The organism is Streptomyces sp. NRRL F-5755 (assembly GCF_001279365.1).
GTDB classification, from domain to species: domain Bacteria; phylum Actinomycetota; class Actinomycetes; order Streptomycetales; family Streptomycetaceae; genus Streptomyces; species Streptomyces rimosus.
Genome location: NZ_LGCW01000103.1, coordinates 1 through 57,671 on the forward strand (window position 1 = coordinate 1; position 57,671 = coordinate 57,671).

A 57,671-nucleotide genomic window follows, 5' to 3' on the forward strand; every position below is an offset into this window, starting at 1 on the left:
CGAAGTCCCGGCTGGCCGATACGGCGGCGCGAGCCGACCCGCCGGGGGGGCGGGAACCCTGGCGGGGGGAGGAAGACGCCGGAGGGGGGGAGGGGCCGGGAGGGACAGGCCGAAGAGACGGCCTGGCGGGGCAGCCGGGAGGGACAGCCCGGGAGCGGCCTACAGCGCGGGGAGGGTCGCGGAGGGCCGTTTCGGAGGGGTGGCCCTGCGGTGCGAGTGCAGGGTCGGCTTTCGTGTGGTGGGGGCTGCGACTTCACCGGTGGGGCCAGAGTTGCGCAAGAGGCCGATGTTGAGTGCGCCGCGGCTGGAGCTTGGCAAGGCTGTTGTCGGTCGGTCGGTCGGTCAGCCGGCCGGTCGGGCGGGCGTTGCGGTGGGCCTGGGCGTGCCGCGCGCGCAGCGGTACGCAACTGACGTGCCGCCGCGCGCGCAGCAGTACGCCACTGACGTGCCGCGCGAGCAGCGATACGCCACTGACACGCCGCGCAGCAGCGGTATTCCACTGAAGTGCTGCACGCAGCGGTACGCCACTGACACGCCGCGCACGCAGCGGTACGCCGCTGGCGTGCCGCCATTGTCCGCGTCCGATCGGCCTCGACCGGTACCGATCTCCGGTGGGCAGGTTGAGCGCGTTGCCTGGGCGGGAGGGGGCGAGAGGCGAGCTGTTCGGGTGGTGGCCTTTCGGGTACGCCGGGAAGTGTGGGCGGTGAAAGCGGTGTAGGTGATGTGGGTGATGGCTGGGGTGGGCGCGGACTGGGGGTACGGAGCGCCGCTTCTTCCGGGGACGGGTCGCCGATGTGGGTGCGGAGAATTCCTATGGGAAGCGCGACGCCCGCGCCGGGCCGGGCTCGCTCTCCGGTTGGGTGAAGTGCTCGTTGGTCTCCTTTGAGGTGAGTCGTTGACGCCAGTCAATAGCCCAGGCTCACCAGGCTTCGCCCCCGACTGCTTCGAGCCTCGATGCGAGTGTCTGCGGTGGCTGAGCGAGGAGTAGAGCAGTGCTTCAGCGCTGCCATCACCCCCAACGAAACCTCTTTGCGTGTGCTTCCGTCCGGATGATGGGGTGGCACGATGACTAACCACGACGAGGTGGGGGCAGTTCGGCCGTTGGCGCTGGCTTGGGTGAGTCGGCATCTGGAGGTCGGTGAACGGGTCGTCAGGGCTGAGGCGCTGCACGGCGGGATCACGGCCGAAATGCGGAAGGTGACCATTGGCACGCGCGACGGGGGCACCCGTGATCTGGTGCTTCGGAGCTTTGTCGACCCGTTCTACGTGGGGCAGGCCGAGGGCTTGTTGAGTAGGGAGACCGGCGCTCTGACCCTGCTCGCGGGGACCGGCGTGCCGGCTCCTGGGCTCGTCGCGGTTGATCCGGTCGCCGCACATTGCGAGTATCCGTCGCTCCTGATGACGCATCTGGAGGGCCGGACGGTCCTCGACGACGAGGGCTTGGAGACACGCCTTTTTCTGCTGGCCCGTCAGCTTGTCGCCATCCATGCGGTGCGACCCGTCGAGCGGCCCCGGGAGTATGTGGCGTTGACGACCCCCGAGAGTGTCGTGGTTCCGGAGGGGGCCGACGCGGGGGTGTGGGCTGCGGCGATCGATGTGATCCGCAGGCCCGCGCCGCGCTATGAAGGGCGATTTCTGCACCGGGATTTCCAGCCCGGCAATGTGCTGTTCGATGTGCCGCCCACAGGGGCGGCGGATGCGCGGATCACCGGCGTTGTCGACTGGGCGGCGACTTCCTGGGGCCCGGCGGATCTCGATGTGGCACATTGCGCGACCACTCTCGCGCTGCTGCACGGACCGGAGTGGGGTCTGCGGTTCGCCGATGCGTACGAGGAGGCCGGCGGAATGCTGGCCGCGGACGCGAGTGAACGGAAGTACTGGCGGGTGCGGGATGCGCTGGCCGCCTCAGAGGAGGTGCGGGAGGTGGCGCAGGTATGGCGGAAGGCAGGCAGAACCGAGCTGACGACGCGGGTTGTGGAGGAGCGGCTGGACGCCTATGTCACCGCCTTGATGGAAACGTCGGGCTGAGCCAAAGCGGCGGGGAATTGCGTACCCGCACCTGAGCATCCAGGGCCTAAGTATCCAGGACCTGAGCATCCAGGGCCTCAGCATCCACGAGTACGGCCGACAGTTCTGCGCCCTCCAGAACGAACGGCAATACCCCTCGTCGTAGCCGGACGGTGCGCCCCGAAAGGAAAAGCCCCCGAGATTCCATCTCGGGGGCTGCGTTCGTTCGGGGAGGAGAGGGGAGAAGAGGGAGGGGAGGGTGGAGAGCGAAATTCCGCGCGGTGGCCCGGGGCACTGGGGGGAAGTGGGGCCCGCGGGGGGCAGGAGGAGCAGCCGAGGGGTTGGGCGTTGAGGGAGCGGACCTCAGGGTGCAGTGAGGCCGATGGTGTTGTGGGTGGTGGTGGGGGTGTAGTGGAGAGTGCCGTGGGTGGTGGCGTCGTAGCCGGTGGTGAGGAGCTTTACGGCGGATGCCGGGAGGGGCGGGAAGGCGGGGCTTTTGCACTCGGCGTAGCCGCCGGCGTTGGTGGCGGCCTCGCAGAGGAGGGTTTTGTCTCCGGAGACGGTGAACTTGACGGGCAGACCCGCCACCGGGGTGCCGTCGCGCTCGGTGAACTTCGCCTTCAGGCCGCTGGCCTGCCGGGTCAGGATGTCGAAGGAGCCGGACTGGGCCGAGGCGTTCAGGCGCTTGGGGGCGGCGTGGCGGTCCCGGTGTTCCAGGGCGGAGGCGGCGGTGACGGTGAGGGCGCTGGCCAGGGTCAGCGCCGTGGTGGAGATGGCGGCTGTGCGGCTGGCGGGATATTGCACGTCATACCTCTTTCGGTAAGTCGTAACTCCGACTTACCGATCAACGTGCGGATGGTGTCGAGGGTGTGCGATACGGGCTGGTTGAGCCGAAAGAGTGAGACGCGGTGTTGGGGCGATGTGGGCCCGAAGTGTGTTTATGGGACCGGAGGTGGGCCCCAGGGGGTTTCGAGGGTTTTGCGGAGGGTGTTGACCGCTTCGTGGCCGATGCGTTCGGCGAGTTGGCGTTCCAGGTCTTGAAGAAAGCATTCGGCTCGCCGGTGGGCGCTTTCGCCTTTCGCGGTACGGCGGATCAGCCGCTGCCGGGCCGAAGCGGGATCGGGAATCTGTTCCAGCAGGCCCGCGGTGACGAGGCCGTGCACGGCCTGATGCGCGGTCTGCCGGGTCACGCCCATCCGCCGGGCCAGTGTGGCGACGGTGGTGCCTTCCGCGTCCAGTACGGCGAAGAGCTGGACCTGGGTGGAGGTCACCGCTGGCCCGCCGGCCGCGTTCATGGCCGCCAGAAGCGCCTCCTCGAACCAGCGCCGCGCGTCACCGAGCAGCTGAGGGAGGTTGCGGCGGGGCGGGTGCGGCACAACCGGGTCCGGAGCCGGGTCCATAACTGAGTCCGTAACTGAGTCCGTCAGTGGGTCCATGGAGGGGTCCTCGCGGCGGGGTCGTGGACGGATGGGGAGGGCGGCCCTCGCGGCAGCGGGCCAGAGTGAGGGTCCGTGGCCGAGGTGAGATCCCCGGGCGTGCCGGCCGAGGGGCGGAGGTGATCGGAGGGTTCGGTTGCTCGGAGGGAGTGACGCGTGTCAGGGTACCTGACACGTCGGTCGTCAGGTTGCCTGACGATCGGTGCCGAATTCCCCCTGGGAGGTTCTGTGACCATCGAATACGCCACGCAATACCGCCGGGCCTCGCGCATACCCGCCGAGCCGGGCAAGCCGTACTTCATCGAGAAGGGCGAGGGGGACCGCGCCCACCTGTTCGGCGACCTGGTCACCGTCTACGCGGGCGGGGAGCAGACCGGGAACATGTTCAACTTCTTCACCTGCGAGGGGCCGAAAGGCGACCTCATCCCGGCCCACCTGCACTCCGACACGTACGAGGTCTTCTACGTCACCCAGGGCGCGGTCCGGCTGTTCGTCGAGGACACCGAGGGGCAGCAGCAGGAGAAGCTGCTGACGCCCGGCGACTTCGGCTTCGTGCCCGCGAACTGTCCGCATGCCTACCGTATGGAGCGCCACCACAGTCAGGTCGTCGGCGTCGCGGCGGGGCCCGGCGGCACCTTCGAGCGGTTCTTCGAGAGCCTCGGCGTGCCGACGGAGCAGCTCGGGCTGCCGCGTGAGCCCGTCGTACCGGAGGCGGAGAAGTTCGCGACCGTACCCCGGCGGTACGACGTGCGCTTTCTGCCCGACCACCGGTGGCGAACCCGGCAGCCGTAACGGACACCCGCCGCGGATCCTCCGACCGGCGACCCCGCAGGCGCGGTGCGAGACTGCCGGAGGAGGTGAGCGCCATGGCCGGGGAAGCCTTTGCGGATGCCTACCCGGGCGCCGAGGGCTACGGAATGCTCGAAACGCTGCTGGAGCATGCCCAGCGCGCGGCGCCGACGGACATGCCGGACCTGGTGAACCGGCATGCCGCGGCCCTCGGCCTGCGGCACGTGAGCCTCTATCTGGTCGACATCCAGCAGCGGCAGCTGTGCCCGCTGGGCAGCGGGCAGTCGTCGCTCGCCGTGGACGGCTCGCACGCTGGATGGACGTACCGCACGCTGGCCATGCGCGTGGAGGATGTGGAGGGCCCCGAGGGCGGCATCCGGGTGTGGCTGCCGCTGGTGGACGGGGTGGAGCGGCTGGGCGTACTGGAGGCGCACACCGACCTGCTGGACAGTGAGCGTCTGCGCCGCTGCCGTACGCTGGCGGCGCTGCTGGCCCCCATCATCACCTCGAAGCGGGCCTACAGTGACACGTTCGTACGGCAGGCGCGTACGGAGCCGATGCAGCTGCCCGCCGAGATGGTACGGGCCTTCCTGCCGCCGCGCACGATCGGCAACGAGCAGGCGGTGTCCACCGCGGTGCTGGAGCCTGCGTACGAGCTGGGCGGCGACGCGTTCGACCACTCCGTGACGCAGAACACGCTGCACGCCGCCATCATCGACTCGATGGGCCACGACCTGGCCGCCGGTCTGGCCACCTCGGTCGCCCTGGCGGGCTGCCGCAGCGGCCGGCGCGCCGGGGCGGACCTGCGCGAGACGGTGGACACCGTCGACCAGGCGCTGTTCGAGTGGCTGCCCGACCGGTTCGCCACCGGTGTCTTCCTCCAGCTGGACCTGGACGACGGGCGGCTGCGCTGGGTCAACTGCGGCCACCCGCCGCCGCTGCTCATCCGCCGGCACACCGTTCTCGACCGTGCGCTGGAGCGCCCCGGCCAGCTGCCGCTGGGCCTGCCCGGGGCGCTCTCACCGGACGCCCGTACGGTCCACGTGGCGGATCTGGAGCCCGGCGACCGGGTGCTGCTGTACACCGACGGCGTAACCGAGGCGCGCGACTCGCAGGGCAAGCTGTTCGGCCTGGAACGCTTCACGGACATGATCATCCGGGCGACGGCGGGCGGCGAGCTGGCCTTCGAGACGCTGCGCCGCCTGATCCACTACATCGTCGGCGACGAGGGCAACGAGCTGCGCGACGACGCGACCCTGCTGCTCGTGGAATGGCTCCCGGGCCCCTGGGGACCGGGCGGGGGCGTACCCGCCGGGTGAGGTCCCCAGAAGCCCGGAAGCCCCGGAAGGCCGAGGAGTCCCAGACCTTCACGCCACCTGCGGCATGACCTCGGAAGCAATCAGCTCCAGCTGATCGAGATCGGTCAGATCCAGCATCTGGAGATACACCCGCTGCGAGCCCACGGCCCGGAAGCGGCCGAGGCGTTCGACGACCTCGGCGGGGGAGCCGGCCAGTCCGTTGGCCTTCAGTTCCTCGACCTCGCGGCCGATGGCGTCCGCGCGGCGCTTGACCTCCGCGTCGTTCCTGCCGACGCAGGCGACCAGGGCGTTGGAGTAGACGAGGTCGTCGGCGTCGCGGCCGCGCTGCTCGGCGGCTGCCCGTACCCGCTTGAACTGCTGCTCGGTGTCGTCCAACGAGGCGAAGGGGATGTTGAATTCGTCCGCGTACTCGGCGGCGAGCGCGGGGGTGCGCTTGACGCCGTGCCCGCCGATGAGCACCGGCACCTTGGGCTGGGCCGGCTTCGGCAGCGCGGGCGAGTCGGTCAGCTGGTAGAACTTCCCGTCGAAGCTGAAGCGTTCGCCGGTGGGGGTCTTCCACAGTCCGGTGATGATCGCGAGCTGCTCCTCCAGGCGGCCGAACTTCTCCTTGGGGAAGGGGATGCCGTACGCCTTGTGCTCGTCCTCGTACCAGCCGGAGCCCAGGCCGAAGTCGATCCGGCCGCCCGACATCTGGTCGACCTGGGCGACCTGGATGGCGAGTACGCCGGGGAGGCGGAAGGTGCCGGCCGTCATCAGGGTGCCCAGCCGGATGCGGGTGGTCTCCCTGGCCAGGCCGGCCAGGGTGATCCAGGCGTCCGTCGGGCCGGGCAGCCCGTCGGTGCTGCCCATGTGCAGATAGTGGTCGGAGCGGAAGAAGGCGCCGTAGTTCAGGTCCTCGGCGGCCCGGGCGACGCGGAGAAGGGTGTCGTAGGTGGCCCCCTGCTGGGGCTCGGTGAAGATCCGGAGTTCCATGCCGCCCATCTTGCCCTGCACGTGCCGGGCGGCGGGAACAGGCACGGCACCGGGGCCACCGGCGGCCGTGGCCCCGGGCGGCCCCGGCCCGCTACCTCGCTCGCACCCTCGCCCCACCCGCCCCCACCTGCGAAATGACTTTGTCGCAAGCATCCGCACCGGGCGATACTCGTACGCGTGTTCCTGACGATAACGACCACCGGCAGCGACGGGCGCCCCGCGACCGACCTCGGGTTTCTGCTGCACAAGCACCCCGGCAAGGCGCAGGCGTTCTCGACGGCGTACGGCACGGCCCATGTGTTCTACCCGGAAGCGGACGACGGCCGGTGCACGGCCGCGCTGCTCCTGGAGGTGGACCCGGTCGCGCTGGTGCGGCGCGGCCGGGGGAAGGGCCGGGGCGGTGCGCCCGACTCGGCGCTCGCGCAGTACGTCAACGACCGCCCGTACGCGGCCTCTTCGCTGCTGGCCGTGGCCCTGAGCACGGTCTTCGCGAGCGCGCTCAAGGGGCAGTGCAAGGCGCGCCCCGAGCTGCCCGCGCAGCCGCTGCCGCTGCGCCTCGACCTGCCCGCGGTGCCCGCGCGCGGCGGCACCGAGCTGGTGCGCCGGCTGTTCGAGCCGCTGGGGTGGACGGTACGGGCCGAGCCGGTGCCGCTGGACGCGGCGTTCCCGGAGTGGGGCGACTCGCGGTACGTACGGCTCGGCCTGGAGGGCGAGCACACGGTCGCGGAGGCGCTGCGGCACCTGTATGTGCTGCTGCCGGTGCTGGACGACGCCAAGCACTACTGGGTCGCGCCCGACGAGGTCGACAAGCTGCTGCGGGCCGGTGAGGGCTGGCTGGCGGACCACCCCGAACAGAAGCTGATCACCGGCCGCTACCTCGCCCGCCGCTGGTCGCTGACGCGCGACGCGCTGGAGCGGCTGGAGCTGGCCCGGCTCGCCGAGGCGGACGACACGGCCGCCGAGGAGATCGACAACGCGGTGGAGGAGTCGGCGGAGACCGAGGCCGGGGAGCCGGCCGGTGCGGAAGCGGCGGAGCCGGCCGAGGCCACGGCGGAGCAGGCGGACGGCGCCGAGGAGCAGCCCGTCCCCCTGGCCGTGCAGCGGCGGGCCGCGATCCTCGGCGTGCTGCGCGAGGTGAAGGCGGCGCGGGTGCTCGATTTGGGCTGCGGGCAGGGCCAGTTGCTGGGCGACCTGCTCAAGGAGCCGCGGTTCACCGACATCGTCGGCCTGGACGTGTCGATGCGCGCGCTCCAGGAGACACGGCGTCGGCTGCGGCTGGACCGGATGCCCGAGCGGCAGTCCGAGCGGCTGCGCCTGGTGCAGGGCTCGCTCGCGTACACCGACGCACGGCTGAAGGGGTACGACGCGGCCGTGCTGAGCGAGGTCGTCGAGCACGTCGACCCGCCGCGGCTGCCCGCGCTGGAGTACGCGGTCTTCGGCGCCGCGCGGCCCCGTTCGGTCGTGGTGACGACGCCGAACGTCGAGTACAACGTGCGCTGGGAGTCGCTGCCCGCCGGGCACGTACGCCACCGCGACCACCGCTTCGAGTGGACGCGGGAGGAGTTCCGGGCGTGGTCCCGGGAGGTGGCGGAGCGGCACGGGTACGAGGTGGAGTTCCGGCCCGTGGGCCTGGACGACCCCGAGGTGGGGCCGCCGACCCAGCTGGCCCACTTCCGTCTGGCGGCGGACCGCGCACCCGTACCCGCGCCCGCCCGGCCCGCTTGCGTACCCACGACCGCCCTCACCCCCGAAAAGGAGGCCCGGGCATGACCGACACCTCTTCCGTCCGCCGCCCGCTGGGCGTCCCCGACCTGTGCCTGGTGGCGCTCATCGGCGCCACCGGCTCCGGCAAGTCCACGTTCGCCGCCCGGCACTTCAAGCCCACCGAGGTCCTCTCCTCGGACTTCTGCCGCGGGCTGGTCAGCGACGACGAGAACGACCAGAGCGCCAGCGGCGACGCCTTCGACGTGCTGCACTACATCGCGGGCAAGCGGCTCGCGGCCGGCCGGCGGACCGTCGTCGACGCCACGAACGTGCAGCGCGAGGCGCGTGCCCAGCTGGTGAAGCTGGCCCGCGAGCACGACGTGCTGCCGGTGGCCATCGTCCTGGACCTGCCCGAGGAGGTGTGCGCCGAGCGCAACGCGGCCCGCGCCGACCGCGCCGGGCTGCCGCGCCGCGTCATCCAGCGCCACCAGCGCGAACTGCGCCGCTCCCTGCGGCACTTGGAGCGCGAGGGCTTCCGCAAGGTGCACGTGCTCAAGGGCGTGGAGCAGGTCGAGGCGGCGGAGCTCGTCACCGAGCGGCGCTTCAACGACCTGCGGCACCTGACCGGCCCGTTCGACATCGTCGGCGACATCCACGGCTGCCGCTCCGAGCTGGAGACGCTGCTCGGGCGGCTGGGGTACGACATCGAGCGGGACGCGCTCGGCCGCCCCGTGGACGCCCGGCACCCGCAGGACCGTACCGCCGTCTTCGTCGGCGACCTGGTCGACCGCGGCCCGGACAGCCCCGGTGTGCTGCGCCTGGTGATGGGCATGGTCGCCGCCGGGCACGCGCTGTGCGTACCGGGCAACCACGAGAACAAGCTCGGCCGCTACCTCAAGGGCCGCAAGGTGCAGCACACCCACGGGCTCGCCGAGACCGTCGCCCAGCTGGAGCGGGAGGACGAGGCGTTCCGCGGCGAGGTCGCGGCCTTCATCGACGGCCTGGTCAGCCACTACGTGCTCGACGGCGGGGCGCTGGTGGTCAGCCACGCCGGGCTGCCGGAGAAGTACCACGGGCGCACGTCCGGGCGGGTGCGGTCCTTCGCGCTGTACGGCGACACGACCGGCGAGACCGACGAGTTCGGGCTGCCGGTGCGCTACCCGTGGGCCGAGGAGTACCGGGGCCGCGCCGCCGTGGTCTACGGGCACACCCCCGCCCCGCGCGCGAGCTGGCTGAACAACACCATCTGCCTGGACACCGGCTGTGTCTTCGGCGGCCGGATGACGGCGCTGCGCTGGCCGGAGCGCGAACTGGTCGACGTACCGGCCGAGCGGGTCTGGTACGAGCCGTCCAAGCCGCTGGCCACCGAGGCACCGGGCGGCGCGGACGGGCGCCCGCTGGACCTGGCCGACGTCGCCGGGCGGCGGGTCGTGGAGACGCGCCACATGGGCCGGGTCGCGGTCAAGGAGGAGAACGCGGCGGCGGCCCTGGAGGTGATGAGCCGGTTCGCGGCCGACCCGCGGCTGCTGCCGTACCTTCCGCCGACGATGGCGCCCTGCGCGACCTCCAGGGAGGACGGGTACCTGGAGCACCCGGCCGAGGCGTTCGCGGCCTACCGGGCGGACGGTGTGCGGGAGGTCGTGTGCGAGGAGAAGCACATGGGCTCGCGGGCCGTGGTCCTGGTGTGCCGCGACGAGGCGGTGGCGCGGGAGCGGTTCGGCGCGGCGGCGGGGGTGAGCGGCGCCGTCTACACCCGTACGGGGCGCCCGTTCTTCGACGATCCGGCTCTGACCGAGCAGGTGCTGAAGTCCGTACGGGAAGCCGCGGAGGGCGCGGGCCTGTGGGAGGAGCCGGCCGACCCCACGGCGTCCGGCTCCGGGCACTGGCTGCTGCTCGACGCCGAACTGCTGCCGTGGTCGCTGAAGGCGGCCGGGCTGCTGCGCGGGCAGTACGCGGCGGTCGGCGCGGCGTCCGGCGCGGCCTTCCCCGGGGCGCTGGACGCGCTGGAGGCTGCCGCGGCCCGCGGCGTGGAGGTGCCGGGCCTGCTGGCCCGCCAGCGGGAACGGGCCGCGGACGCCGCCGCGTTCACCGAGGCGTACCGGCGCTACTGCTGGCCGGTGGACGGCCTGGAGGGCGCACGGCTCGCACCGTTCCAGATCCTGGCCGCGCCGGGCCGCAGCCTGGCGGCCGTACCGCACGACGAGCAGCTGGCCTGGCTGGACCGCCTCGTCGAACACGACGGTACGGGCCTGCTGCGGCGCACCGGCCGCCTGGTCGTCGACACGGAGGACGAGGCGTCGGTCGCGGCGGGCATCCAGTGGTGGCTGGACCTGACCGCCGACGGCGGCGAGGGCATGGTCGTCAAGCCGCTGGGCGCGCTGGTGCGCAAGGGCGACGGGCGGCTGGTGCAGCCCGGCGTCAAGTGCCGCGGCCGGGAGTACCTGCGCATCATCTACGGCCCGGAGTACACCCGCCCGGAGAACCTGGAGCGGCTGCGCGTCCGCCACCTCGGCCACAAGCGCTCCCTCGCCCTGCGCGAGTACGCCCTCGGCCTGGAGGCACTGGACCGGCTGGCCGACGGCGAGCCCCTGTGGCGGGTGCACGAGGCGGTCTTCGCCGTGCTGGCGCTGGAGTCGGAGCCGGTGGATCCGCGGTTGTAGGGCGGGGCCGGGCCCGGTCGCGTACGGCCGGGCCCGGCCGTGGCCGGTATGGAGCCCTCGCCCGGCCGGTTGCCGGATGCTGGGATTCGAAGATCGACACGGACGGCGGGGGCCGCCGGGCGAGGAGTTGTTGATGCACCCGTTCTCGTACGTCTCCGCCGAGGACGCGCTCTTCGGCGCGGTCGGTATCGAACTCGACCACGAGGCCGGGACGCTGGCTGTGAGCGGCGACGGCGTGCCACGGGCCGGGATACGGCGGGCCGCCGGTACGCCCCTGGAGAGCCATGTGCCGATCGGCACGCGTGATCCGGAACGGCTGACCATGAGCGTCGACGGGGTTGCCGTCGACCTCCGTCCGGCCAAGGGCTTCCTGACGCGCAAGTCCTACCGGGTGGAGGTGGCCCAGGGAAGCCCCGGAGCCGCGGCCACCGCGGGATACGGGCACCGGCTGGTCCCCGTATCGCTCGGCACCAGCCGCCTGCTGCGCGACGGCACGCTCCTCGGCGTCCTCACGTCGACCGGGGACGGGCGGGTGACGGCCGAGTGGGAGAAGGGCGCCGCCCCGGTGCCGTACGACGCGTCCGTGGGGTACGCGCTCGCCGCCGCCTTCGGTACCGGAGCGGAACCGATGTGGAAGCTGGCCTGGGACGCCGTCCTCGGCACCTTCTTCTGACTCAGCGCTCCACCGGCGGCAGCACCCGGGAGCACGTCGAGCGGGCGACGAACGCGATGCCGTCGTAGTCCTCGGCCGGTACCAGCGGCGCCACGTTGAACCGGTAGGCGAACCGGGGCACGTTGGCGCCGAAGCTGCGCTGGGCCTGCGCCGACCGCAGCCACCGTGCGTCGTCGGGCGGCGATCCGTCCGCGGTCAGGTCGATGTAGAAGTCACCGGGCACGGCGTGGGCGAACCGCGCCTCGACCGACCGGGTGCCGGTGCCGATCCGGTGCCGGAGCGGCGGGCCGTGCACGTCGGTGCCCCGGCGGGCGAGGAAGGAGCCCTTGCCGAAGAGGAGGGCCAGCGCGTAGTAGGCGTCGCCGTAGCGGGTGCGGAGCCTGCTGCCGAGCGCGGGCACTCCCGCGCCGTACGTGCTCTTGGCGATGTGCCCGTTGTGCGCCCAGACCATGACGCGCGCCTGCGGGTTGGTGTCGACCAGGCGCGCCACGGCGTCGGCCATGTAGCGGTCGCGTACGGCGAACACGCTGTCCTCCCCCGACGGCTGGTCGGGGGAGCGGGTCACCAGGTCGGCGGCGCGGACGAGGATGCGCGCGTGCTCCAGGACGTCGTCGACCGCCGCTGCCGGTGCCCGGGTGCCGTCCTCGCCGTTTGCCGCGAGCCGTTCGGTGAACGTCTGCCGGTGGCCGGCGATGAGGTCGGCGAGTGCCTCGGCGCGGTGGACGAGAGTGTTCCGCAGGTCGGGCCGGGAGGCGGGGCGGGCCTGTGCCAGCACCTCCAGGTCGCCTGCCTCCGCCGCCCGCTCGGGCGCCACCCGGCCCAGGAACGCGCTGACCGCCGCGACCGAATCGGCGCAGCGCTGCGGGTCCGTACCGACGAAACGCACCCGCCGCTCCTCGGGCAGGCCCTCGTTGTGGGCCCGCAGCCACTCGACCAGATCGAGCATCTCCGCGGTGCGCCAGGTCCAGAACCCCAGCCGGCTGATCAGGCGGCGGGGGTCCCCGGTGCCGTGGCGTACGTAGGCGTCCAGGGCGCGGGCGGCGGACGCGCTGGCTTCCATGGCGAGGACCGTGAAGCCCTCCTCGCGCACCAGGAACTCCACCAGCCGGTGCTTGAGCCGGAAGAACTCGTGCGTGCCGTGGGTGGATTCGCCGAGGCCCACGATGCGTACGCCGCGCAGGGCGTCGCCCAGCGGTCCGAGATCCCGGTGGGGCGTGCCCGGTTCCAGCGCGTCGAGGGGCCTGGCGTGCTCGGTGAGCCAGCGCGCGATGTCGTCGGGCACCGTCGTGCTTCTCCTGTCTGCGGGCGATCGGGCGGGACCCCGGCGGGACCGTGGACCGTCAGGGAACGGGTGCCGGCTGCTGCTCCCGGCACGCCGCGAGGATGTCCTGAAGGTCGCGTACGGCGTCCGGATGACCATGCTCGGAATACACGCCGGCGGTATTGACGACAACTTCGTCCACGCCGGCCCGACCGTATTCGGCCAACTGTGCCGCGATGTCCTGGGGTGATCCGTACACAAAAGTGCCGGAGTCGACCAGGGCGCGGGCGCCCAGATTCGGCTGGCTGTGGTGCACCCGCAGGCCGGCGCGGCGCAGCATGTCGGTGTAGTGCGGCCCGGCGAGGTGGGCGTGCGCGGCGGTGTACGCGAGCCGGTACGGGGTGCGGTGCGGGCGGTCGACCGCGGCGTGCACCACGGTCACCATGCGGGGCCGGGCCCGGTCCGCCGCGGCGGCGCCCCGGGCCATGGCGGGCAGCAGGGTGTCCCGTACGTATCCGGGCGGCGTCATCCAGCTGATCGCCACGTCGGCCGCCCGCCCCGCCGCGTGCGCGAGCACCGGCCGCAGGACGCCGAGTCCCACCTCCACGCCCGGGTGCGGCATGTCCGGCAGGCCGACGGTGCCCGCGCCGCCCGGTGCCTTGGCGTCGAGCAGGCGCCGTACCTCCGTGAGGTAGGAGAGGCAGGCGTCGCGCGGGCTGTCGTACGGCTTGCCGTGCAGGCCGGTGACGAAGTCGGGCGTCGCGGGGCCGAGGCCGAGGACCATCGGCTGCCCCGTGAGCCGGGCGAGCGAGCGGGCCTGGACCGCGGCGTCCACCGGGTGCCGCAGCGGCATCAGGACGACGCCGGTGCCGACCGGGACGCGGTAGCCCCGGCCGGCCAGGTAGGCGAACACCTGGTGGGTGTCCGCGCTCAGGGACTGGCCCTGCCACAGGCGGGCGGCCTGCCCGGAGCGCACCGGTGCGGCGAAGGGGACCACGGCTTCGGGGTCGGTGGGCATGACGGGGAACAGGACGGAGACGCGCATACCTGGGCCTCTAACGGGACGCGGCTTCGGTCAGGTACCCCGATGCCTGGAGATGGAAGAGCCGGGCGTAGACGCCGTCGGCCCGGACGAGTTCCTCGTGCACACCGGTCTCGATCACCTTGCCGTTCTCCATGACGACGATCTGGTCCGCCATCCGGACCGTGGAGAAGCGGTGGGCGATGACGAGGGAGGTCGCGCCGCGGGCGATGTCGCGGAGCCGGGTGAAGATCTCCGCCTCGGCCTCCGCGTCGATGGCGGCCGTCGGCTCGTCCAGGACGACGACGGGCGCCCGCCGCATGAAGGCCCGGCTGAGGGCGATCTTCTGCCACTGGCCGCCGGAGAGCTGGTGGCCGTCCTCGAAGTGGCGGCCGAGCATGGTGTCGTACGTGCGCGGCAGCGACGCCACGATCCCGGCGGCGCCGGCGGCCTCGGCGGCCTCTGCGACGCGCGCGGTGTCGTCGCGGGCCTCGATGCGGCCGAAGCCGATGTTGTCGCGCACCGGCAGTTCGTACCGGATGAAGTCCTGGAAGATCACGCCCATCTGCCGTTGCAGGTCGTCGAGGTCGTACTCCTCGATCGGCACGCCGTCCACGAGGATCTGGCCGCTGGTCGGCTCGTAGAGGCGGGTGAGCAGCTTGACGAGGGTGGTCTTGCCCGCGCCGTTCTGCCCCACCAGGGCGACGCACCGGCCCGCGGGGATGGTGAAGCTGACGCCGTCCAGGACGACCCGGTCGGTGCCGGGGTAGACGAAGCGCACATCCCGGAACTCGATGCCCTTGGTGATCTTGGCCGGAAAGGGCCGGGTGCCTCCCTTGAGCTGCCGCTCGGGCAGCGCGAAGAAGTCGAAGAGGTTCCCGAGGAAGAGACTGTCCTTGTAGAGGGCCGCGATACCGAGCAGCAGCCCGTGCGCGGACACCTGGACCGAGCCGACCGCCTGGAGGTACCCGGCGAGCTGTCCGACCTGGCCGAGGCTGGTCGTGGAGTGGACGGCCCACAGGACGGCGCCGGACGAGGCGGCGACGCTGAGGAAGCCGAGCGCGCCGCCGAGCAGCGACTGACGGCGCGCCAGCCGCCGGTCGACGTCGAAGAAGGTGCGCACGAGGCGGGTGTAGAGGTTCAGGAGGTGCGGGCCGAGCTGGAAGAGCCGGATCTCCTTGTACGAATGGTCGGTGGTCGCCAGGTGCTGGTAGTAGTACAGGCGGCGCCGGTCGGCGGCCCGGTCGTACTCGATCTCGTACGCCTGGTGGCTGAAGAACATGTACGAGATCACCGACGGGACCGGCGAGAGCAGGATGACCAGCGCGATCCAGGGGTTCCACGAGAACAGCACGGCGCTGACGGTCGCCAGGGTGAGCAGTTCCCTGACGGACTCCAGCAGCTGGGTGAAGACCTGGTAGACGCGGCCCCCGTTGCTCTCCTGGAAGGCGCGCTGCATCTTGTCGTAGATCTCGGCGTCCTCGTACTGCTGGAGGTCGAGCAGGGTGCCCTTGCGCATCACCCACTCGCCCACCCGCGCGGTGAGTTCGAGCCGCAGCAGCGTGTCGAGGTACTGCTGACACGTCCCCAGCAGATGGTTGGCGAAGCCGGCCGCCATCAGGCCGCCGCCCGCGAGCAGCGCCGCCCGCCCGGCCCCCGGGTCACCGGCGACGGCGTCGGCCACGCCCTGCACGGTCGCGGCCACGAGCCCGATCTGTACGGCCGGGACGAGGGCGACCAGCACGGACACGGCCGTGAAGGCGGACACCCGCAGCGGGCTGAGCCGCCAGAACAGCCCGATGACACGCAGCCAGATCATCGTTCCTCCTCGACGGTGGCGGCCATCCGGCCACGGATCGCGTGCAGCACCTGGCCCCACAGCGCGTGGACGCGCGCCTCGCGGTCCAGGTCGATCGGCAGCAGCCGGTTGACCTGCATGTGCGCCAGGCTCGCGAGGATCTGGTCCGCCGAGCCGACCAGGGCGCCGTCGCGGTCCGCCGCGCGCACGGCCTCGGCCGCCCGCGCCACGGCGGGCGCCTGGGCCGCGAGGACACCGGCGAGCAGTTCCCGGTGGGCCCTGCCCTCCTCGTGGGGGGCGCGGTCCCAGGGACTGAGGAGTTCGCACAGGTAGGCCCGGTTGCCCCGGAACAGGCCCCGGGTCTCGCGTACGCGCGCCTCGTCCCGGCCGTCGTGACCGGCGCGCCGGGACGGCTCGACGCCCCACTGCGCGTACAGGGTGTCCAGCGCGGCCATGGCCAGGAACTCCGGCTCCATGCCGAGGCGCAGCGACAGCAGTTCGGCGGTGACCTCGCTGTTGGCCTGGAACAGCCGCTCGACCGCGTCGAAGGTCTCCGGGCCGCCGTAGCGGGCGATCTCCGGCGCGTAGCCGGCGATCTCGATGTCCCGGGCGAGCCCCTGGCCCACCAGGTCCCGGCCCCACGCCGTGACGCGGGCGAGCACCCGGTCCGCGTCCGTGCCGCGTACGCGCAGCCGCAGGTGGGGGAACGGGTCGGCGTAGCGGAGGTAGAACCAGCGGTCCAGCACGCCCTGGCCGCGCAGTCCGGCGACGAGGTCGCGCAGGGGACCGGCGACGATCTCGTCCTGCCGCTCGGGGGCCGCGTAGACCTTGAGGAAGGTCCATGCGCCGCCCGGCACATGGCGCTCCACGGGCACCTCCCGCCGCTGCCGCGGCACGGGGCGCCGGGTGGTCCGTACGGCGTCGCGGGTCACGACCGGTACGACGATCTCGGCGGCGTAGCGCTCGCCGTCGCCGTCCTGGAGCCACATGCCGTCGAAGTCCGGCAGCATCTCGTGGAGGACGAGCGCGCGCTGCTTGCGCAGTTCCTGTTCGAGTTCGGCGCGGCACATGGGGTGGTCGAGGTCGAGCAGCAGCCGCTGGTCGGCGTCGACGAGGTAGACGTGGCGCGGCACGCGCCAGCGTGTGCGCCAGCCGTCGAGGTCGTCGGCCGAGCCCGCCGTGAGCCGCCACTGCGCCGGCCGCAGGACCATCCGGCCGCGCACCACCCGCGGCAGGAACGGCGCCGCCTCCGCCGGGCCCCAGTGGAACCCGGTCGGCAGCACGCAGCCGTCGTGCGACACCTCGATCAGGAAGCGCGCCACGTTCGGCGCCAGGCTGGGGCTGAGCATGTGGTGCTGGGCGACGACGATCTCCCGGTCCAGCCGCCGCGACCACAGGTGGAACCGGTCGTCGCTGACGCCGACGAGGATGTCGTCCAGCGGGATGACCTGGTCGGGGGCGACCGACGGAGTCGTGTTGACGGGGATCTCGTACGGCCGGATGGCGGGGCGCAGCGTGACGTTGGCGGCGCGTCCGTAGGGCGGCAGGAACGCCAGCTCCGCGTAGGCGACATCGGGGAAGAGGGCTTCCTCGCGCCGGGCGTAGGCGCGCAGCCGGTCCACGGCCGCCTCGCCGAGCACGTCGCTGAAGCGCCCGTAGGTGCGCCCGCCGTAGGTGAGGCTGTCCGAGCGCAGCACGCCGCGCCACTCCCCGCGGTCGACGGCCTCCCGGTCGGCGGCGTGGACCTGGAGGTACGCCTCCATGACCGGGGGCGGGTCCGGCACGGGCCCGGCCGGGGCGAGCCGGTCCAGCCAGGCATCGGTCAGCTCGACCTCGGTGGCACGGTCCCACCACGCCTGCTGGGCGAACTCGACGAGCAGGCCGTCCAGGTGGGAGGTGTCGTCGGGAGGGGTGGGCGGCAGGGCGATGCTGCGGGGCGGGTTGGTGTACGTGGGCGGGGCGTCCAGTCCGGTGTCGGGGCTGAGCAGGCTGAGGACGGGCACGCGTGTCCCGGCGCCGTAGCGCTCGCTGAACTCCTCGCGGTAGCGGGTGAGGTGGCTGTGTGTGTTGTGGGCCGCGCTGAGCCGGATCAGTACACCCACCGCGTCGGCGGCGGCTTCCCCGATCGAGGCGTTCAGGACGGGGGCGCGCAGCTCCACGGCAGTGTCGGCCTGGTAGGTCCGCCCCTTGTAGTCCTGGACCAGCTCGCGCTGAGCGGCTTCGAGGCGGCGCAGCGACTCGGCGGTGTGCGTACGGTCGGCCAGGTCGGCGACCTCGCGCAGCCGCTCGGCAGTGTGCGCGGCGGCCGGGACACCCGTGAGCTTCTTCAGGACGTGCAGCTCGGGCCGCTCCGCGGTCTGCGGGGGCCGCAGGTCTCCGGTAAGGAAGCCGAGGTCCCACATCTGCCGTACGAGGCTGTCCACGCGTTCGGCCGGCACCTCGGGGAAGGCGGCCGACAGTTCGGCGGTGAGCCGCTCGTACGGGACGGGCACGGCCGCGCTCCGTACGACCAGGTCCACGGCGGGCGTGGCCCGGATGCGCACGGCGCGCTCGTCGTGCCGGCCGTACTTGTCGGCCTGCGGCAGGACGAAGCGGTCGCCCGCGCGGTGCGCCATGGGGTTGAGGACCAGGTGCAGCTGCCGGAGAACAGCCGGGTCGTCCTCCAGGCGCTCGATCAGGGCGAGCAGCCAGCCCATGTCGGCGCGCACCCGGACGCGGTGCTCCCCGGGCCCGCCGAGCCGGGCCGAGGTCTCACCACCGAACTCGCCCATGGCCACGCCCGAGAACGCGCCGAACGGCGTGGGCCTGGTCGCCATCCGGGTCACATAGCGCAGCAGCCCGGAGTGCAGGCGCCGGGTGCGTTTCTCGCTGAGGCTGTCCAGGCGGTCGAGACCGGCGGACAGGTCCTCGCTCGCGATCAGCAGGGCGCGTTCGACGTCGGGACGCCGGGCGAGCGCGAGCAGTGTCTCCGGGGTGCGGGCGGGGTCCTCGCTGACGTCGAGGCAGGTGCGGGCCGGCAGGACCGGGGACCGCAGGAGGAAGAAGCCGGCAGGCTCGTACAGGGGCATCGGCATCACCGGGCGAGGAAGGCGCGGAACCAGTGCGGCCGCTGGTCACCGACGGCGGCGAGCAGGGTGAGGGCGACGCCGGCGGCGCCGGTGAGCAGCCCCGGGTCGTCGACGGGACGGCCGGGCTCCTCCACGTCGGCGAAGCCGAGCGGCCGGTCCGGGTCGTACGCGTCGAGCAACTGCCCGACCAGCTCCGGCAGCCGGTCGCGGGCGGCCGGGCTCCAGGGCGCGAAGTCCAGGGCGAGCATGACCAGTCCGGCGAGGCCGTGGCACAGCGTGGGCGACAGCGGCCGGATGTGCTCGGCACGGGCCAGCACTCCGTCGAAGGCCCGGACGGCGGCGGCGCGCAGCTCGTCGTCGGCGGTGGCCGAGGCGACGGTCAGGAGCGCGCCGGCCACGCCCGCGGCGCCGTAGCACCAGGCGATCCGGTCGTGCCCGCACCCGGCCGTCCCCTCCCGGCCGTGTTCGTCGACGGGCGTACCGTCGCTCCAAGTGGGGCCGTACGCGTCGAAGCCCGCCTGGTCACGGACCCAGCGGGTGAGCGTGTCCAGGGCCTCCAGGTGGCCGGGGCGGCGGTGCCCCGCCTCCCAGGCGGCGGCGAGCGCCGCGGCCACGCCCGGCACGCCGTGCGACAGGCCCAGGTTCAGATAGCCGTGCGGATACTTCGCGTGGTAGTCGCCGACCGGCGGGTAGTACGCGGGGGTGATGAGCCAGCGGCGCGGTGTGCCGTCGGTCTCCGCGGGCCCCGCGAGCCAGATCAGGTAGTCGGCGAGCGCGGCGGCGGCCTCGGCGACCCGCTCGCCGGGGGCGGCGACGGAGCTGAGGTGCACGAGGGTTCCGGCCGCCCCGGTGACGAGGTCGTAGTCCAGGTCGCTGACGGCCCGTTCGGTGCGGTGCGGGGGAGCGGCGAGGACCTGGTCGGCGAGGCGCTCGTGCATCCGGTCCAGGCTGGGGCCGAAACGGGGTTCGTCGCGGGTGACGTCCGCGAGCGCGAAGGCCAGGCCGCTGGTGCCGGCGAACAGGGCGTGGAACTCCAGGGGTTCGACCTGGGTGGACAGCACCGCCTCGCGGATGTGGCCGGAGGCGGTGTCGAGGTCGCCCAGCCCGGCCCGCGCGGCGTACAGGTGGAGCAGCGCCAGGCCGGCCTGGCCCTGGGCGAGGCCCGGCGGGTACCAGCCGCCCCAAGTACCGCTCTGCTCGGCGGCGCGCACCACGAGGTCGTCGACCTGCGCGGTGGTCGTGGTCGCGGCCACGATGTGCCGGACGGCGGCATGCGCGCGCCGCACGAGTTCGGCGTCTGCCGTGCGAACCCAGGTGCCGCTATCGTGAGGGGCGAGTTGCATGGTCGGTTCCTGTCTGTTCGGCGTGCTGCGCGCACTCCGCGAGGACGGGGTGCTGCCGTGACTGCACCACGGCAGCACCCGTCATGCGTTCAGCCTGCGATTACTTGGGGGCCACGCAGAAGATCGTGCACATCGAGGTGCAGGCGCAGGTCTTGGTGACCTTGCAGCCGACCTTGGTGCAGACCGTGCGGGTGGCGATCGAGGAGATGGACGGCGTGGGCGCCTGCTCCCCGGTGGGGCCGGCGGGGGTGGAGATCTGCGCGTCCAGGTCGAATGCGTCCGACATCTTCATTCCTTTCACATGTCTTTCCCCGGCGGGAATGCGCCGGGTGCGCCGGTTCTTTCCCGGTGCGAAAGAAATTCTGTCGGGCCGCCCCGGCCGCCTCCATTGGCCGCGGCGACAGTATTCGGCGGTGTCAGGAATGCGATGCGGCCAGCATCCCCGGACACCTGCCGGTACAGCTGTGTACGGCGAAGGCGTACGACGCCAGGCAGGCGGCCAGCCGCGAATCGAGTTCGAGCTTGGCCATGACCGCGGCGACATGGGCGCGTACGGTCCTTTCGGTGACGTAGAGCCGTCGCGCCATCGACTCGTTGGACAGTCCTTCGGCGAGCAGGAGAAAGGTCTCCCGTTCGCGTGGGGTGAGCCGTCCGACCTTTCCCAGAGACGGTTTCCAGTGCGGTTCGCCCGCCGCGCGCGCGGGGCCGGGCATGGGTGTGCCGAAGTCGCTCACGGTGCTGCAACGCTCCTGTCTGCCGGACGGGGCATGCGAAAGTGCTGGTGGTCGGGCGCCGCGGAAGTGGGCGGACGCGGGAGAGCCGCGGGACGGCTGCGCGTCGGCGGGCGACGGTGCGAAGGGCGCGGGCGGACGGCCGGGCGGTCGCGTGTGCCGGGGCCGTCCGGACCGGCTACGCGGCGGTGTGCGCCGGCCGGTCGCCGGTGTGGCGCGGACAGCTTGCACTTCCCCAGCAGTGCGAGTTGCCCTTCACCGTGTTCCGCCCTGTTTCCGCCCCGCCATATTCCTCGTTTCCCGACGCGCCGGTCCCGCCGGAAAGGCGTTCCGTTCCGGGAATCGCGGGCCGCTGCGGAAAATCGTCGCCAATGGTCAAGGAACGATCAAGGCTCCACCGGGCCCCAACACGGTGGGTCGCCGCGCCCGGCAGATCGTCGCGCGGCGTCCGGCAGGGGCTGTCACCAGCGGGTACGAGGGGCGGAACCGGTACCTCCGGTGAGGCCGATCGGTGTGGCTTTCCTGGTTTCTTGCTCACGCTCCGCAGAGGCTTCCGTGGCACCATCGGCGGTCGGCGCGCATTCCGCGGAATTTCCCTTTCCGATTGGTCATGTACAGGGCGACACTCCTCACGTCAGCCGTTGCGGCGGGCGTGTGGTCAGCGGCCCGCGCTGGGTACGCACGTTCCGCGCCGTGACCCGCGGCATCCGCTCGATGGAGGAGATCACGGCGGACCGCGAAATTCCGGAGGCGTCCGCCAGATTCACCACCCGCTGCAACTGGGCGCAGATGTCGTCGATGTGCACCGGGCTGAAGGAGTGGAGCACCACCGCGCCGCGCCCCCGGCCGAAGTCGATGACCCCCTCGCTGCGCAGCATGCGCAGGGCCCGCAGGATCGTGTTCTTGTTGGCCCCGTATTTCCTGGCCAGCTGTTCCGCCGGGGGAAGCTGATCGCCTTGGGCGTAGTGGCCCGAGGCGATGTCCATTCTGATTTTCGCCCTGATCCGGGCGTAGAGCGGTAAGGCCGTCTCGCCGTTCGGCGGGCGGACGGCGGCCGGGTCGGGAGCGAGTGACATGTCCGGTGATCTCCGTTCTGGGTGCGGGTCGCCGCCCGGCCGGTGCCGGTCCCCGGAGCCGGTATAGACCTGTGTCGATCCCTCGAAGAGACGGGCTTTCACCTCAGTCGAGGCCGGGGTAGGCCGTACCGTAGCCCGGGGCTTGACGCTCTTCAACCAGTTCCGACAAAGTTGCCCAGCGCCGTTTCACCTCAGTGGAAACGGCGGCCCAGGCCGAAGGGTGGACCCCATGCCCGAGGACGCGGAGCGCAGTCTCTCCGCGAAGCTGAACCGGCTCTTCGCGAGCGTGCGGCCGGACCCCGCCCACGAGTACAGCAACGAGAGCGTGGCCGCGGCGATCCGCGGCACCGGGGTGCCGATCTCGCAGAGCTACATCTGGCAGCTGCGCAAGGGCAAGAAGACCAATCCGACGCTGCGCCACCTCCAGGCGCTGGCCCGCTTCTTCGGCGTACCGACGGCGTACTTCGTCGACGACACGGCCGGCGCGGCCCTCGACGAGCGGCTGACGGCCCTGGCGGCCGAACAGGCCCGGATCGGCGAGGCGCTCCAGGGGAGCGAGGCGCGGCTGCTGATCCTCCGGGCGGGACAGCTGTCGCAGGCCCGCCGCAAGCAGGTGATGGATCTGCTCGACGTGGTGTACCGGCTGGAGCAGGCGGAGCGCGGGGACCGGCAGGACGGCTGACCGAATGGCCGCCCGGTTCCGGTAAATACACCTATTCGAGCGGTAGTTCGTCGTTCGCGCGTCACAACTGGCGTCGTATGTACGTAAGTTGGAACACCGATGAACCCTCACCGTAGCCGTTGCAGCACGCGCGGTATGCGCCGTCGCGGTGCCGTCGGGCGCGTCGAGGTACACGTGTTCGGTGAGGTCAACGCCCTTGTCTGAGCGATGAGTTGAGTGGCGGGAGAGCGTTGACGGGGGCTGGTCGGGTCCCTACTGTTCTGTAACTCAACCGAGCACAGCTCGATCAATTCACGCAAGAACCTCGCCTGTAACGAAAGAAATCAGAGACGAGCCCATTTCTCCGCCACGCTGAGGAACCGGGCCGGGTCCTCAGGGCGACCACAAGCATGGGTCCCGGGTGTCCGGGGACGAGGTGAGCGCAACATCGGGGGAGGGGACGGATGAGTCTCTTCGAGGACGGCAGGCCCTTTTTGCGGGCGCTGCCGGCGCAGGACCGGCGGGCGCTGCTCGCGCTCGGCCGGGCCCGTGGATACGCGCCGGGCGAGGTCGTCCTCAGGGAGAACGACACCACCACCTTCGTCGTGGCGATCGTCAGCGGCTGGGCGAGCGTCTCCCTGGAGACCGAGCGGGGCGTGCGGCTGATCCTCGCGCTGCGCGGCAGCGGCGAGGTCGTCGGCGACCAGGCCGCCGTCGACCACCGCCCGCGCAGCGCCACCGTCACCGCGCTCGGCCCGCTGGACGGGGTGGTCGTGCCCGGCGACCGGTTCCGCGGCTACCTCGCGGCCCGGCCCGTCGCGACCGTACTGATCATGCGGCAGTTCAGCTCCCGGCTGCGCAGCTCGGACGGCGAACGGCGGTCACTGGCCTCGGAGAAGGTGCTGCAGCGGCTCGCCGCGCGCCTGGTGGAGCTGGCCGAGCGCACCGGGCACCCCGGGGAGGGCGGTGTCGACGTCGATCTGCCGCTGCCCCAGCACGACCTCGCGGCGGCCGTCGGCTCCACCCGCGAAGCGGTGGCCAAGGCCCTGCGGCTGCTGCGCGAGGAGGGCGTCGTACGGACCGGGCCGCGGCGGCTGGCCGTGCTCGACCTCGCGCTGCTGCGGCTGCTCGCCGAGGGGCGCGCGGTCGGCGGCCGGGCGGCGGGCGGGCCCGCTCCCCTGCGTCCCGAGGAATCTCCGCCGGCTGTGTAAACGGCTACAGCCACCCTCTCCCGCCCCGGCCATGCTGCTGCACGTCGGCACCCATCAGGAGGTCCAGTGAGCACGGAAGCCTTGCACCGACTCGTCGTCAGCGGAGACGTCTGCGGATCCGGACGGCTGGGGCTGCGTGCCAAGCTGCGGATGCGCGAGGCGATGTACGACGTCTTCGAGGCGGGATTCGCCGCCGTGGGCGTCACCGAGGAGTCCTTCCACCTGGAGGACCGCGGGGACGGCGTCCTCGTCGCGCTCGACCCGCACGTACCCTCCGCCCAGTTGGTCGGGCCCTGGCTGGAAGGGGTCTACCAGCGGCTGCGGCAGGTCAACGAAGGGCGCGCGGAGCCGCTGCGGCTGCGCGTCGCCATGCACGCCGGGCCGGTCGTCCGGGACGAGAAGGGCCTCGCGGGCCGCGCGGTGGACCTCGCCTGCCGGCTGTGCGACAGCGGCACGGCCAGGAGCATCATGCGGCTGGCGGACCCGGCGCCGCTGCTGTTCGTGGTCTCCGACTCGCTGTACCGCGACGTGGTGGCGGAAGGCGGCACCTGCATCGAACCCGAGTACTACCGCAAGGCGCGGGTCTCGGAGAAGGAGACGGACGAGGAGGCGTGGTTCCACGTCCCCCGGCTGCCGCGGCCGCCGCTGCCGGACGCGACATCACAGGAGGCACCGCCGGACGAGGCGGTGCGGGCGCAGGAGCGGCCGTGCGCGACGGGGGTGCGCGCGGCCCGGGGCCCGGCGCCGGAGCAGGGCGGCGGGGCGGGGCATGGGGGTACGGTCCCGCCGCCCGCTTCCGGGCCCGGACCGGCCGCCGGTACGGCCCCGGCCCCCGCGCCGCAGCCCGCCGCGTACGCCGCCAAGTACCGCTTCGACCACATCGGCGGCAGCAACCAGATCTACGACGGCAACACCTTCAACGGGGACTTCACGGGCGTACGGCAGGGCGATGCCGCGGCGGCGCAGGGCGACGCCGCACCGCCACGGCCCGCGGCGGACGCCGCCGACGACGGCACCGGAGCCGAAGGCGGTGCCCGATGACGGACGTCGACGACGGGGCCGCACCCGCCGGCGAGCAGCCCCCGCCACAGCCCGAAGGCAGGCCCGCCAAGGACGACGACGCCGCGAAGGCCGCCAAGGACGGCCGGGCCGAAAGCCCCGAACAGCCCGAGGAGAAACCGCGGCTGGACGCTCCCAAAGGCAGCCCGCTGGGTGGCGCGGGGGAGGCGGGCGGCGCCCGTACCGCCCGTGAGGCCCGCACCAACCTGCACGTCGAGGGCGACAGCCAGATCTACGACGGCAACACCTTCTACCAGACCCAGATCCGCGTCGGAGCCGGCGCCGACACCGTTTTCGTCGACGGCCCGGTGCCGGACGAGGAACTGGAGCACCTGGCCCGGATCTACTGCCCGGCCCCCGGCTACGACGCGATGCGCACCCGGCTGGAGCGCACGCACCTGCTGGCGCTCTGTGGCGAGCACGGCACCGGCCGTACGACCACCGGTCTCGCCCTCCTCAAGGACATCGCCTCCGGAGTGTCCCGCCTGGACCCGTCCACCGCGCTCGGCAGCGTCGACCAGGACCAGTTCGAGGCCGGCCGGGGCTACCTGCTCGAACTGCCCGCCGACGACACCTCCGTGGCCGCCGCCGACCAGGGCGACGGCACCGGCCACCGGCCCTCCGAACTGCACCTGGACCGGCTCAGCGCCCTGCTCGCCGGGCGCGGCGCGTACGGCGTCCTGGTCGTGGGCAGCGGCGACTTCGCCGACCGGCTGGTGCGCGGCCGCTACGGCGCGCTGTGCGTGCCCCCGCCCGCCGACGACGTCCTCGGACGCCATGTGGCCGACCTGCTCGCCGACGCGCCGCTGGAGCTGCGGCACCTGGCCCTCACCAACGCCCGGCGCCCCGACGTACGGCAGGCACTGGGCCTGGACGAGCTGCGGCCGGGCGAGGCGGCCCGGCTCGCCACCCACCTCGCCGCGCACGCCAAGGGCGACACCGACGACGCCCAACTCCTGCGCGAATGCGCCTGGTTCGCGCCGCACCAGGCGCAGGAGTGGTTCGCCGGCGCCGACCGGCCCGGCACCCTCCCCGAGGCGCTGCCCGCCCTGCGCGCCGCGGCCCTGCGGCTGTCGCTCGCGGTCTTCAACGGCTCGGCGGAGAGCCTGGTGACCGAGGCCGGCGAACTCCTCGCCTGGGAGCTTGCGGTCACCCTCGACCCCCAGTACGCGCCGGGCCGCTCGCTGTTCACCGCGCAGACCGCCGCCCGGCTGGCGGCGGCCCGCGCCGTACCGGGCCGCGGCGTCGAGGACCTGGGCGACGCGGCGATCCCTGTACGGGTGGCGCGTTTCCAGGGGCGCAGGCTGGCCACTGCCGTCCTCTTCGAGGCGTGGGACGGCTACCACAACGCCCGCGGCCCGCTGACCCGCTGGCTGCGGTCCCTGTGCGACGACCAGCGCCCGCAGATGTGGGTGCGCGCCGCGATCACCGCGGGCGCGCTGTGCGCCCGTGACTACCTCTACGGATTCTCCGAACTGCTGCTGCCGCTCGCCCGCGCCGACAGCCCGGTGCAGCAGATGGCCGCGGCCACCGCGCTCGCCGAGGCGTCCCGCGCCCCGGAGGTGCAGCCCGCCGTACGCGGCCTGCTGCGCGACTGGGCACGCGGCGAGGACCGGACCGCCCGCGAGACGGCCGCCTTCGCCCACGGATACGGCCTCGCCGCCGGCTCGGTCGCCGCCTCCCTGGACGAACTGGGCCGGATCGGCTCGCGCGAGGACGACGGCAAGTCCGTCGACGCCGCCTCGTACAGCGTCGTACGGCTGCTGGCGGGCCCCGAACCGGACGTCGTGCTCAGGCGGCTGGCCCGCTGGCTCGGCGACCGGCGGCAGACCCGCCAGAACCTCGCGCTGATGGTGGTGCTGCGCGCGCTGTCCACCCGCACCTCCCACCTGTGGGGGCTCAAGGACCGGCCCGCGCTGGAGCCGTACGGCTCCTGGCCGCTGATGGCGGCGCTGCTGGCCGCCCATCCGGAGCGGGCGCCCTGGCTGGCGGACCTGGTGCACACCGCGCTCGGTACGGCGCGCTCGGGCGCCGCGGCGCAGCAGGAGACGGGCCGCTGGATGCGGCGGGCCGCCAAGGACCAGCGGCAGCTCGACGTGCTGTGCGCGTTCCTGCCCCGGCTGGTGGAGGGGCGGCGCGACCGGGACCGGTTGCTGCTGCTCGTCGCCCGGCTGGAGCGGGACAGTGACGAACCGCTCGCCCCCCGGGCGGCCGCCCGGATGCGGGCGGTGCTGGAAGGAGAGGGACGACGATGACGCAAGACGGCCAAAACGGCGCGCAGCACGGCCAGGGGCCGGGGCCGGGCGCGCCCGCGGGGCAGGGGCCGGGAGGCGGAGCTGCGGTGCGGGGGCCGCTGGTCCGGGAGTACGAGTCGTCCGGACGGTTCCGGCGGCCCAGCATGCAGGTGGCCGCGGTGCTCCGGTACGAGAACGGCGGCTACAGCGTGGTGTGGCCGGACCGCCGCGAGGACGTCGACAAACCGCTCTTCCGCGGCCCGTTCCGGGTCATGGAGGTGCGGATGGGCTGGCATGTGACCGAGTTCCGCACCGAACTGCCCGCGGCGGGCGACGCGGAGTCCTTCCGCGCGTCCGTGGAGGTGCGCTGGCGCGTCGTGGACGCCTACGCGACGGTCTGCGCCAACGTCTGGGACCTCGCCGGGTACTTCTCGCCCGTGCTGCTCAAGGCGCTGCGCGGGGTGACCAGGCGCTACCGCATCAGCGAGGCGGAACGGGCCGACCGGGCGGTGGAGGCCGAGCTGGCCGACCTGCGGCTGGGCGAGGAACTGGGCCTGGAAACGGATGTGTTCGTACGGATCGACCTGAGCGAACGCGGCATCAGCGCGGAGCGGCAGCGCACCGAGATCGACCACGAGGGCGACCTCGCGCGGCGGCAGCACGCGGAAGAACTGAAGAAGGAACGGCGGGAACAGGAATTGACCCGGATGCGGGCCACCGAGCTCCAGGAGATGCTCAGCGGCAGCGACGACAGCCGGATCGCGTGGTTCATGGCCCGGGACAAGGCCCGTGCCTGGGACATCCATCAGGCGATCCTCCAGGAACGCCGTGAGGAGCGGGCCCTGTCCATCGAGACGGTGTTCCGCTTCGTGGACGGCGGCCTGATCGAACGGCACGACCTCAACGACCAGACCCTGGCCGCCATCGACTTCCTGCGCTCGACGACGAGCGGGGTGGTCGGGCGGGCGGCCGACTCCTTCCTGGAGCAGCCGCGGCGGCGCGAGCTGGAGGACGGCTCGCACGGCGCCGAGCGCGAACGGGTCCGCGAGCGGCAGCGGATGGACTGGGCGCGCGAACCCGATCCGGACGCCGCGCCGGAGCCCGGACGGGGGCCCGCGGACGGGGATCCGGCGTACGACGACCGGTACGGCAGCGACGACCGGTACGGCGACGACGGCGGGTACGCCACCGAGCGCGCCGAGACCCCGTACGACCGGAACGACCGCGGCCGGGTCTACGAGCCCGACCGCGTCCAGCCCGCCGCCGAACGCGACGACCACCGTGACGAGCCCGCGCCGCGCCGCGGCCGGGGCCTGGACTGGGGGGACGAATGACCACCTGCGCTCCGCCCGCGCCCGTATCCGCACCGGCCCCCGCCCGTGGGGCCTGCCACTGCGCCGCCTCCGCCGCCGGCCCCGACTTCGTGGCCGAGCGCCTGCTGAAAGCCGTACGCGAGGAGATCAGCCGGGCCGACACCAAGGCGTCCGTCATGATGACCGGCGCCACGGCGGCGCTCGTGCTGCTCTTCGGCCGGGACGGGCAGCTCCTGGCGATGCCCGCCGTCCGCGCCGCCCTGCTGATCACCGGCACGGTGCTCTGGACCCTGGGCATAGCCATGTTCGTCGCGGCGGTGCTGCCCCGCACCCGTACCGCGGCGGACGGCTGTCTGACCTTCTTCCCGCAGCTGACCCGGGGCGCGTCCGCCGAGACCCTGCTGCCGCGGGTCGCCCTCGCGGGCCGCGACACCGGGCAGTGGGCCGTCGAGCAGGCGTGTGCCCTCGGCCGCATCCTCGGCACCAAATACCGCTGGCTGCGCTGGGGCGTCGGCTGCCTGGCCGCCGGGGGCACCTGCGCGCTGGCCGGAGGACTGTGGTGAACGCGAAGCACCGGGCCCGGCGCGGGGCGCGCCGCGCCGTCGTCGCGGCCCTGACCGCGCTCTGCGCGACCGTACCGCTCGGCCCGCCGCCCGCCTGGGCCGCGCCCGCGCCCACCGCCCCGACGGCGGGCCCGGCACCCGTCGACTTCTCCGTCGTCGTGGACGCCTCGGCCAGCATCGACAAGGACGCACTGGCCCGTGAGGCCGAGGCCGCCGCGCTGATCGGACAGGGCGAGATCTCCGAACGGTCCCGCGCCGGTGTCATCGGCTTCGGCAGCGCGGAGAAGGAGGGCCAGCAGCCCGTACGGGAAGTCTGCCCGCCCACCGTCGTGGACGCCGCCGGCCGCCAGCGCATCAGCGACTGCGTCCGCCGCCTCACCGACCGTGCGAGCGCCGGCCTCGGCCCCGGCACGGACTTCCCCGCCGCCCTCACCCAGGCCCTGACCCGGCTGCGCGAGAACGGCACCGAAGGCGCCGCCAAGGTCGTCTTCCTGCTCACCGACGGCAAGCTGAACGTCGAGGACAGCCCCGCCTACGGCGCCGACCCCGCCGCCCGGCGGCAGGAGGGCGAGAAGCGGCTGCGCGAGGTGCTCGACCGGGCGCGCCGCGAGCACGTACAGATCTGGCCGCTGGGCTTCGGCAAGGGCATCGACAAGAAGGCCCTCCAGCAGATGGCCGACGGCGGCTACCGCAACGGCTGCGCCGACCTGCCCGGCGCCCGGCCGCGGCCGGAGGTCGTGGACGGCGCGGCGGATGTGGACCGGGCGCTCCAGGGCGCGTTCGCCGCCGCCCGCTGCGCCCGCGTCGAGCAGGGCACCAGCGGCAAACCGCCGGGCGAGCTGGAGGTGACCATCCCGCCGATCGCCACCGACGGCTCGATCACCGTCACCAAGCGCGACCCGCGGGTGACCGCCGCCTACTACGACCCCAAGGGCCGCAAGGTGCCCCTGCAAGGCGAGTTCGACGGCTCCCGCTTCGAGGTCAGCGGCCAGGACGGGCCGGTCGAGGCGCTGCGGGTCAAGGACCCGCTGCCGGGGAAGTGGCGGGTGAAGCTGTCCGCGCCCGAGGGGCACCGGGACCAGCCCGCGACCGTACGGGCCATCTGGCAGGGCGTGCTGCGCTCGTCGGTCACCCTGGAGCCGTCCGCGCCCCGGCCCGGTGAGAACGTCGTCGTACGGATGCGGCTGCAGACCCGGCGCGGCGTGGTGATCACCGACCCCGCGCAGCTCGCCGGGGTGCAGGCCGCCGCCCAGCTGTCCGGCGACGGCTTCGAGCCGGTGGACGTGCCGCTGCGCGACGACGGCGAGGGGCCCGACGACAAGGCCGGGGACGTGCTGTTCGGCGCCTCGGTCACGGTCCCGAAGACGGCTTCCGGCGCGCTGCGGCTGACCGGCGCGATCGCCGCGCCCGGCGTCACCGGCGACCGGCGGCCGTACGACACCCGCGTCTCCTCGGGGCCCGCGCCGGTGGTGGCCGGGGTGACGCTGGAGGGCCACGAGGTGCACCCCGGCGGCACGGTCGGCGGCAAGCTCGTCGCCCGCAACAACGACAGCCGCCCGCACACCCTGCGGCTGGGACTGGCCGACCAGTCCACGGCGGCGGCCCTGCGCATCAGCCCGGCCACCGTCAGCGTCGCGCCCGGCGCGCAGCAGCCGGTGCCCTTCACCCTCTCCTTCGGCTCCGGCGCACCGCCGGGCGACGCCGGCGGCCGGATCACCGTCACCGACCGGACCGACGGCGGCCGGGAGGTCGGCTCCGCCTTCCTGACCGTCACCGTCACCCCCGCGCCCACCTGGTGGGACCGCTGGTGGTGGGCGGTCGTCGGCGGCGCCGGGCTGCTGCTCGCGGCCGCCGCGGTCATCGCCATCCGCGCCACCGCCGCGCGCAGGCAGGAATCACTGCAAGGGCTCGTCCTCGAACTGCGCCGGGACGGCACCACGCTGGGCGAACTGAAGGTACGGGGCGCCCGCACGCGCACGTTCTGCTTCGCGGTGGACAACCCGACCTCGCCGCGCCCCGGCCTGCGCCGCCGGGACGCGGGCGCGGCGCAGGCGTACCGGCTCCAGCGCAGGGGCGACGGGCTGCGGCTGCGCGCCCCGAGGGGCGGCGAACAGCCGGTCCCGCGCGGCGCGCCCGTCTCCCTCGACCACGACCTGGAACTGTTCGTGCGCGGCGGGCGCGGACCGGGCCGGGAGCGCACGGGCCAGGGGCGCCGGCCGGGCACGGGGGCCGGCAGCCGGAGCACGGCCGGCCGGTTCACCGGGCGGTTCGGCCGGGGCGCCGCGCCCGCCGGGCGCGGCCCTTCAGTCAACGGCAATGGCCGGCAGCCCGGCCCGGCCGGAGCCGGCGGTCCGGGCGGGGCGAGCGGATCGGCCGACTATGACGGCGCGTTCTGAGGCGTCCGCGCCACCGGGCGGCGGCCCGCGCACCCCGCCGCCCGGACCCCCGGCAGCACCACAACCCGCAGCACAGGCCGCCCCTGACGGGCGGACGAGGGGAGCGACACCATGAAGATCTACCAGCCCATGCTGTTCCTGGGGCTGGGCGGCACCGGCGCCCGGATCGGGGCCGAGCTGGAGCGGAACCTGCGCCGCGAGCTGTGCGGACCGGACGGCACCGACCTGGTCGGCCGCGGCACGCAGCGGGCCCCCTTCCAGCTGCCGGACTGCCTGCAGTTCGTCTACGCGGACTTCAGCGAGAGCGAGCTCGACCGGGTGCCGCACCTGAGCGCGCGCGGCCCCGAGGCGGCGGCCTTCGCCCGTACCTCCCGGGCCGTGCACAACCTGCTGCCCACCTACGACAACTCGCCCGAGATGACCCGCATGCTGCGCATCGCGAAGCACGACGAGACCGTCGGCTGGCTGCCGCCGCGGATCGACGAGCCCCGCGTCTCCCCGCTGCACACCGGCGCCGGACAGCTGCCCACCGTCGGCCGGGCCGCGCTGTTCGCCACCATGCGCAACGGTCCCGACCAGGTGCTCGGCCCGCTGCGCGACGCGATCGACGCGCTCAGCAATTCGGCGGGCGACCTCCAGGAACTGGGCGGCGGGCAGATCCGCGGCTACGACGTGTTCGTGGCCTTCTCCGTCGCGGGCGGGACCGGCGCGGGGATCTTCTACGACTTCCTCCACCTGCTCGGGCACGCCTTCCACTCGGTGAACCTGCCGGGTGCCAAGATCTATCCGCTGGTCGTGATGCCGTCGGCGTTCCCGCCGGAGTCCGGCGGCGGCCGGGAGGCCGAACTGAACGCCGCCCGCGCCCTGGTGGACCTCTCGCACCTAGTCGACGACCAGAACGCGGCGGACGCCTCCGACGTCCTCGGCCACGGGGAACAGCGCGGCTCGCTGAGCGTGGACTACCCGGAGCTGGGGACGGTCAGCCTGCGCTCCTCCACCGTCCAGACGGCGTTCCTCTTCAGCCGTACCGCCGGGATGCGCCCCGACGACCTGCGCCGCTCCATCACCGCCATGGTCACCTCCCTGATCGGCACCGACCTGGGCGAGGAGAACGTCCGGGGCCGGGCCGACGACGCGTACCAGTCCTTCGCCGCCAGCTTCGTCAACCGCGGCACCAGCCGGTCGGCCGCCGCCGCCACCGGCATCGGCCTGCAGGGCATGTCCACCGCGCTGGCCGCCTCCATGACCGTGCCCGTCGACGAACTCGCCGAGATCGTCGCCGCCCGCATGCTCGCCTGCGCCGTACGCGGTCTGGTGGAGCGGGCCCGCCAGGGCGGCAGCGACCAGCGGGCGCTGGTCGCCGAGGCGTTCAAGGAGTCCGGCATCGAGGACATCTGGACCCGGGAGGCGCTGAAGGTGGAGGCGCCCGACCCGCTGCCCAGGGGCGCCAGGAACATCACCACGGCGCTGCGCGACCGGGTCGGCGACATGGAGGACCAGCTCGCCCAGCTCGACCGGCAGCTGGACCGCCGCTCGGTGGAGCTGGCGGAGCGCTTCAACCCGCGCCGCGGACTGCTCTCCCTGCTCAAGAAGCACGACCCGTTCCGCCTGGAGCGGGTGTTCACCGGCAACCCGGGCGACCGCGACCGGGTCGCGCAGGCCGGCTTCTCCGGGATGCTCGACAACCGGCGCAACCGCCCGCAGCGCCCCGAGGGGGTCGACACCAGCCCGCCGCAGGTGCCGCGCATCGGCCGCCGGATGGCCGGTGTGGTGCCCGCGCGCTGGGGCGACCCCGAGGTGGACGCCGCCCTCCAGGAGCAGGACGCCTGGTACCGCTGGGCGGCCTGCCGGGTCTGGCACACCCGGTGGAAGGAGCAGGAGCCCCGCTGGCGCCCGCTCGCCGACCGGGCCATGAAGGACCTGACCGCGCTGGTACGGGCCTTCCGCGACCACGAGGAGGAGGAGAACGACCTGTTCCGCGAGCGGCGCCGCGAGCTGTACCGCGAGGACCGCACGGGCGTGTCCTACCTCCTCCCGCCGCAGAACACCCTGGACGCCTTCTACGACGACGTGCTGACCCGCCTCCTCCAGCGGGAGGGCATCCCGGACAGCCAGGACGAGGCCGCGCTGCTCGTCCGCATCATCGAACCGCAGCACTGGGAACACGCCCTGGAAGCCGTACAGCGCTCGCCGCGCGCCGTCGTCAAGGAGGTGAAGCAGGTCCTGGAGGCCCGTATCAAGAAGCTGTTCGGGGAGGCCGGCGTCCACCAGGAGCGCCCGCTGCTGCCCTCCCTGGGCGACCTGCTCGCTGCGGCGTCCGGCGACGAGGAGTCCGTCGAGGCGGTGGACGAGAAGTGGCTCGACCAGTTCCGCTCCCAGCTCGCGGGCCTGCTGCCGGCCGGGTTCACACCGGACGGCACCGGGAAGCTCAAGACGCTCATCGTGCGCCCGCAGACCAAGGCCAAGGGCAGTGTGGACCGCTTCCTGGAGCAGTCGCTGCTGCTGCCGCGCGACGAGAACCGGCTGCCGGCCGAATTCCGCGCGGTGCCCACCGAATCCATCACCGTCGTGCTGTTCCGCAGCGAGATGAGCCTGACCGACATCTCCGAGGTGCGGCAGGTGCTGCGCCTGTGGGGCCGGGCCAGGGAGCGGGAGGGACGCGAGGACCACCTCCAGTGGCGCCAGCGCACCGGCTACCGCGACTCCTGGCTGGCCAGCACGGAGAGCGACCGGCAGCGGGTGCTCCAGCGCATGCTGTGCGCGATGTGGAACGGCCGGGTCGAGGTCAGCGGCGACCCGCTCTCCCCGGACAGCGTCTGCTTCCGGCTGCGCAGCGGCGACTCGGCCACCATGACACTGGCCCTGGAGCCGTACGACCAGGACGTCTCCAGCTGGTCCGACCTGCTGCGGGCGTACGAGCGCTGGGCGCTGCTGGACGCCGGGTCCGCGGTCAAGGACTTCTGCTCGGTGCTGATGGAGGCCCTGCCGGACGGGCTGAGCACCACACCGAGGGACCCGGACCCGCTGTTCTGGACCTTCCTGCGCAAGGTGGCCCCGCAGCAGGCCGCCCGGCTGCGGCAGCGCGCCCGCGACCTGGACGCGGACGACCAGGAGTGGATCGAGCCGCTGCTCCACTTCTGGACCACGACCCTGGACGGCGCGCTGAAACTGCGCTTCCCCCGGGGCCTGCGGGCCAACCGGCCCTCGCTGCACGCCCTGGCGCAGGCACGGTCGCCGAGGGACGGCGGCTCCCCGCCCCGGCTGCACCAGGTCAACGGGCACGAGCCGGCAAGGGAGGACCGGGCGCGCGGGACCCGACCGTACGGGACCGATCCCTACGGGGCCGATCCGTACGAGACCGATCCGTACGGGAGCGGACGGTACGGGCCCGAACGGCACGCCAAGGAACGGCACACGGACGAGCGGCACGCGGCCGACCCGTACGAGCCGCCGCCCCGCCGGAAGACCGGGCCGCACGAGCGGCGCCCGGAGCCCGAGGGGACGGCGCGCCCGGCGGACCGTGGTGACGACGACCTGTGGGCCGACCCGTGGGACGAGGAGCCGAGGGAGGAGGACCTGCTGTGAGCTCCCGGACCACCGCTCCGGTCGTCACCCTCGACCTGCGGGACGGCCCCGGCGACCTGGCCGGCGCGGACGGACTGCACCGCGCCGTCCGCGCCGCGCTCGACGGCACCGCCGGGCAACAGGCCGAACGCTTCCTGCTCGTGGACACCGCCGACGGCCTCGCCCGCCACCAGCGGACCTACGAACAGGTCCTCTCCTACGGATCCGGGCATGCGCTGTGCGTCGCGGTCGGCGCCCCGCCCGCGGAACCGGGCGACGGCATCGCCGTACCGCCCGCGCCGACGCCCTGGGCCCTGAACCGGCCCTCGCCGCTGCGCCCGCCCGCCGTCGGCGTGCTGTGGGTCCTGGACCCGCACGGCGGCACGGCCGCCGACCCCGCGCCGCACGAGGACGCGGGCGCGCTCCGCCCGCTTCTCGAACTCCTCGCGGCACCCGCCGTGTTCGACGCCGTCCTGCACGCCGTCGCGGAGGTCCCCGACGGCGTGGCCGTGCCCGCCCTGCGCGTCCTGGAGCACGACCTCTCGCCCACCGCCCGCGCCCGCGTCTGGCGGCAGGCGCTGGCCGACCTGGTCGGCCAGGACGACCCCGGCGGCCGCATCTCGGTCGCCGACCCGGAGGCGGGCGGCGTGCCCGCCGTCCTGGCGCCGCTGGTCGGCGCGGGCATGCCGCGGAGCGTGGAGCGCGCGGAGTGGCGGCGCGCGGGCGGCGAGGCCGACGAGCGGTTCCGGGCCTGCGAGGCGGCGCTGGACGAGGCCGAGGAGGTGTACGAACGGCAGCGCGGCGCGGGCGGCCTGCTGCGCGGCCCGGGCGGGGACGCCGACCTCGCCGAGAGCCTGGACGCCGTCGCCGCCGAACTGGCCGCCTACCGTGAGACCGTCGCCGAGACCCTGCGTGACGGCGACGGCGTGGGACTGCCCCCGGAACAGCGCCGCCGGCTGTACGAGCACGGCATCGACCTGCCGCGGGTGCCGGAGGCCGCCCGCGACCGGATCGGCCCCGGCCTGCGCGGCTTCGCACAGAACCTGCTGGCGCGCCGGCTGCCGCTGCGTTCGACGGCGGCCCGGCTCAGCGCGCTGTCCGACCTGGCCACGCCCACCGGCAGCGCGGCCCGCCTCGGCCGGCTCGACGAGCTGTGCCCGCCGGACCTGCCGCGGCAGCTGGCCGGGCCGCGGCCGTTCGAGGTGCGCGGCGCGGCGTACGGGGAGCTGGCCGGCGGCTGTGCCGTGGCCGCGGCGGCGGGGCTGTGGCCGGGGCCCGGCTGGGCGCTGGGCCCGCTCGTGGCGCTGGCCGCCGCCGGGCTGACCGCGCTCGCCCTGGCCCGCCGCCCCGGCCGCGCCGGGGACGGGCACCTGGACGGCGGCGGACAGTCGGGCGCCCTGGCGCAGTTGTGCGCCGGGCTGGTCGGCGCGGCCACCGGCATCACCCTCGGCCACGCCCTCGCGGTCCCCGCCTGGCTCGGGATGAGTACCCTGCTGGTGGCGCTGATCGCGCTGCCGCTGCTGGCCGTACGCCGGTGGACCGGGGCCCTGGACTCCTGGTGGGCGGCGGGCGGCGGTCCGGAGGGGCGGGACGTGCTGCACTGCCTCGACGGGCTGCTGGCGGACGCCGTCGTACACGACTGGCTGCTGGCGGACGCCCGGCTGTACTGCGCCGACGGGGCGCGGGCGGTGGCCGGGATGATCCGCCGCGCGGCGGCCGCCGCCGAGGGCCGCGAACCGGTGCCCGCGGCGGGCCTCGACGGCGGTGGGCGGGCGGGCGCGCAGGCACCGCCGGCCGGCCTCCTGGACGACGACTGGTTCGGCCCGTCGTACGACCGGCGGGCCGCGCCACAGCCGTCGTACGACTCCTTCGGGACGGCCGACTCCCGGTACGACGACACCGCGCAGAGCTGGGACGACTGGGACAACTGGGACCGCGAACCGGAGCCCGGCGGACGGGACGGCGCCGGTGCCGCTGACGCGGACACCGCGCACGCCACCCCTTGGCAGGACCCGCTCGCCGACACCGACCCGCCGCCCCGGCAGACCGCGGACGGCCCCGCGCCAGCACCGGGCGACATCCCGCCCGACGACGTGCCCGTCCCCTGGCTGGAACGCGAAGCGGGCGACGGCGGGCCCGAACTGGTCGCCACCCTCGTCGGCGACCTCGCCGACGGCATCGCCGGAATCCTCGACCCGTACTGGGGCGCCATCGAGCGCGACCCCGGCGCGGCCGCCGCGCTCCCCGTCGACCGGGAGGTACGGGCCCTGATCGACGGCGAGAGCGCCCGGCTGGCCAGGGACGGCGTCGCCGCGGCGCCCGCCTTCGCCCGGGACCCCGCCTCCCGGCCGGACCCGGCCGTCCTGCTCGGCCTGGCCCCCGACCGGGTCACCCGCGTCCTCCAGGCGCACGGCGACGGCACCGGCACCGTCCCGCTCTGCGCCGCCGAACACCGCCGGCTGCTCTCCCGCGACCGGCATGCCGCCCGCGGGGTGCGCTTCGCCCCGGACGTGACCCGGCACGGCGGCGGCCCGCCGCCCGCCGACGACATGGTGTGGACACCGGCCGGCCGCTACGCCGGGGTCTTCCGGCTGCTGCCGCTGCGTACCGGATCGGTGCGCACGGTCCGGCTGCGCGGGGACGTCGGCACCATGAACGAGGGGGCGTCATGAACGAGTGGGGGGAGCGGCAGGAGGCGGTACGGACCTCCGGCCGCGCGCCGCAGGACGGTGCGGCGCGAAACGGCGGCCGCCCGGCGCGGGACCGCGCGGAGCTGGCCTTCTTCACGGACGAAGGCACGCCGGCGCGGCTACTGGCCGTCTGCTGGGACGAGCTGCCCGCCGGGCAGCAGCGGCACCCGCTGCGCGCCCGGCCCATGACGCTGGGCGAGGACTGGCGGGTGATGCAGTACCGCCTCGCGCACACCGCGCGCGGCGACCACCGGGCCCGCGACCGGCTGGAGGCGGAGGTGGGCGTCGGCCTGGCCGTGCGCCGGGCGTTCGGCGACGCCCCGTACCACCAGCTGTTCGCCCGGTTCGGCGGCTACCACCTGGACGTACGGGAGCCGTTCGTCTTCTACGAGCCCGCCCGCGGACGCCCGCTGGCGGCGCTCGCGGGCCGGGCCACGGTCAAGGAACAGGAGCGCATCCGTAGTGAACTCGTCCTGGCTGTGCGGCTGTTGGAGGCTGTCGACGTGGTGCACCGCGGGCTGACGCCGCACACCGTACGGTGGGACGGCCGCCACGTCCGGCTGCCCGAACCGTGCCTCGCCACCCGCGCGGGACACCCCCGCGAGGCGCTCGGCGAGGCGCCCTGGGCCGCGCCGGAGCAGCGCGCCGGACACGGCACCGCCGACCCGCGCGACGACCTGTGGAGCGTGGCCCAGGTGATGTACCACCTGGTCACCGGCCGCGAAGGGGACCCGGACGGGCCGCCGCGCGACCTCGCGCGGCTGCCCGCGCTCGGCGTGCTGTCCGGCGCGTTCGCGCTTACGGCACGGGAGCGGGGCCACCCCGCCGAGGTGCTGCGGATGCTCAACCGGCAGGACCCGCTCCAGGGGCGTCCGCTCCCGGCCGACCCCCTGGACCCGGGGCGCCGCGCCTTCGACGAGGAACTGGCCCGCAAACGCGCCGCGTTGGGCCTGGACGGCGATCCGGTGCCGGAGACCGGACCCGGCCGGGCGCCGGGCCGCGGACTGCGCGCGCTCTTCGGCGCCGGCCGTACGGGCATGGGAGGACGCCGGTGAGCACGTACCCGATGGGCCCCGGCCCCCGCCCCGTGGTGTGCCCGTACTGCCTCGACCCGATCGCCTTCGACGAGGACCGGCTGTACGTACGCGACGAGACCAGCACCTTCGTCCGCCTCGACCTGTCCGGCGAGCACAATCCGCTGCGCCGCCAGGACGCGCTGCGCGAGGCGTTCCAGATCTGCGGCAACACGGCCGGAATGCCCGAGCACTACCTGCCCGCGCCCTACCTCACCAACGGCGAACCGCTGACGGTGGCCATGGTCGGCAGTTCCCGCGCGGGCAAGACCCACCTGCTCGCCTCGATGATCGGCGAGGTGGAGCGCGGAGCGCTGGACGCGCACGGGCTCAAGGCCGTCCCGCTGCACACCGACTCGCACCGCTCCTACCTCGACGACCGGGTGCTCAGGCTGCGCGCGGGCGAGATGCTGGCGCACACCGAGCAGACCGACTTCGCCGAGTTCGCCGACGGGCTGCTGGTCAGCCGGGGCGGCACCACCCGGCCCGTGGTCTTCTTCGACCTGTCCGGCGAGGACCTGGAGCGCACCGGCCGGGTCACCCGGTTCCTGGCCGCCGTCAGCGCGTTCATCTTCGTCGTCGACCCGCTGCGCGCGCTGCCGCTGCCGTATCTGGACGCGGTGCGCGACCGCACCAAGCAGCGCACCGACGACCTCGGCGACCGCTCGTTCGGCACCGTGCTGGACCGGGTGGGGCGCGACGGCCCGTACGTGGACGCGGCGGCCGCGATCGTAGTGGGCAAGAGCGACCTGATCCGCTTCGAGCCGGCGGTGGCGCGCTGGCTGACCGCTCCCGAGAACGCCCGGCCGTCGGCGCGGGCCCTGCGCGCGGAGAGCCGCGACGTCTACGCCTTCCTGCGGCACCACGGCGGGCCCGCCTGGCTCAAGCCGTTCGCCGACTGCGCGCGGTGCACCCTGCACTTCGCGTCCGCCACCGGCGGCCAGGAGGACGCCGGCGGCTTCCCGCAAGGCGTCCGTCCGCGGCGGGTGCTCACCCCGCTGCTGTCGGTCTTCGCGATGTGCGGGCTCCTGCCCGGAGCCGACCCCCAGGAGGTGGGACTGTGAACGCGACCGAAGCGGTGCACCAGATCGTCTTCCGCTGGGACGCGGACCACGCCGTCGGCGGCGCGGGTGTGGGGCCGGTCGCCTGGTCCGGGAACCGGGACGGGCTGAAGCCCCTCTACCGCAAGATCGCCCCGCTGCTGCGCGTCCCCGACGAAACGGCACGCGAGAGCCTGGCCCGGGTGGAACTGCCCGTCGAGCCGGGCGCCGAGCGGTCGGTCCTGCTGCTCCGGCGGATTCCCGACCGGGACCGCGGCGGCCGCCCCAGCACCTGTTCGCATGCCCTGCTGGGCAGCGCGTCGGTGCTCACGCCCGGCCGCTGCCTGGGCCTGCACGACTGGCGCTGGGAGGGCAGCGGCATCAACCTGCGGGAGGCCGAGGGCCGCACCCTGGAGTGCGTACCGGCCCGGGTGCTGTGGGCGGCGGCCGAGCGTACGGCACCGGCGCTCACCGAGCGGACCGGGCGGTTCCCCGAGGAGCTGACGGCGGTGCTCGCCGAGCGCCTGCGCCGCCCCCGCCGGCGCCTGTCCGTCCTGGACCACACGGGCGGCGAAGGGCCGGTCCCCGTCCTGTGGGGGCTGCGGCAGCTGGTGGGGCCCGCACTGCCCGACTCCTGGTCCTTCGCCACCCACGACACCCGGGACGGCGGACCGTTCCGCTACGTCTTCGTGCCGCGCTGGCCCAAGTCGGCCACCCAGGACCAGCAGCTGACCCGACTGGACCCGGCACGGGCCGGGCGCGGCACGTCCGGCGGCGACGGCCCGGACGACGGTCCGCCCGTCCACGGCGACCAGGCCAGGGACGCCGCACAACGGTTGGTCGAGCACTACCTGGAGTACCGCTACGACCCCGAAGCCCTGCGTGAGACGCGCCGCGCGCTGGCCGAACGCCACGTCTTCGAACAGGAACGCCTCGACGAACGCGTCCGCCTGGTGCACGAGGCGCTGAAGTGGCTCAGCCACGCCGTGGACCACCGCCGCTCCCGTACGGACCCGCCCCATGAGGCGGTGTACGAACGGCCCGCGGAGGCGCCGTACGACGACCGGGTCTTCGACCACCTGCGGCAGGACCAGGAACAGCAGACGTACCGGCGGCCGTACGAGAGCCCGGATCGGCCCGCGTACGACCGGGAGACGTACGCCCGGGAAGCGTACGACCGGCCCCGCGAGGACCGGCCCCAGCCGTACGACTCGCCTGACGACCCGCCGTACGAGGAGCGCGGCGGGCAGTCCCACGACCCGCGCCAGGCCGTCCGGGCCGACAGCGGCTTCCCGCGCGAGGTGACCGCGGACGTCCTGCGCAGGGCACTCCACCAGAACGGCGACGACGCCGCGCGCTACCTGCACAACAGCACCGACGACGTGCTCCTGGAAGTGCTGGAGTACGGCCTCCCCGCGGCACAGGCCGACCGCGCGGCCCGCGTCCTCGTCGACCGCGCCCCGCACCGGCCCGCCACCGACACCCGCGCCGTCTGCGAACGCCTCCTGCTGGCCCATCTGTTCCTCGGCCCGGGCGGCGGGCACCGCGACGAGGACCCGGTCACCGGCCCGGACGGCCGGATGCGGGTCCGCACCGCCGTGCTCCTCTACGACGAGCTGGTGCGCCCGTACACCGAACAGGGCAGCGTCCCCGGCCTGTTGCCGCGCTTCCTGCCGGAACTGTGGCACGGCCACGGCGGGCGGGGCCGCGCGGTGCTGCGGCAGCTGCTCGACGACGGCCGGCCCACCGGCTTCGGCGACAAGGGCTGGAAGGCGCTGTTCGACACCGCCACCCGGACGGCGGCACCGCCGGAACGGGAAGAGACCCGGCCCGCCCGGCCGCCCGCCCGGGGCACCGGCCGCGGCTTCCGCCTCCCCGCCCGCCGCTCCCGCGACACCCGCCCCCCGGACGACCCCTACGGGGGCACGGACGACACGGCCGGCCGGCTGTGGGTCACGGCACTGCTCATTTTGATCGTCGTCCCGGTGATCCTGATCGGGGTCATCGCCCTGGCGGGGGCGTAGAGCACAGGGGTCACACACCGCGGCGACGATCCTGCCCGTTCGAGGGGCCGCCGCGGCCCCCCAACCGCGAAGATGGCCCCATGGGATTCCACGTCGACTCCGAGGCCGGGCGGCTGCGCCGCGTCATCCTGCACCGCCCCGATCTGGAGCTGAAACGGCTCACCCCGACCAACAAGGACGCGCTGCTCTTCGACGACGTGCTGTGGGTGCGCCAGGCGCGCGCCGAGCACGACGCCTTCGCGGACATCCTCCGGGACCGGGGCGTCGCGGTACATCTGTTCGGTGACCTGCTGGCCGAGACCCTCCAGGTCCCCGAGGCGCGCGAGCTGGTGCTGGACCGGGTCTTCCACGAGAAGGAGTACGGGCCGCTGGCCACCGACCGGCTGCGGGCCGTCTTCGACGCGCTGCCCGTCCCGGAGCTGGTGGAGGCCCTGGTCGGCGGAATGACCAAGCGGGAGTACCTGGCGGCGCACCCGGAGCCGACCTCGGTGCGCTTCCACGTGATGGACCTCGACGACTTCGTGCTGCGCCCGCTGCCCAACCATCTGTTCACCCGCGACACCTCGGCGTGGGTCTACGACGGGGTGTCGATCAACGCCATGCGCTGGCCGGCCCGGCAGCGCGAGACGGTGCACTACGAGGCGATCTACCGGCACCACAAGCTGTTCCGGGGCGGCGGCTTCAACGTCTGGTCGGAGGGGCAGGGGGCCTATCCGTCGACCATCGAGGGCGGCGACGTGCTGGTGCTCGGCAATGGCGCCGTCCTGATCGGGATGAGCGAGCGGACCACCCCGCAGGCCGTCGAGATGCTGGCGCGCGGCCTGTTCGCGGCCGGGTCGGCGCGCACCATCGTGGCGCTGGACATGCCCAAGCGGCGGGCGTTCATGCACCTGGACACGGTGATGACGATGGTCGACGGCGGGACCTTCACCCAGTACGAGGGGCTGGGCATGCTGCGCTCGTACACGATCGAGCCGGGCGCGGGCGACCAGGAGCTGAAGGTCACCGACCATCCGCCGGAGCACATGCACCGCGCCATGGCGGCGGCGCTCGGCCTGGACGACATCCGGGTGCTGACCGCGACGCAGGACGTGCACTCGGCCGAGCGCGAGCAGTGGGACGACGGGTGCAACGTGCTGGCCGTCGAGCCGGGCGTGGTGGTCGCCTACGAGCGCAACGTCACCACCAACACCTTTCTGCGCAAGCGCGGCATCGAGGTCATCACGATTCCGGGCAGCGAGCTGGGCCGGGGCCGGGGCGGCCCGCGCTGTATGAGCTGCCCGGTGGAGCGCGACCCTGTATAGGTCCCGGGAGGGGGCCGGCCGGGTGCCGGGGGAAGGATGGGGGGGAGCGGGCCGTCCGGGCGGCCTGTATAGAGATGCGGATGGTCGTATACACTTCCAGTCGTACCGATTGCCGCGACCTAGGAGCCACCATGGCGACGGACCTCAAGGGCCGCCACTTCCTCAAGGAGCTGGATTTCACCGCGGCGGAATTCGGCCGGCTCGTCGACCTGGCGGCCGAGCTGAAGGCCGCCAAGCGCGCGGGCGAGGAGGTCCCGCACCTGCGGGGCCGCAACATCGCCCTGATCTTCGAGAAGACCTCCACCCGCACGCGCTGCGCCTTCGAGGTCGCCGCCGCCGACCAGGGCGCCTCGACCACCTACCTCGACCCGGCCGCCTCCCAGATCGGGCACAAGGAGTCGGTCAAGGACACCGCCCGGGTGCTCGGCCGGATGTACGACGCGATCGAGTACCGCGGCAGCTCCCAGGAGGCCGTCGAGGAGCTGGCGCGGTACGCCGGCGTGCCGGTCCTCAACGGCCTGACCGACCGCTGGCACCCGACCCAGATGCTCGCCGACGTGCTGACCATGCGCGAGCACCTGCCCGGCCGCCCGCTGCCGGAGATCGCCTTCGCCTACCTCGGCGACGCCCGCTACAACATGGGCAACTCCTACCTGATCACCGGCGCGCTGCTCGGCATGGACGTACGGATCGTCGCGCCCGAGGGCCTGTGGCCGGACGGGGAGGTCGTCGCCCGGGCCAAGGAGCTGGCGGCGCGCAGCGGCGCCCGCGTCACGATCACCGCGGACGTGGCGGAGGGGGTGCGCGGCGCGGACTTCGTCGCCACCGACGTCTGGGTCTCCATGGGCGAGCCCAAGGAGGTCTGGGACGAGCGGATCGCGCTGCTCGGCGGGTACGCCGTCACGATGGACGTGCTGCGCGCCACCGGCAACCCGGACGTGAAGTTCCTGCACTGCCTGCCCGCCTTCCACGACCTCGGCACCGCCGTCGGCCGCGAGATCCACGAGCGGCACGGCCTGACCTCGCTGGAGGTCACCGACGAGGTCTTCGAGTCGCCGCACTCGGTCGTCTTCGACGAGGCGGAGAACCGGCTGCACACGATCAAGGCGGTCCTCGTCGCCACGATGGCGGGCCAGTAGGCCGTACCCGCGCGGCCGGGCGCCGCGCGGGTTCCGTACGGCCCGCAGTGCATGGCTATACGCCCCAATGAGCGATCATGCAGGCATAACGGCTACCATCGAACCGGCGTACGGGGTCCGGGCCACCGCCCGGACCCCGCCCCGTGCCCGGCCCGCCCGCCGCGCGCACCGCACCACCGCACCATCAGAGATGAGAACCACCCCATGCGTCCGTCAGGTTCTGGACTGCGCGTCAAGTCCCCCGACCTCCTCGTCGCCGAATCCGGCACGGACCTCGAAGGCCACGGCCTCAAGCGCACCATGGGGCTCTTCCAGCTCGTGTGCTTCGGCATCGGCGCCATCGTCGGCACCGGCATCTTCGTCGGCCTGTCCGACACCGTCGCCCGGTCCGGCCCCGCCGTCGTCGTCTCCTTCGTGCTCGCCGCCGTGACCTGCGTCTTCACCGCCTTCTCCTTCGCGGAGCTGGGCGGCGCGATCCCGGTCTCCGGCAGCTCGTACTCCTACGCGTACGCCACCCTCGGCGAGCGCGCCGCCTTCCTCGTCGGCTGGTGCCTGCTGCTGGAGTACGGCGTCTCGGTCTCCGCGGTCGCGGTCGGCTGGGGGCAGTATCTGAACGAGCTGCTGAACAGCCTGACCGGCTGGCAGCTGCCCGCGGCGCTGTCCAGCCCGCCCGGCGACGGCGGCATCGTCAACGTCCCGGCCGTTGTCGTGATGCTGCTCGCCGCGGTGCTACTGGTGCGCGGCATCCGGGAGAGCGCCCGCGCGACCGCCGCGATGGCCGTGCTCAAGCTGGCGGTCCTCGTCCTGTTCTGCGCCATCGCCTTCACCGCCTTCGAGGACGGCAACCTCACGCCGTTCGCCCCCGAGGGCATCGCCGGCATCACCTCCGGCGCCTCGGTGGCCTTCTTCTCGTACATCGGCTTCGACGCGATCACCACGGCAGGCGAAGAGGTGAAGAACCCGCGCCGGAACGTGCCCGTCGCGATCATGATCTGCATCGGTGTGGTCACCGTGCTGTACGGCGTGGTCGCGCTGTCCGCCATCGGCGCGCTCTCCGCCGACCAGGTCGGCGACCGGCCCGCCGCGCTGTCCCTCGTCGTCAATCAGGTCACCCACTCCGCGGTCGGCGGCGGCGTGATCGCCTTCGGCGCGGTCGTCGCCATCGCCTCCGTCGTGCTCGCGGTCATGTACGGGCAGACCCGCATCCTGATGTCGATGTCCCGCGACGGCCTGGTCCCGCGCGTCTTCGAGCGGATCTCGCCCAAGACCGCCACCCCGGTGGCGGGCACCTGGATCGTGGCGGTGGTCTTCGCGGTCCCCGCCGCGGTGGTCCCGCTGGACGTGGTGATGAACCTGACGACCATCGGCACGCTGGCCGTGATGGCCGTCGTCAACGTCAGCGTCATGGTGCTGCGCCGCACCCGCCCGGACCTGCCGCGCCGCTTCCGGGTGCCGCTCTTCCCGCTCTGCCCGCTGCTCGGCATCGCCTTCTGCGGCTACCTGATCTACGGCACGGGCCCGGCGACCTGGCTCCAGTTCGCCGCGTTCCTCGCGGCCGGCGCGGTCGTCTACGCGCTGTACGGGCGGCGGAACTCGCGGCTGGGGCAGGGCGGTACGGAACCGGCCGGCGAAGCCGCGGAGAGCGCCGAGGTGCCCGCAGTCGTGTGAAACCCCTCCCGGTCGGGCGCGGCCTCCGACGGCAACTCGCCGTCGGAGGCCGCGGCGCGTTGCACGCCATGCGGTATCGCGTACTCGTGACGACAGTCACGCAACGGTGATAACTTCGAAGCGCGATCGCGTTCCGGCACCAGCCGTCCGGCTGAAGGGGGCAGTGGCCCGATGAGCCCGTTCACAGGTTCCGCCCGCACCACCGACGCATGGCAGCACATCCGCGTGAGCAGGCAGGACGGCATCGCCACCGTCACCCTCGCGCGCCCCGACCGGCTCAACGCGCTGACCTTCGAGGCGTACGCCGACCTGCGCGACCTGCTCGCCGAACTGTCCAGAGAGCGGTCCGTACGCGCCCTCGTCCTCGGCGGCGAGGGCCGCGGCTTCTGCTCCGGCGGCGACGTCGAGGAGATCATCGGCGCCACCCTCGCCATGGACACCGGCCGGCTCCTGGACTTCAACCGGATGACCGGCCAGGTCGTGCGGGCCATCCGGGAGTGCCCGTTCCCGGTGATCGCCGCCGTCCACGGCGTCGCGGCGGGCGCCGGCGCGGTGCTCGCGCTGGCCGCCGACTTCCGCATCGCCGACCCCTCGGCCCGCTTCGCCTTCCTCTTCACCAAGGTCGGCCTCTCCGGCGGCGACATGGGCGCCGCCTACCTGCTGCCGCGCGTCGTCGGCCTCGGCCACGCCACCCGGCTGCTGATGCTCGGCGAACCGGTCCGCGCCCCCGAGGCCGAACGCATCGGCCTGCTCAGCGAACTGGCCGAGGAAGGCCGCGCGGACACCGCGGCACAGGTCCTCGCCCAGCGGCTCGCCACCGGGCCCGCGCTCGCCCTCGCCCAGACCAAGGCGCTGCTCACCGCCGAACTGGACATGCCGCTGGGCGCCGCCGTCGAGATGGACGCCGCCACCCAGGCCCTGCTGATGAACAGCGCCGACTACGCCGAATTCCACGCCGCCTTCACCGAGAAGCGACCCCCGAAATGGCAGGGGAAGTAAGGGTGGGCGCCCGTAAGGTGGCCGTCATCGGGGGCGGCCCCGGCGGCCTGTACGCGGCCGTCCTCCTCAAGCGCCTCGACCCGGCCCGCGACATCACCGTCTGGGAGCGCAACGCGCCCGACGACACCTTCGGCTTCGGCGTCGTCCTCTCCGACGAGACCCTGGGCGGCATCGAGCACGCCGACCCCGAGGTCCACCACGCGCTCCGGCGGGAGTTCGTGCGCTGGGACGACATCGACATCGTGCACCGCGGGCACACCCTGACCTCCGGCGGCCACGGCTTCGCCGCCCTCGGCCGCCGTACGCTGCTGCGCATCCTGCACGAGCGCTGCCGCTCCCTCGGCGTACGGCTGAACTTCCGCACCGAGGCCCCGCCCGCCGCCGCACTCGCCGCGAGCCACGACCTGGTCATCGCCGCCGACGGGGTGCACAGCCCCACCCGTACCGCACACGCCGACGTCTTCGGCCCGAGCCTGACCACCCACCGCTGCCGCTACATCTGGCTCGCCGCCGACTTCGCCTTCGACGCGTTCCGCTTCGAGATCGCCGAGGCCGAGCACGGCGTCGTCCAGCTGCACGGCTACCCGTACGCCGGCGCCGGGCCCGAGCACCCGGACGGCGCCAGCACCGTCATCGTGGAAATGCGCGAGGAGGTCTGGCGCCGGGCCGGACTGGACCGCTGCGACGAGCGCGAATCCGCCGAGTGGTGCGCCAAGGTCTTCTCCGACGCGCTGAGCGGCCGCCCGCTGCGCTCCAACAACTCCGCCTGGATCGCGTTTCGCACCGTCGTCAACGACCGCTGGTCGCACGGCAATACGGTCCTGCTCGGCGACGCCGCGCACACCGCCCACTTCTCCATCGGCTCCGGCACCAAACTCGCCGTCGAGGACGCCCTCGCGCTCGCCGCGTGCCTGGAGGAGAACCCCGCCCTCCCGGACGCGCTGGCCGCGTACGAGGCCGAGCGGCGGCCCGTCGTCGCCTCCACCCAGCGGGCCGCCCGCGCCAGCCTCGCCTGGTTCGAGGACCTGGCGCAGTACGCGGACCAGCCGCCCCGCCGCTTCGCCTTCAACCTGCTCACCCGCAGCCGCCGGGTCACCCACGACAACCTGCGGCTGCGCGATCCCGCCTTCGTCGCGGCGGTCGAGGAGGAAGCCGGTGTCCCGCCCGGCACCCCGCCCATGTTCACCCCCTTCCGCCTCGGCGGCCTGACCCTGCGCAACCGGGTCGTGGTCTCCCCGATGGACATGTACAGCGCCGACGGCAACGGCACCCCGGGCGACTTCCACCTCGTCCACCTCGGCGCCCGCGCCCTCGGCGGCGCCGGGCTGGTGATGACCGAGATGGTCTGCGTCAGCCCCGAGGGCCGTATCACCCCCGGCTGCACGGGCCTGTACGCGCCGGAGCACGAGACGGCCTGGCGCCGCGTCACCGACTTCGTGCACGCCCAGTCACCCGGCACCGCCATCGGCGTCCAGCTCGGGCACTCCGGCCGCAAGGGCTCCACCCGCCTCATGTGGGAAGGCATCGACCAGCCGCTGCCGGAGGGCAACTGGCCGGTCGTGGCACCCTCCGCACTCCCGTACCGCCCCGGCGTCAACCAGGTCCCCCACGCCCTCACCGAACCCGAACTCGGCGTGATACGCGATCAGTTCATACGCTCCGCCCGCTCTGCCGCCCGCGCCGGCTTCGACCTCCTCGAACTGCACTGCGCCCACGGCTATCTGCTCTCCGGCTTCCTCTCCCCGCTCACCAACCGCCGCACCGACGCGTACGGCGGCGACCTCGCCGCGCGGCTCCGCTTCCCGCTGGAGGTCTTCGACGCGGTACGCGCCGTCTGGCCGGACGACCGGCCCATGACCGTACGGATATCCGCCACCGACTGGGCCGAGGGCGGCACCACCGCCGAGGACTCGGTCGAGATCGCCCGCGCCTTCGCCGCCCACGGCGCCGCCGCCATCGACGTCTCGACCGGCCAGGTCGTCCCCCACGAGCAGCCCGAGTACGGCCGCTCCTACCAGACCCCGTTCGCCGACCGCATCCGCAACCGCCTGGGCGTCCCGGTGATCGCGGTGGGCGCCGTCTCCTCCTGGGACGACGTCAACTCCCTCGTCCTCGCAGGCCGCGCCGACCTGTGCGCCCTGGCCCGCCCCCACCTGTACGACCCGCACTGGACCCTCCACGCAGCCGCCGAGCAGAACTACGCAGGCCCCGGCGCCCCTTGGCCCCTCCCGTACCAGGCAGGAAGCCGCACTCCGCCCACCGGCCGCACGGATGCGCCCAAGCCGCGGTTGCGGTTGGGGTGATGGCGGCCCACGCGCCAACACGATCCGCGCGCAAGAACGCGCCTGGGCAGACGACCCCAGGCGCGTCCATGCTCCACATCAATCGCTCGTCACCAGGCGGAGCAACGGTGCCCGTTCCGGTCCCTGAAGGGGAAGTGAGGCACGGACGGCAGACGTCACACGGCCTTCGGTGGGGAGCTCCTGAGTGAAGGGGCGGAACCCGGGTGCCCCGGGCGTCGGTTCAGCGGATGGACTGGCTTGCCGTGCGGGCGGTGAAAACGGACCGGCCGTTCTGGTGGATGTCGATGTCCAGGAGGATACGGTCCCGGGCGTCACGGCCCGTCGTGGTCACTTCGACCCAGCACGGCGCGTCCAGTTCGCCGTAGCGGTGGAAGGAGCAGTCCAGTTCGGCGGGGAGCGAGAAGCCGGGGCCCGCGGCGGCGTGCGCGGCCTGCCGGGCGGCCTCCACCATGAGCATGCCGGGCGCGTGGTCCACGGGGTGGTCGAAAAGTACCGGGTGGGCGGTGTTCACCCGCAGCTGCCAGCGGTTGGCGTGCGCGGTGGGGGAGAGGACCACATCGCCGGTGCGGTCGCGCGCCACCAGGGGCGGCGACACCGGCTCGGCCGGCTCCAGCTTGCGGTCGTTGGCACGCTGCACGTCGCTGTATTCACCGCGCAGCCGGCGGTAGACGGCGGGGCTGTGGCAGGAAAAGGTCAGCTCGGCGGCGGCCAGCTCGATGCCGTCGCGCAGTACGCGGTACGACTGCCGGGCACTGGCCAGCCGCTTGCCGCGGTACACCAAGTCGTGGTCGGTGATGTGCAGTTCTATCTCGGCAGGGGTACCGGCAACACGCAGGGCCTCGGGAACCAGGGAGTAATGGAGGTCCTGCCAGATGATCGGGTGGTCCAGGGGTACGCCGTGCGCCACGTGGCTGAGCAGGATGCTGGCCTGCCGCATCGTCTCCACCAGCAGCATCGGGTCGTGCAGACCGTCCACCGGACCGTAGAAACTGTGGGCGCGCGGCCACTGGGCGCTCACCACCCAGGCGTCGGTCCCCGCACGGCGCCAGTCGGTCAGGAACACCTCGGAAATCGCGGTCCGGTGTACATACTGCCGGGGCACGGTCGTCGTCAGCGGCGGCAGGTCGGACAGGCTGATGTGCTCCCGTCCGGCGTACGGACGACGGTCTGCTGCGGTGGACGGCGCGGTGAGCGTGGCGCTGACCATGCGAGTTCCCTCCCATATGGCGGCTCACTCCGCTCGGACGGCGTGAGCCTCGGCGGCGGACCAACGCGGACTAAGATACAAACCGGATGGTTTGTTTTCCAGTGCTTCCACGGGATTTCTTATGCGGAGGTCTCGAAGCGGGGAACCGGTGGTGCGCGGCGGTACACGGACGGCGCGCCGGCCGCCCGGAGAGGGTGCGCGGCCAGCATGGCGGCGCGCCGGACGCACGTCAACGTGCGGCCGGGCGCGAGGAGTTGTGGTCAGGCCGCGGTCCGCACCGAGCGGCCGTGCGGATCGAGGTGGCTCATCGCACCCGGCGAGGCCAGCCCGGGAAGGATGTGCTTCCACAGGGCCGTGACGCGTTCGGGCAGGTCGTGCCGGTTGCTGGCGGCGTGCGAGAAGAGCTGGATGCCCATGTAGGCCGAGACGAAGAACTCCGCCGCCCGCTCCGGCGCGATGGCCGGAAGCAGCTCCCCGTTCTCCCGGGCGTCGGCGAACATCTTCGTGATGATGTCGATCCACGCCTGGTACGGGACCAGGGGATCGTCGCTGAACGTCGTCTCGACGGCGATGCGGGTGCCGGCCTGGAGCAGCGGATCGTCCCGCAGCGCCACCGCCACCTGGTGCGTGAAGTCGATGGCGTCCTGTAGCCGGGAGTCGCTGACCTGCGGAATGAACGGATCGGTCTGTTCCGAGATGACGGCCCGGGCGAGGGCGTCCTTGGAGGCGAAGTGAAAGTACAGGGCGCCCTTCGTCACGCCGGCCCGCTGGATGATCTCCGCCATCGTGGCCGCTTCGTACCCGCGTGTGCCGATGACCTGGGCCGCCGCTTCGAGGACGGCACGTCGAGTGCGCACTGCGCGTTCCTGCTTGACCACCGATCGTCCTCCGTATGCTCTCGGGGGGGAGTTGTGCCTGGGGCAACCTTACGAGCCCGGTCTTGTCAGTCTATTTTCGAAACCCTAAAAAAGCCAACCATGCGGTATTGAAAAGCGGTTGGTGGTAGTGCGCCGTGCGGACCCGCGGCCGGGCCGCCGAGCGGCTGGGTGCCGCCCGGCCATGGCGAGGTGGTGCTCCGCAGGATTGCTCTCTCCATGGGCATTCGGACCTGCCGCGGGAATGGATGGGGGAGTTCGGGCGCGGACTACCGGACGGTCTCTCCGGCCGGCGCGGACGCGACCGCATCGGGCAGCAACTGCGCCCAGATGTCCGTGACCACGTCCTTGTCCCACCACGTCCGGTCCTCCTGGCCGAGGTGCAGCAGGCCGACGACCAGCGCGGCCAGCAGCTGCGCGGAGCGCCGGGGATCGTCGCCGGGCGGCAGCTTCCCGGCCGCCCGGTCGGCGGTGGCCTTCTCCAGGAACAGTTCGTACCACCGCTGTTGGAGATCCGGCCGGGCGATCCCCGGCGCGGTCTCCGGACGCAGCTGGAGCCCGGCCCGTACGACGACATCCGTGTCCACCCGGCCCAGCAGTCCGATCGCGAAGTCCCGTACGGCGGTGGGCGCCGGGTGCGGCGCGCGGGCCAGTTCGTCCTCCAGGTCGCGCACGGCGTCCAGGGCTTCGTCGCGGACCGCGAGGGTGAGGTCGTCCTTGGAGGCGAAGTGGAAGTAGAGGGCCCCCTTGCTCAGCCGGGCGCGGCGGCTGATGTCGACCATGCCCGAGGCGGGCACGCCCTTCTCGATGAACGCCTGGGCGGCCGACCGGATGAGGGTCTGGCGGCTTTGTATCGCTCGATGCTGCGTCGGCACAGTGTCCGTCCTGTCTGTAGTCCGGCTGTGGACGCGCCGCAGTCTACATACAAAACCAACCATGCGGTTCGAAAACTGAGTTGAAGTGGGGCGCGTGGGGTACTTGTGATCCTGTGGTGCAGAAGAGAGCAGGGAGTTTGTTGATCGCGCTACGCCCCGTCAGTTCCCGCCCTCCTGCGCCGACATGGAACGTTGCACGGTGCCGGGTGCGAGGCTGCGGGACGCATTGACAAACAGCGCAGGCGGTTTTTAAATCTGCGAAGGCGAACCATGAAACGTGCTTCCTCCGGCAGGCGTCACTCCGGTGCGAGCACGTCACTTCCGGACACCGGTGTGCCACGGCCCGATCCCCGCCGGCCGCGCGGGCGCGGCCGGCACGTCTTCCCGCGTCCGGCCGGCGTCACGGACGCCGGCCGGACCCACAGCCGCACAGGACCCATCAGGAAATCGGAAGGTGTCGAGCAATGCGTGATTCAGCGGGAGCCGTGCCACGTCCCGGGGGCGCCGCGCGGGCCGCGGTCGGCGAGACCATCAAGGCCGCCGTCTTCGACCTCGACGGAACCCTCGCCAACACGCTCCCCGCCATCAGCCGGCTGCTGGTCAAGGTCGCCTCCGAACAGGGCCGCCCGGTCACCGCCCGGCAGGCGGCAGCCGCCATCGGCAAGCCGCCGGGACCGGCCTTCGGCAAGCTGCTCGGCATGCCGGAGGACCACGACGCCGTGGTGGCCGCGATCGGCCGCTACCGCGAGCTGTTCGCGTACGAGGTGCTGCGCGAGGGCCCCCGCCTGCTCTTCCCCGGTGTGGCCGCCGGGCTCTCCGCGCTGCGTGCGCACGGCATCGAGCTGGCCGTGGCCACCTCGAAGGGCACCCGCGGCGCCGAGGCCCTGCTCGACGTGCTCGGCATCCGCGACCTGCTCGGGCCGGTCATCACCCAGGACATGGTCCGGCGCGGCAAGCCGCACCCGGAGATGGTGCTGCGGGCCGCCGCCGAGCTGGGGGTCGCGCCCTGGGAGAGCGCGTACGTCGGTGACACGGTCGGCGACATGCGGATGGCGGTCACCGCCCGGATGGAGCCGGTCGCGGTCACGTACGGGGTGGGCAGCTTCGGCGAGCTGGCGGCGGTGGCCGGTACCCGTATGTGCGGCTCCTTCAAGGACGTCGTCTCCACCATCGCCGCTGCCCGGCCCCGTCCGATGGCCGCCGCCGCGGCCCACCCGAGGAAGCGCTGAGCGCCGGCGTCAGGCGGTGGCCGCCGTCCGGCCCCCGTTCACCGCCGCCTGCACGAACTGCTCGCCCGCCGCGCGCAGTTCGGCGTGCAGCCGGCCGAAGACGTCCGCCGCGCGGCCGCCCGGCCAGCCCTCGGGCAGGAGGGGAGAGGGCAGACCGGGGTCCGCGTAGGGGAGGCGGCGCCAGGCGTCCAGCGCCAGCAGGTAGTCGCGGTACGCCGCCTCGGGGGGTACGGGACGGCGGCTCGACCAGTGGCGCAGCACCGGTTCGTGGTCGTCGAGGAAGGCGCGGTGCCGCGCGGCGATCGCGTCCAGGTCCCACCAGCGGGCCACCGCGTCGGCGGTCGGCTCGAAGCCCGCGTGCGCGCCGGTGAACAGGTCGACGTACGCCGAGAGGTGCAGCCGGCCCAGGGTGTGCCGGGTCTCGTCGTACAGATGGGCCGGGGCGATCCACACACCCGGCGCGGCGGTGCCGAAGCCCAGCCGGGCCAGCCGGGAGCGCAGCAGGTGCCGCTTGTGGCGCTCCTGTTCGGGCACCGAGAAGACGGCCAGGACCCAGCCGTCTGAAAGTCCGGGCTCCGGGCGGCCGTAGATCCGCCGGTCGCCGTCGTCCAGCAGCTGGTGCGCCGCCTCCGAGAGCCCGTACGCGGCGGCCCCCGCCTCCGTACGGGCGGCGACGAGCAGGCCGCGCCGCTTGAGCCGGGAGACCGCCGAGCGCACCGACGGCGGATCGACGCCCAGCACTCCGAGCAGCCGGATCAGCGCGGCGACCGGCACCGGGCCCGGCACCCCGCCGGGGCCGTTCTCGGCGGCGCGCCCGTACGCACCGTAGAAGGTGACGATCAGGGACCGCGGCGTGCGCTGCGCGTACTGGTCGCTCACGTGGTCGTTTCCCGCCTTGTCATGCTCCGGCCCCCGGCCACGGGGGCGCGCACGGACGGCTGCCGGGCCGTGGCCGCTCCGGGCGCGATCGTAGCCGCAGCGGCCGGGGCGCGGTACGGCGGGACCTCGGACCGCTGTCACCGGCCCGGCCGGTCACGGCGTACGGTCCGGGCCGCCCGTACCGCCCGCGCGCAGCCGGAAGCGCTGGAGCTTGCCGGTCGGCGTCCGGGGCAGCGCGTCGTGGAAGACGATCTCGCGCGGGCACTTGTACGGTGCGATGGCCGCCTTGGTGAACGCGCGCAGCGCCGCGACCGTTTCCGGGCCGCGCGGCACGCCCTGCCGCAGTACGAGATGGGCCACCACGACCTGGCCGCGCTCCGCGTCGGGCCGCCCGACCACCGCCGCCTCGGCCACATCGGGATGGCGCAGCAGCGCGTCCTCCACCTCGGGACCGGCGACGTTGTACCCGGCCGAGATGATCATGTCGTCCGCCCGTGCCACATAGCTGAAGTAGCCGTCCGCGTCCCGGACATAGGTGTCGCCGGTCAGGTTCCAGCCGTCGCGCACGTACTCCCGCTGCCGCTCGTCCGCCAGGTAGCGGCAGCCCGTCGGGCCGCGCACCGCGAGCAGCCCCGGCGTCCCGTCCGGCACCGGCCGTCCGTCCGCGTCGACCACCCGCGCCTCGAACCCCGGCACCGGCAGTCCCGTGCTCCCCGGCCTGACCTGCTCGTCCGCGGCCGATATGAAGATGTGCAGCAGCTCCGTCGCGCCGATGCCGTTGATGATGCGCAGCCCGGTGGCCTGCTCCCACTCCCGCCAGGTCGCCGCGGGCAGATTCTCGCCCGCCGACACACAGCGCCGCAGCGAGGACACGTCGTGCGCGGCCAGCTTCGGCAGCATCACCCGGTAGGCGGTCGGCGCGGTGAACAGCACGGAGACGCGGTGCCGCGCGATGTCGCGCAGCAGCTGTTCGGGCCCGCCCCAGTCGGCCAGGTACGCCGAGGCCCCGGCCCGCAGCGGGAAGATCACCAGGCCGCCGAGCCCGAAGGTGAAGCCGAGCGGCGGGCTCCCGGCGAACACGTCGTCCGGCGTGGGGCGCAGCACCCGCGCGGAGAAGGTGTCGGCGATGGCCAGCACATCGCGGTGGAAGTGCATACAGCCCTTGGGCCGCCCGGTGGTCCCCGAGGTGAAGGCGATCAGCGCCACATCGTCGGACGCGGTCGCCACCGCCTCGTACGCGGCCGGTTTGCCCCCGGCACGCCGCACCAGGTCGTCCGGCCCGTCCCCGCCGTACGGGGTGATGCGCAGCCCCGGCACCCCGGCGGCCACCAGATCGTCCAGCACCCGTGCGTCGCACAGCGCGTGCCCCACCCGGGCCAGGCTGCAGAGGGTGGCCAGCTCCTTCGGGCGCTGCGTGGCCAGCACGGTCACGGCCACCGCGCCCGCCTTCATGACGGCCAGCCAGCAGGCGGCCAGCAGGGGAGTGGTGGGGCCGCGTAACAGGACCCGGTGGCCGGGGAGCACGCCGAGGTCGTCGGTGAGCACATGCGCGATGCGGTTGACCCGTTCCCGCAGCTCCCCGTACGTCCAGACGGTGCCGTCCGCGTCCCGGAAGGCGGGGCGGCCGTGTCCCCACCGCTCGGCGGAGGCGTCCAGCAGTTCGGCACCGCAGTTGAGCCGGTCCGGGTAGCCGAGGTCCGTGAGGTGCGGCCACCGGTCGGCCGGGGGGAGGTGATCGCGGGAGAAGGTGTCGGTGTGTGCCGACGGCGTCAGTTCCATGCCGGTGTGCCCCCTTGCGGACGACGGTGGGGACGAGCAGAACCGGTCGCCGGACAAGAAGAGCCGGTCAAGTGCGGGTCGTTCCTTCCGGGGTGTGCCCGGGTACTGCCGTGCCGGTCCGCCGTCAGCGTAACGTGTTCGTGACGGCAGTCAACAGAGCGCGATACGCTCCGGCGGCGCGGCCGGTACGCGGCACGGTGACCGGCGGCGCCGTACGGACCCGAGCGAACCGCCCGGCAGCCCCGGGCCCGAGACGAGGGAGCCGCCCGTGACCGCATTCGCGCTGGGCCCGCGGGAACTGAAGTGGTGCGCCGAGCTGCGCGCGCTGACCGCCGAACGGCTGCGCCCGCTGGCGGACCGCGGCGAGCCGGGCCGCGTGAACCGCCCGCTGGTCGCGGCCCTCGGCGAACTGGGTCTGCTGCGCCGCCTGTTCCCCGCCGAAGGCCCGGTACGCGCCCTCGACCTGTGCCTGCTGCGGGAGTCCCTGGCCCAGGAATCCACCGAAGCCGAGACCGCGCTCGCGCTCCAGGGCCTGGGCACGTACCCGGTCGTCCAGTCCGGTACGGAGCAGCAGCGGGCGCGCTGGCTGCCGGAGGTGGTCGCGGGCCGCGCGGTGTCCGCCTTCGCGCTGAGCGAGCCGGACGCGGGCTCGGACGCCGGCGCGCTCGCCCTGGCCGCCGAGCCGGACGGCCCGCCGGACGCCGGCCGCTGGCGGCTGACCGGCGAGAAGTGCTGGATCTCCAACGCGCCGGAGGCCGACTTCGCCACCGTCTTCGCCCGCACGGGCGGCGGCGCCGGATCCCGCGGCATCACCGCCTTCCTGGTCCCCGCCGACCGCCCCGGCCTATCCGGCGCCCCGCTGGACATGCTCAGCCCGCACCCGATCGGCACCCTGGTCTTCGACGGCGTACCGGTCACCCGCGACGACGTGGTGGGCGAGCCGGACCGCGGCTTCGGCGTCGCGATGCGCACGCTCAACCTCTTCCGGCCGAGCGTCGGCGCGTTCGCGGTCGGCATGGCCCAGGCGGCCCTGGACGCCGCCCTGGCCCACGCCGCCGACCGCACCGCCTTCGGCGGCCCCCTCAAGGACCTCCAGGCCGTCTCCCACCAGCTCGCCGAGACCGCCACCCGTATCGAGGCCGCCCGCCTCCTCGTCTACGCCGCGGCCACCGCGTACGACAACGGCGCCCCCGACATCGCCAAACGCTCCGCCATGGCCAAACTCCTGGCCACCGAAACCGCCCAGCAAGCCGTCGACACCGCCGTCCAGTTCCACGGCGCCCGCGCCCTGCACCGCGGCCACCTCCTCGAACACCTCTACCGCGAGGTCCGCGCGCCGCGCATTTATGAGGGGGCTACGGAGGTGCAGCGGTCGATCATCGCGAGGGAGCTTTATCGAGAAGGGTGAGGGGGCGGGCGCCTCTGTGCCGAAAACGCCCTAGCGGTGCCGGAACTCCGCCCCCCGCTTCTCCACGAACGCCGCCATCCCCTCCTTCTGGTCCTCCGTGGCGAACACCGCGTGGAACAGCCGGCGCTCGAAGCGGACGCCTTCGGCGAGGGTGGTTTCGAAGGCGCGGTTGACGGCCTCCTTGGCCATCATCGCCACCGGCGCGGACATCGCGGCCACCTGCTCCGCCACGGCGCGGGCCTCGGTCAGCAGGTCGGCGGCGGGCACGATCCGGGAGACCAGGCCGGCCCGTTCGGCCTCCGCCGCGTCCATCGTGCGGC

General features: G+C 73.4%; 42 protein-coding genes (1 of these 42 running past the window's edge). 25 read left to right on the forward strand and 17 right to left on the reverse strand.

What is annotated here, in order from left to right; translation table 11 throughout:
• The first annotated feature begins 1,065 nt into the window (after positions 1-1,065).
• A complete protein-coding gene (locus tag ADK86_RS12545) occupies positions 1,066-2,028 on the forward strand; it encodes a phosphotransferase family protein (protein WP_053696659.1) in 963 nt (320 codons plus the stop codon).
• Between the two features lie 342 nt (positions 2,029-2,370).
• Here ADK86_RS12545 and ADK86_RS12550 read toward each other — a convergent pair whose 3' ends face one another.
• Both ADK86_RS12550 and ADK86_RS12555 read right to left on the reverse strand, forming a co-directional pair.
• Entirely contained in the window at positions 2,371-2,811 is a 441-nt protein-coding gene (locus ADK86_RS12550) for a hypothetical protein (RefSeq protein WP_053696660.1), read from the reverse strand.
• A 134-nt stretch (positions 2,812-2,945) separates the two neighbouring features.
• Positions 2,946-3,407, reverse strand: coding sequence for a MarR family winged helix-turn-helix transcriptional regulator (locus ADK86_RS12555; protein WP_053696661.1), 462 nt, complete (start codon positions 3,405-3,407; stop codon positions 2,946-2,948).
• Positions 3,408-3,671: 264 nt separating this feature from the next.
• Between ADK86_RS12555 and ADK86_RS12560 the strand changes: the two genes are divergently transcribed.
• Both ADK86_RS12560 and ADK86_RS12565 read left to right on the forward strand, forming a co-directional pair.
• Positions 3,672-4,235 carry a quercetin 2,3-dioxygenase gene (locus ADK86_RS12560; protein WP_053696662.1) on the forward strand — a complete coding sequence of 188 codons (564 nt, stop codon included), beginning with the start codon at positions 3,672-3,674 and terminating at the stop codon, positions 4,233-4,235.
• A 74-nt stretch (positions 4,236-4,309) separates the two neighbouring features.
• Complete coding sequence (locus ADK86_RS12565; RefSeq protein WP_053696663.1) at positions 4,310-5,551, forward strand: PP2C family protein-serine/threonine phosphatase; 1,242 nt, start codon at positions 4,310-4,312, stop codon at positions 5,549-5,551.
• 48 nt (positions 5,552-5,599) lie between these two features.
• Here the strand turns inward: ADK86_RS12565 and ADK86_RS12570 are convergent, their stop codons facing one another.
• Positions 5,600-6,523 carry an LLM class F420-dependent oxidoreductase gene (locus tag ADK86_RS12570; RefSeq protein ID WP_003980842.1) on the reverse strand — a complete coding sequence of 308 codons (924 nt, stop codon included), beginning with the start codon at positions 6,521-6,523 and terminating at the stop codon, positions 5,600-5,602.
• 177 nt (positions 6,524-6,700) lie between these two features.
• On the opposite strand from ADK86_RS12570, the gene ADK86_RS12575 reads away from it, so the two are divergent.
• From ADK86_RS12575 to ADK86_RS12585, 3 genes are all read left to right on the forward strand, one after another.
• Positions 6,701-8,293, forward strand: a complete 1,593-nt coding sequence (locus ADK86_RS12575; protein WP_053696664.1) for a 3' terminal RNA ribose 2'-O-methyltransferase Hen1 — start codon at positions 6,701-6,703, stop codon at positions 8,291-8,293.
• Positions 8,290-10,887, forward strand: coding sequence for a polynucleotide kinase-phosphatase (locus tag ADK86_RS12580; protein WP_053696665.1), 2,598 nt, complete (start codon positions 8,290-8,292; stop codon positions 10,885-10,887). Before ADK86_RS12575 ends, ADK86_RS12580 begins: the two co-directional genes overlap by 4 nt.
• A gap of 133 nt (positions 10,888-11,020) precedes the next feature.
• Positions 11,021-11,560: a hypothetical protein gene (locus ADK86_RS12585; RefSeq protein WP_053696666.1), complete on the forward strand. Its 540-nt coding sequence runs from the start codon at positions 11,021-11,023 to the stop codon at positions 11,558-11,560.
• Between the two features lies 1 nt (position 11,561).
• On the opposite strand, the gene ADK86_RS12590 is transcribed toward ADK86_RS12585, so the two are convergent.
• The 8 genes from ADK86_RS12590 to ADK86_RS12625 form a co-directional block, all read right to left on the reverse strand.
• Positions 11,562-12,842 (reverse strand): erythromycin esterase family protein, encoded by a 1,281-nt coding sequence (locus ADK86_RS12590; protein ID WP_053696667.1) that lies wholly within the window; start codon positions 12,840-12,842, stop codon positions 11,562-11,564.
• A gap of 58 nt (positions 12,843-12,900) precedes the next feature.
• A complete protein-coding gene (locus ADK86_RS12595) occupies positions 12,901-13,866 on the reverse strand; it encodes an LLM class flavin-dependent oxidoreductase (protein ID WP_053696668.1) in 966 nt (321 codons plus the stop codon).
• 10 nt (positions 13,867-13,876) lie between these two features.
• Positions 13,877-15,661, reverse strand: a complete 1,785-nt coding sequence (locus ADK86_RS12600; protein ID WP_053696669.1) for an ABC transporter ATP-binding protein — start codon at positions 15,659-15,661, stop codon at positions 13,877-13,879.
• Entirely contained in the window at positions 15,658-18,708 is a 3,051-nt protein-coding gene (locus ADK86_RS12605; protein ID WP_053696670.1) for a lantibiotic dehydratase, read from the reverse strand. The genes ADK86_RS12600 and ADK86_RS12605 overlap by 4 nt, the downstream gene beginning before the upstream one ends.
• A 5-nt stretch (positions 18,709-18,713) precedes the next feature.
• On the reverse strand, positions 18,714-19,994 hold the full coding sequence (locus ADK86_RS12610) for a lanthionine synthetase C family protein (protein WP_078952020.1): 1,281 nt from the start codon (positions 19,992-19,994) through the stop codon (positions 18,714-18,716).
• Between the two features lie 157 nt (positions 19,995-20,151).
• Positions 20,152-20,337 carry an FDLD family class I lanthipeptide gene (locus ADK86_RS12615; protein ID WP_030181863.1) on the reverse strand — a complete coding sequence of 62 codons (186 nt, stop codon included), beginning with the start codon at positions 20,335-20,337 and terminating at the stop codon, positions 20,152-20,154.
• A 130-nt stretch (positions 20,338-20,467) separates the two neighbouring features.
• Complete coding sequence (locus tag ADK86_RS12620) at positions 20,468-20,785, reverse strand: response regulator transcription factor (protein WP_003980832.1); 318 nt, start codon at positions 20,783-20,785, stop codon at positions 20,468-20,470.
• A gap of 626 nt (positions 20,786-21,411) precedes the next feature.
• Positions 21,412-21,858: a GntR family transcriptional regulator gene (locus tag ADK86_RS12625; protein WP_053696672.1), complete on the reverse strand. Its 447-nt coding sequence runs from the start codon at positions 21,856-21,858 to the stop codon at positions 21,412-21,414.
• A gap of 229 nt (positions 21,859-22,087) precedes the next feature.
• On the opposite strand from ADK86_RS12625, the gene ADK86_RS12630 reads away from it, so the two are divergent.
• From ADK86_RS12630 to ADK86_RS12710, 17 genes are all read left to right on the forward strand, one after another.
• Positions 22,088-22,540: a helix-turn-helix domain-containing protein gene (locus ADK86_RS12630; protein WP_053696673.1), complete on the forward strand. Its 453-nt coding sequence runs from the start codon at positions 22,088-22,090 to the stop codon at positions 22,538-22,540.
• Between the two features lie 443 nt (positions 22,541-22,983).
• On the forward strand, positions 22,984-23,730 hold the full coding sequence (locus tag ADK86_RS12635; protein WP_053696674.1) for a Crp/Fnr family transcriptional regulator: 747 nt from the start codon (positions 22,984-22,986) through the stop codon (positions 23,728-23,730).
• A gap of 66 nt (positions 23,731-23,796) precedes the next feature.
• Positions 23,797-24,771, forward strand: a complete 975-nt coding sequence (locus ADK86_RS43110; protein ID WP_063788982.1) for an adenylate/guanylate cyclase domain-containing protein — start codon at positions 23,797-23,799, stop codon at positions 24,769-24,771.
• On the forward strand, positions 24,768-27,044 hold the full coding sequence (locus ADK86_RS12645; RefSeq protein WP_053696675.1) for a hypothetical protein: 2,277 nt from the start codon (positions 24,768-24,770) through the stop codon (positions 27,042-27,044). The genes ADK86_RS43110 and ADK86_RS12645 overlap by 4 nt, the downstream gene beginning before the upstream one ends.
• Positions 27,041-28,357 (forward strand): hypothetical protein, encoded by a 1,317-nt coding sequence (locus ADK86_RS12650; RefSeq protein ID WP_159393842.1) that lies wholly within the window; start codon positions 27,041-27,043, stop codon positions 28,355-28,357. Before ADK86_RS12645 ends, ADK86_RS12650 begins: the two co-directional genes overlap by 4 nt.
• Entirely contained in the window at positions 28,354-28,899 is a 546-nt protein-coding gene (locus ADK86_RS43115; protein WP_053696677.1) for a Pycsar system effector family protein, read from the forward strand. Before ADK86_RS12650 ends, ADK86_RS43115 begins: the two co-directional genes overlap by 4 nt.
• The gene (locus tag ADK86_RS12660) at positions 28,896-31,295 is read left to right on the forward strand and encodes a vWA domain-containing protein (protein ID WP_159393843.1); all 2,400 of its coding nucleotides are present in this window, start codon (positions 28,896-28,898) and stop codon (positions 31,293-31,295) included. Before ADK86_RS43115 ends, ADK86_RS12660 begins: the two co-directional genes overlap by 4 nt.
• Before the next feature lie 111 nt (positions 31,296-31,406).
• Positions 31,407-34,880 carry a tubulin-like doman-containing protein gene (locus tag ADK86_RS12665; protein WP_053696679.1) on the forward strand — a complete coding sequence of 1,158 codons (3,474 nt, stop codon included), beginning with the start codon at positions 31,407-31,409 and terminating at the stop codon, positions 34,878-34,880.
• Positions 34,877-37,531: a hypothetical protein gene (locus ADK86_RS12670; protein WP_053696680.1), complete on the forward strand. Its 2,655-nt coding sequence runs from the start codon at positions 34,877-34,879 to the stop codon at positions 37,529-37,531. The genes ADK86_RS12665 and ADK86_RS12670 overlap by 4 nt, the downstream gene beginning before the upstream one ends.
• Positions 37,528-38,604, forward strand: coding sequence for a hypothetical protein (locus ADK86_RS42220; protein WP_053696681.1), 1,077 nt, complete (start codon positions 37,528-37,530; stop codon positions 38,602-38,604). Before ADK86_RS12670 ends, ADK86_RS42220 begins: the two co-directional genes overlap by 4 nt.
• Positions 38,601-39,686 (forward strand): TRAFAC clade GTPase domain-containing protein, encoded by a 1,086-nt coding sequence (locus ADK86_RS12680; RefSeq protein ID WP_053696682.1) that lies wholly within the window; start codon positions 38,601-38,603, stop codon positions 39,684-39,686. Before ADK86_RS42220 ends, ADK86_RS12680 begins: the two co-directional genes overlap by 4 nt.
• Positions 39,683-41,686 (forward strand): hypothetical protein, encoded by a 2,004-nt coding sequence (locus tag ADK86_RS40760; protein WP_053696683.1) that lies wholly within the window; start codon positions 39,683-39,685, stop codon positions 41,684-41,686. The genes ADK86_RS12680 and ADK86_RS40760 overlap by 4 nt, the downstream gene beginning before the upstream one ends.
• 80 nt (positions 41,687-41,766) lie before the next feature.
• Entirely contained in the window at positions 41,767-42,990 is a 1,224-nt protein-coding gene (locus ADK86_RS12690; RefSeq protein ID WP_053696684.1) for an arginine deiminase, read from the forward strand.
• Positions 42,991-43,121: 131 nt separating this feature from the next.
• Positions 43,122-44,129, forward strand: a complete 1,008-nt coding sequence (gene argF, locus ADK86_RS12695; RefSeq protein WP_053696685.1) for an ornithine carbamoyltransferase — start codon at positions 43,122-43,124, stop codon at positions 44,127-44,129.
• Positions 44,130-44,333: 204 nt separating this feature from the next.
• The gene (locus ADK86_RS12700; RefSeq protein WP_053696686.1) at positions 44,334-45,797 is read left to right on the forward strand and encodes an amino acid permease; all 1,464 of its coding nucleotides are present in this window, start codon (positions 44,334-44,336) and stop codon (positions 45,795-45,797) included.
• A 171-nt stretch (positions 45,798-45,968) separates the two neighbouring features.
• A complete protein-coding gene (locus ADK86_RS12705) occupies positions 45,969-46,796 on the forward strand; it encodes an enoyl-CoA hydratase family protein (protein WP_053696687.1) in 828 nt (275 codons plus the stop codon).
• Positions 46,781-49,099, forward strand: a complete 2,319-nt coding sequence (locus tag ADK86_RS12710) for a bifunctional salicylyl-CoA 5-hydroxylase/oxidoreductase (protein WP_053696688.1) — start codon at positions 46,781-46,783, stop codon at positions 49,097-49,099. The genes ADK86_RS12705 and ADK86_RS12710 overlap by 16 nt, the downstream gene beginning before the upstream one ends.
• Positions 49,100-49,319: 220 nt before the next feature.
• On the opposite strand, the gene ADK86_RS12715 is transcribed toward ADK86_RS12710, so the two are convergent.
• The 3 genes from ADK86_RS12715 to ADK86_RS12725 form a co-directional block, all read right to left on the reverse strand.
• Positions 49,320-50,306: a ScbA/BarX family gamma-butyrolactone biosynthesis protein gene (locus ADK86_RS12715; protein WP_053696689.1), complete on the reverse strand. Its 987-nt coding sequence runs from the start codon at positions 50,304-50,306 to the stop codon at positions 49,320-49,322.
• A 260-nt stretch (positions 50,307-50,566) separates the two neighbouring features.
• A complete protein-coding gene (locus tag ADK86_RS12720; protein WP_226048631.1) occupies positions 50,567-51,163 on the reverse strand; it encodes a ScbR family autoregulator-binding transcription factor in 597 nt (198 codons plus the stop codon).
• 287 nt (positions 51,164-51,450) lie between these two features.
• On the reverse strand, positions 51,451-52,056 hold the full coding sequence (locus tag ADK86_RS12725; RefSeq protein WP_053696690.1) for a TetR/AcrR family transcriptional regulator: 606 nt from the start codon (positions 52,054-52,056) through the stop codon (positions 51,451-51,453).
• A gap of 464 nt (positions 52,057-52,520) precedes the next feature.
• Between ADK86_RS12725 and ADK86_RS12730 the strand changes: the two genes are divergently transcribed.
• Positions 52,521-53,285: an HAD family hydrolase gene (locus ADK86_RS12730; protein ID WP_053696691.1), complete on the forward strand. Its 765-nt coding sequence runs from the start codon at positions 52,521-52,523 to the stop codon at positions 53,283-53,285.
• 9 nt (positions 53,286-53,294) lie between these two features.
• Here the strand turns inward: ADK86_RS12730 and ADK86_RS12735 are convergent, their stop codons facing one another.
• Positions 53,295-54,164, reverse strand: a complete 870-nt coding sequence (locus tag ADK86_RS12735; RefSeq protein WP_053696692.1) for a PaaX family transcriptional regulator C-terminal domain-containing protein — start codon at positions 54,162-54,164, stop codon at positions 53,295-53,297.
• Between the two features lie 153 nt (positions 54,165-54,317).
• The gene (locus ADK86_RS12740; protein ID WP_053696693.1) at positions 54,318-55,943 is read right to left on the reverse strand and encodes an AMP-binding protein; all 1,626 of its coding nucleotides are present in this window, start codon (positions 55,941-55,943) and stop codon (positions 54,318-54,320) included.
• 268 nt (positions 55,944-56,211) lie between these two features.
• Between ADK86_RS12740 and ADK86_RS12745 the strand changes: the two genes are divergently transcribed.
• Positions 56,212-57,351 (forward strand): acyl-CoA dehydrogenase family protein, encoded by a 1,140-nt coding sequence (locus ADK86_RS12745; RefSeq protein WP_053696694.1) that lies wholly within the window; start codon positions 56,212-56,214, stop codon positions 57,349-57,351.
• Positions 57,352-57,381: 30 nt separating this feature from the next.
• Here the strand turns inward: ADK86_RS12745 and ADK86_RS12750 are convergent, their stop codons facing one another.
• Positions 57,382-57,671, reverse strand: partial view of an enoyl-CoA hydratase gene (locus ADK86_RS12750; protein ID WP_053696695.1) — the end only. It continues 562 nt past the right edge of the window; the window shows 290 of its 852 coding nt (coding positions 563-852); its start codon lies beyond the right edge, outside the window — the gene reads right to left on this strand; the stop codon is at positions 57,382-57,384.

What these genes read in the sequence shown, in the direction of transcription:
- ADK86_RS12605 (WP_053696670.1), bottom strand. Translation starts at nt 18,708, where the DNA reads ATGCCCCTGTACGAGCCTGCCGGCTTCTTCCTCCTGCGGTCCCCGGTC.
- ADK86_RS12585 (WP_053696666.1), top strand. Translation starts at nt 11,021, where the DNA reads ATGCACCCGTTCTCGTACGTCTCCGCCGAGGACGCGCTCTTCGGCGCG.
- ADK86_RS12710 (WP_053696688.1), top strand. Translation starts at nt 46,781, where the DNA reads ATGGCAGGGGAAGTAAGGGTGGGCGCCCGTAAGGTGGCCGTCATCGGG.
- ADK86_RS12715 (WP_053696689.1), bottom strand. Translation starts at nt 50,306, where the DNA reads ATGGTCAGCGCCACGCTCACCGCGCCGTCCACCGCAGCAGACCGTCGT.
- ADK86_RS12740 (WP_053696693.1), bottom strand. Translation starts at nt 55,943, where the DNA reads ATGGAACTGACGCCGTCGGCACACACCGACACCTTCTCCCGCGATCAC.
- ADK86_RS42220 (WP_053696681.1), top strand. Translation starts at nt 37,528, where the DNA reads ATGAACGAGTGGGGGGAGCGGCAGGAGGCGGTACGGACCTCCGGCCGC.
- ADK86_RS12580 (WP_053696665.1), top strand. Translation starts at nt 8,290, where the DNA reads ATGACCGACACCTCTTCCGTCCGCCGCCCGCTGGGCGTCCCCGACCTG.
- ADK86_RS12555 (WP_053696661.1), bottom strand. Translation starts at nt 3,407, where the DNA reads ATGGACCCGGCTCCGGACCCGGTTGTGCCGCACCCGCCCCGCCGCAAC.
- ADK86_RS12650 (WP_159393842.1), top strand. Translation starts at nt 27,041, where the DNA reads ATGACGCAAGACGGCCAAAACGGCGCGCAGCACGGCCAGGGGCCGGGG.
- ADK86_RS43115 (WP_053696677.1), top strand. Translation starts at nt 28,354, where the DNA reads ATGACCACCTGCGCTCCGCCCGCGCCCGTATCCGCACCGGCCCCCGCC.
- ADK86_RS12635 (WP_053696674.1), top strand. Translation starts at nt 22,984, where the DNA reads ATGAGTCTCTTCGAGGACGGCAGGCCCTTTTTGCGGGCGCTGCCGGCG.
- ADK86_RS12565 (WP_053696663.1), top strand. Translation starts at nt 4,310, where the DNA reads ATGGCCGGGGAAGCCTTTGCGGATGCCTACCCGGGCGCCGAGGGCTAC.
- ADK86_RS12625 (WP_053696672.1), bottom strand. Translation starts at nt 21,858, where the DNA reads ATGTCACTCGCTCCCGACCCGGCCGCCGTCCGCCCGCCGAACGGCGAG.
- ADK86_RS12700 (WP_053696686.1), top strand. Translation starts at nt 44,334, where the DNA reads ATGCGTCCGTCAGGTTCTGGACTGCGCGTCAAGTCCCCCGACCTCCTC.
- argF (WP_053696685.1), top strand. Translation starts at nt 43,122, where the DNA reads ATGGCGACGGACCTCAAGGGCCGCCACTTCCTCAAGGAGCTGGATTTC.
- ADK86_RS12705 (WP_053696687.1), top strand. Translation starts at nt 45,969, where the DNA reads ATGAGCCCGTTCACAGGTTCCGCCCGCACCACCGACGCATGGCAGCAC.
- ADK86_RS12730 (WP_053696691.1), top strand. Translation starts at nt 52,521, where the DNA reads ATGCGTGATTCAGCGGGAGCCGTGCCACGTCCCGGGGGCGCCGCGCGG.
- ADK86_RS12545 (WP_053696659.1), top strand. Translation starts at nt 1,066, where the DNA reads ATGACTAACCACGACGAGGTGGGGGCAGTTCGGCCGTTGGCGCTGGCT.
- ADK86_RS12665 (WP_053696679.1), top strand. Translation starts at nt 31,407, where the DNA reads ATGAAGATCTACCAGCCCATGCTGTTCCTGGGGCTGGGCGGCACCGGC.
- ADK86_RS12630 (WP_053696673.1), top strand. Translation starts at nt 22,088, where the DNA reads ATGCCCGAGGACGCGGAGCGCAGTCTCTCCGCGAAGCTGAACCGGCTC.
- ADK86_RS12570 (WP_003980842.1), bottom strand. Translation starts at nt 6,523, where the DNA reads ATGGAACTCCGGATCTTCACCGAGCCCCAGCAGGGGGCCACCTACGAC.
- ADK86_RS12600 (WP_053696669.1), bottom strand. Translation starts at nt 15,661, where the DNA reads ATGATCTGGCTGCGTGTCATCGGGCTGTTCTGGCGGCTCAGCCCGCTG.
- ADK86_RS12690 (WP_053696684.1), top strand. Translation starts at nt 41,767, where the DNA reads ATGGGATTCCACGTCGACTCCGAGGCCGGGCGGCTGCGCCGCGTCATC.
- ADK86_RS12595 (WP_053696668.1), bottom strand. Translation starts at nt 13,866, where the DNA reads ATGCGCGTCTCCGTCCTGTTCCCCGTCATGCCCACCGACCCCGAAGCC.
- ADK86_RS12615 (WP_030181863.1), bottom strand. Translation starts at nt 20,337, where the DNA reads ATGTCGGACGCATTCGACCTGGACGCGCAGATCTCCACCCCCGCCGGC.
- ADK86_RS12645 (WP_053696675.1), top strand. Translation starts at nt 24,768, where the DNA reads ATGACGGACGTCGACGACGGGGCCGCACCCGCCGGCGAGCAGCCCCCG.